Source organism: Flavobacterium sp. T50_26 (assembly GCF_057652995.1).
Genome location: NZ_JBYFCC010000015.1, coordinates 57,672 through 102,292 on the forward strand (window position 1 = coordinate 57,672; position 44,621 = coordinate 102,292).

Annotated in this window: 43 protein-coding genes and 1 tRNA gene (1 of these 44 only partly in view); 19 read left to right on the plus strand and 25 right to left on the minus strand. The window is 33.8% G+C overall.

The window, feature by feature from the left end; translation table 11 throughout:
• The 3 genes in view from infB to rimP are tightly spaced (at most 35 nt apart) and all read right to left on the minus strand, a layout consistent with a single transcriptional unit that may run on beyond the window.
• Positions 1-1,706, minus strand: the 5' portion of a protein-coding gene (infB, locus tag AC23MC_RS10380; protein WP_487568293.1) for a translation initiation factor IF-2. 1,132 nt of this gene lie to the left of the window's left edge; only the first 1,706 of its 2,838 coding nucleotides appear in the window; its start codon is at positions 1,704-1,706; its stop codon lies off the left edge, out of view.
• Between the two features lie 35 nt (positions 1,707-1,741).
• Positions 1,742-2,986: a transcription termination factor NusA gene (gene nusA, locus AC23MC_RS10385; RefSeq protein WP_487568294.1), complete on the minus strand. Its 1,245-nt coding sequence runs from the start codon at positions 2,984-2,986 to the stop codon at positions 1,742-1,744.
• An 18-nt stretch (positions 2,987-3,004) separates the two neighbouring features.
• Positions 3,005-3,469 carry a ribosome assembly cofactor RimP gene (gene rimP, locus AC23MC_RS10390; RefSeq protein WP_487568295.1) on the minus strand — a complete coding sequence of 155 codons (465 nt, stop codon included), beginning with the start codon at positions 3,467-3,469 and terminating at the stop codon, positions 3,005-3,007.
• A 179-nt stretch (positions 3,470-3,648) separates the two neighbouring features.
• Here rimP and AC23MC_RS10395 point away from each other — a divergent pair, with 179 nt between their 5' ends.
• Positions 3,649-4,473, plus strand: coding sequence for a universal stress protein (locus AC23MC_RS10395; protein ID WP_487568296.1), 825 nt, complete (start codon positions 3,649-3,651; stop codon positions 4,471-4,473).
• Between the two features lie 97 nt (positions 4,474-4,570).
• Here AC23MC_RS10395 and AC23MC_RS10400 read toward each other — a convergent pair.
• Positions 4,571-4,641 (minus strand) — tRNA-Gln (locus AC23MC_RS10400).
• A 240-nt stretch (positions 4,642-4,881) separates the two neighbouring features.
• On the opposite strand from AC23MC_RS10400, the gene AC23MC_RS10405 reads away from it, so the two are divergent.
• Together AC23MC_RS10405 and AC23MC_RS10410 are read left to right on the plus strand one after the other, a co-directional pair.
• Positions 4,882-8,079, plus strand: coding sequence for a glycosyltransferase family 117 protein (locus AC23MC_RS10405; RefSeq protein ID WP_487568297.1), 3,198 nt, complete (start codon positions 4,882-4,884; stop codon positions 8,077-8,079).
• A gap of 40 nt (positions 8,080-8,119) precedes the next feature.
• On the plus strand, positions 8,120-8,764 hold the full coding sequence (locus tag AC23MC_RS10410; protein WP_487568298.1) for a polysaccharide deacetylase family protein: 645 nt from the start codon (positions 8,120-8,122) through the stop codon (positions 8,762-8,764).
• Here the strand turns inward: AC23MC_RS10410 and AC23MC_RS10415 are convergent.
• Together AC23MC_RS10415 and AC23MC_RS10420 are read right to left on the minus strand one after the other, a co-directional pair.
• Positions 8,761-9,057 carry a thioredoxin family protein gene (locus AC23MC_RS10415; protein ID WP_248435864.1) on the minus strand — a complete coding sequence of 99 codons (297 nt, stop codon included), beginning with the start codon at positions 9,055-9,057 and terminating at the stop codon, positions 8,761-8,763. The two genes, AC23MC_RS10410 and AC23MC_RS10415, sit on opposite strands and share 4 nt — an antisense overlap.
• Positions 9,058-9,128: 71 nt before the next feature.
• Complete coding sequence (locus tag AC23MC_RS10420) at positions 9,129-10,361, minus strand: metallophosphoesterase (RefSeq protein ID WP_487568328.1); 1,233 nt, start codon at positions 10,359-10,361, stop codon at positions 9,129-9,131.
• 229 nt (positions 10,362-10,590) lie between these two features.
• Here AC23MC_RS10420 and polA point away from each other — a divergent pair, with 229 nt between their 5' ends.
• Positions 10,591-13,455: a DNA polymerase I gene (polA, locus tag AC23MC_RS10425; protein WP_487568299.1), complete on the plus strand. Its 2,865-nt coding sequence runs from the start codon at positions 10,591-10,593 to the stop codon at positions 13,453-13,455.
• A gap of 174 nt (positions 13,456-13,629) precedes the next feature.
• Here polA and AC23MC_RS10430 read toward each other — a convergent pair whose 3' ends face one another.
• Together AC23MC_RS10430 and AC23MC_RS10435 are read right to left on the minus strand one after the other, a co-directional pair.
• Entirely contained in the window at positions 13,630-14,394 is a 765-nt protein-coding gene (locus AC23MC_RS10430; RefSeq protein WP_487568300.1) for a hypothetical protein, read from the minus strand.
• Positions 14,395-14,591: 197 nt separating this feature from the next.
• Positions 14,592-15,614 (minus strand): LacI family DNA-binding transcriptional regulator, encoded by a 1,023-nt coding sequence (locus tag AC23MC_RS10435; protein WP_487568301.1) that lies wholly within the window; start codon positions 15,612-15,614, stop codon positions 14,592-14,594.
• 302 nt (positions 15,615-15,916) lie between these two features.
• On the opposite strand from AC23MC_RS10435, the gene rplM reads away from it, so the two are divergent.
• The 5 genes from rplM to AC23MC_RS10460 all read left to right on the plus strand — a co-directional run bounded on the left by rplM (position 15,917) and on the right by AC23MC_RS10460 (position 19,108).
• Positions 15,917-16,372, plus strand: coding sequence for a 50S ribosomal protein L13 (gene rplM / locus AC23MC_RS10440; RefSeq protein WP_487568302.1), 456 nt, complete (start codon positions 15,917-15,919; stop codon positions 16,370-16,372).
• On the plus strand, positions 16,372-16,758 hold the full coding sequence (gene rpsI / locus AC23MC_RS10445; RefSeq protein WP_129463372.1) for a 30S ribosomal protein S9: 387 nt from the start codon (positions 16,372-16,374) through the stop codon (positions 16,756-16,758). The genes rplM and rpsI overlap by 1 nt, the downstream gene beginning before the upstream one ends.
• Positions 16,759-16,902: 144 nt before the next feature.
• A complete protein-coding gene (gene rpsB / locus AC23MC_RS10450) occupies positions 16,903-17,703 on the plus strand; it encodes a 30S ribosomal protein S2 (protein ID WP_248435881.1) in 801 nt (266 codons plus the stop codon).
• Between the two features lie 146 nt (positions 17,704-17,849).
• Positions 17,850-18,815: a translation elongation factor Ts gene (gene tsf / locus AC23MC_RS10455; RefSeq protein ID WP_487568303.1), complete on the plus strand. Its 966-nt coding sequence runs from the start codon at positions 17,850-17,852 to the stop codon at positions 18,813-18,815.
• 77 nt (positions 18,816-18,892) lie between these two features.
• Positions 18,893-19,108: a VF530 family protein gene (locus AC23MC_RS10460; RefSeq protein WP_487568304.1), complete on the plus strand. Its 216-nt coding sequence runs from the start codon at positions 18,893-18,895 to the stop codon at positions 19,106-19,108.
• A 65-nt stretch (positions 19,109-19,173) separates the two neighbouring features.
• Here the strand turns inward: AC23MC_RS10460 and ald are convergent, their stop codons facing one another.
• Complete coding sequence (ald, locus tag AC23MC_RS10465; protein ID WP_487568305.1) at positions 19,174-20,262, minus strand: alanine dehydrogenase; 1,089 nt, start codon at positions 20,260-20,262, stop codon at positions 19,174-19,176.
• A gap of 161 nt (positions 20,263-20,423) precedes the next feature.
• Here ald and AC23MC_RS10470 point away from each other — a divergent pair, with 161 nt between their 5' ends.
• Positions 20,424-20,984, plus strand: coding sequence for a DNA-3-methyladenine glycosylase I (locus AC23MC_RS10470; RefSeq protein ID WP_487568306.1), 561 nt, complete (start codon positions 20,424-20,426; stop codon positions 20,982-20,984).
• Here AC23MC_RS10470 and aat read toward each other — a convergent pair.
• The 3 genes from aat to AC23MC_RS10485 form a co-directional block, all read right to left on the minus strand.
• Positions 20,981-21,622, minus strand: coding sequence for a leucyl/phenylalanyl-tRNA--protein transferase (aat, locus tag AC23MC_RS10475; RefSeq protein ID WP_487568307.1), 642 nt, complete (start codon positions 21,620-21,622; stop codon positions 20,981-20,983). The two genes, AC23MC_RS10470 and aat, sit on opposite strands and share 4 nt — an antisense overlap.
• An 84-nt stretch (positions 21,623-21,706) precedes the next feature.
• A complete protein-coding gene (locus tag AC23MC_RS10480; protein ID WP_291095793.1) occupies positions 21,707-22,081 on the minus strand; it encodes a DUF3127 domain-containing protein in 375 nt (124 codons plus the stop codon).
• A gap of 35 nt (positions 22,082-22,116) precedes the next feature.
• Positions 22,117-22,995, minus strand: a complete 879-nt coding sequence (locus AC23MC_RS10485) for a flavin reductase family protein (protein ID WP_487568308.1) — start codon at positions 22,993-22,995, stop codon at positions 22,117-22,119.
• 103 nt (positions 22,996-23,098) lie between these two features.
• Here AC23MC_RS10485 and AC23MC_RS10490 point away from each other — a divergent pair, with 103 nt between their 5' ends.
• Positions 23,099-24,247 carry a sensor histidine kinase gene (locus tag AC23MC_RS10490; RefSeq protein WP_487568309.1) on the plus strand — a complete coding sequence of 383 codons (1,149 nt, stop codon included), beginning with the start codon at positions 23,099-23,101 and terminating at the stop codon, positions 24,245-24,247.
• A gap of 64 nt (positions 24,248-24,311) precedes the next feature.
• Positions 24,312-24,551 carry a GlsB/YeaQ/YmgE family stress response membrane protein gene (locus tag AC23MC_RS10495; protein ID WP_291095790.1) on the plus strand — a complete coding sequence of 80 codons (240 nt, stop codon included), beginning with the start codon at positions 24,312-24,314 and terminating at the stop codon, positions 24,549-24,551.
• Between the two features lie 36 nt (positions 24,552-24,587).
• Here the strand turns inward: AC23MC_RS10495 and AC23MC_RS10500 are convergent, their stop codons facing one another.
• Both AC23MC_RS10500 and greA read right to left on the minus strand, forming a co-directional pair.
• Positions 24,588-24,977, minus strand: coding sequence for an HIT family protein (locus AC23MC_RS10500; protein WP_487568310.1), 390 nt, complete (start codon positions 24,975-24,977; stop codon positions 24,588-24,590).
• A gap of 5 nt (positions 24,978-24,982) precedes the next feature.
• A complete protein-coding gene (gene greA, locus AC23MC_RS10505) occupies positions 24,983-25,459 on the minus strand; it encodes a transcription elongation factor GreA (protein WP_248435906.1) in 477 nt (158 codons plus the stop codon).
• A 224-nt stretch (positions 25,460-25,683) separates the two neighbouring features.
• Here greA and AC23MC_RS10510 point away from each other — a divergent pair, with 224 nt between their 5' ends.
• The gene (locus AC23MC_RS10510; protein ID WP_487568311.1) at positions 25,684-26,112 is read left to right on the plus strand and encodes a Rieske (2Fe-2S) protein; all 429 of its coding nucleotides are present in this window, start codon (positions 25,684-25,686) and stop codon (positions 26,110-26,112) included.
• Positions 26,113-26,151: 39 nt separating this feature from the next.
• Here AC23MC_RS10510 and AC23MC_RS10515 read toward each other — a convergent pair whose 3' ends face one another.
• The 6 genes from AC23MC_RS10515 to AC23MC_RS10540 form a co-directional block, all read right to left on the minus strand.
• The gene (locus AC23MC_RS10515; RefSeq protein WP_487568312.1) at positions 26,152-28,413 is read right to left on the minus strand and encodes a TonB-dependent receptor; all 2,262 of its coding nucleotides are present in this window, start codon (positions 28,411-28,413) and stop codon (positions 26,152-26,154) included.
• Between the two features lie 322 nt (positions 28,414-28,735).
• Positions 28,736-29,137: an alternative ribosome rescue aminoacyl-tRNA hydrolase ArfB gene (gene arfB / locus AC23MC_RS10520; RefSeq protein ID WP_487568313.1), complete on the minus strand. Its 402-nt coding sequence runs from the start codon at positions 29,135-29,137 to the stop codon at positions 28,736-28,738.
• Between the two features lie 2 nt (positions 29,138-29,139).
• Positions 29,140-31,254, minus strand: coding sequence for a DUF4301 family protein (locus AC23MC_RS10525; protein ID WP_487568314.1), 2,115 nt, complete (start codon positions 31,252-31,254; stop codon positions 29,140-29,142).
• Positions 31,215-31,838, minus strand: coding sequence for a nicotinamide riboside transporter PnuC (pnuC, locus tag AC23MC_RS10530; protein ID WP_487568315.1), 624 nt, complete (start codon positions 31,836-31,838; stop codon positions 31,215-31,217). The genes AC23MC_RS10525 and pnuC overlap by 40 nt, the downstream gene beginning before the upstream one ends.
• Positions 31,831-32,550 carry a phosphoglycerol geranylgeranyltransferase gene (locus AC23MC_RS10535; RefSeq protein ID WP_487568316.1) on the minus strand — a complete coding sequence of 240 codons (720 nt, stop codon included), beginning with the start codon at positions 32,548-32,550 and terminating at the stop codon, positions 31,831-31,833. Before AC23MC_RS10535 ends, pnuC begins: the two co-directional genes overlap by 8 nt.
• The gene (locus AC23MC_RS10540) at positions 32,550-33,185 is read right to left on the minus strand and encodes a 4'-phosphopantetheinyl transferase family protein (protein WP_487568317.1); all 636 of its coding nucleotides are present in this window, start codon (positions 33,183-33,185) and stop codon (positions 32,550-32,552) included. The genes AC23MC_RS10535 and AC23MC_RS10540 overlap by 1 nt, the downstream gene beginning before the upstream one ends.
• A gap of 138 nt (positions 33,186-33,323) precedes the next feature.
• Between AC23MC_RS10540 and ahcY the strand changes: the two genes are divergently transcribed.
• Together ahcY and AC23MC_RS10550 are read left to right on the plus strand one after the other, a co-directional pair.
• Positions 33,324-34,640: an adenosylhomocysteinase gene (gene ahcY, locus AC23MC_RS10545; RefSeq protein WP_487568318.1), complete on the plus strand. Its 1,317-nt coding sequence runs from the start codon at positions 33,324-33,326 to the stop codon at positions 34,638-34,640.
• A gap of 110 nt (positions 34,641-34,750) precedes the next feature.
• The gene (locus tag AC23MC_RS10550; protein WP_487568319.1) at positions 34,751-35,323 is read left to right on the plus strand and encodes a hypothetical protein; all 573 of its coding nucleotides are present in this window, start codon (positions 34,751-34,753) and stop codon (positions 35,321-35,323) included.
• Positions 35,324-35,361: 38 nt separating this feature from the next.
• Here the strand turns inward: AC23MC_RS10550 and AC23MC_RS10555 are convergent, their stop codons facing one another.
• From AC23MC_RS10555 to rplU, 4 genes are all read right to left on the minus strand, one after another.
• The gene (locus tag AC23MC_RS10555; RefSeq protein WP_248435986.1) at positions 35,362-35,721 is read right to left on the minus strand and encodes a helix-turn-helix domain-containing protein; all 360 of its coding nucleotides are present in this window, start codon (positions 35,719-35,721) and stop codon (positions 35,362-35,364) included.
• Positions 35,699-36,016, minus strand: a complete 318-nt coding sequence (locus AC23MC_RS10560) for a type II toxin-antitoxin system HigB family toxin (protein ID WP_487568320.1) — start codon at positions 36,014-36,016, stop codon at positions 35,699-35,701. Before AC23MC_RS10560 ends, AC23MC_RS10555 begins: the two co-directional genes overlap by 23 nt.
• A 123-nt stretch (positions 36,017-36,139) precedes the next feature.
• Positions 36,140-36,400, minus strand: a complete 261-nt coding sequence (rpmA, locus tag AC23MC_RS10565) for a 50S ribosomal protein L27 (protein WP_248435982.1) — start codon at positions 36,398-36,400, stop codon at positions 36,140-36,142.
• A 31-nt stretch (positions 36,401-36,431) separates the two neighbouring features.
• Positions 36,432-37,058: a 50S ribosomal protein L21 gene (gene rplU / locus AC23MC_RS10570; protein ID WP_487568321.1), complete on the minus strand. Its 627-nt coding sequence runs from the start codon at positions 37,056-37,058 to the stop codon at positions 36,432-36,434.
• A gap of 201 nt (positions 37,059-37,259) precedes the next feature.
• Between rplU and AC23MC_RS10575 the strand changes: the two genes are divergently transcribed.
• Together AC23MC_RS10575 and AC23MC_RS10580 are read left to right on the plus strand one after the other, a co-directional pair.
• On the plus strand, positions 37,260-38,585 hold the full coding sequence (locus AC23MC_RS10575) for a M16 family metallopeptidase (protein WP_487568322.1): 1,326 nt from the start codon (positions 37,260-37,262) through the stop codon (positions 38,583-38,585).
• A 10-nt stretch (positions 38,586-38,595) separates the two neighbouring features.
• Positions 38,596-40,629 carry a M16 family metallopeptidase gene (locus AC23MC_RS10580; protein ID WP_487568323.1) on the plus strand — a complete coding sequence of 678 codons (2,034 nt, stop codon included), beginning with the start codon at positions 38,596-38,598 and terminating at the stop codon, positions 40,627-40,629.
• Between the two features lie 287 nt (positions 40,630-40,916).
• Here AC23MC_RS10580 and AC23MC_RS10585 read toward each other — a convergent pair whose 3' ends face one another.
• Positions 40,917-41,783 (minus strand): DMT family transporter, encoded by an 867-nt coding sequence (locus AC23MC_RS10585; RefSeq protein ID WP_487568324.1) that lies wholly within the window; start codon positions 41,781-41,783, stop codon positions 40,917-40,919.
• Positions 41,784-41,901: 118 nt separating this feature from the next.
• Between AC23MC_RS10585 and AC23MC_RS10590 the strand changes: the two genes are divergently transcribed.
• On the plus strand, positions 41,902-42,423 hold the full coding sequence (locus tag AC23MC_RS10590; protein ID WP_487568325.1) for a heavy-metal-associated domain-containing protein: 522 nt from the start codon (positions 41,902-41,904) through the stop codon (positions 42,421-42,423).
• A gap of 317 nt (positions 42,424-42,740) precedes the next feature.
• The gene (locus AC23MC_RS10595; protein ID WP_487568326.1) at positions 42,741-44,345 is read left to right on the plus strand and encodes an ice-binding family protein; all 1,605 of its coding nucleotides are present in this window, start codon (positions 42,741-42,743) and stop codon (positions 44,343-44,345) included.
• Positions 44,346-44,621: the final 276 nt, after the last annotated feature.

Sequence of the window (44,621 nt, forward strand, 5' to 3'; positions counted from 1 at the left end):
AATCTTTCTTTGATCTTTTCAGGATTAGCATTTGGTTTATCTACCTTATTAATAGCAAAAATCATTGGAACACCAGCGGCTTGAGCATGGCTGATTGCCTCTTTGGTTTGTGGCATGATGTCATCATCAGCTGCAATTACGATAATCGCAATATCTGTCAATTGAGCACCACGTGCACGCATCGCGGTAAACGCTTCGTGACCCGGTGTATCAAGGAATGCAATTTTTTGACCGTTTTCCAAGGTTACACCATAGGCTCCGATGTGCTGCGTAATTCCTCCGGACTCACCGGCAATTACGTTGGCTTTACGAATATAATCCAGCAACGATGTTTTACCGTGGTCAACGTGACCCATTACGGTAACAATCGGAGCTCTGTGAACTAAATCTTCCTCTTTGTCTTGTACGATTTCGATAGCATCTTCGATATCTGTTGTAATGAATTCTACCTCGTAGCCAAATTCATCTGCCACGATTGATAATGTTTCAGCATCCAAACGTTGGTTCATGGTTACCATGATTCCCAATGACATACATGTTCCGATTACTTTGGTAATTGGCACGTCCATCATTGTTGCAATTTCACCTACGGTAACAAATTCTGTTACTTTGATTGTTTTGCTACCTTCTTCGATTGCTTTTAATTCATCATCCGAACGTTGACGGTGCGAATCTCTTTTATCTCTACGGTATTTTGCCGCTTTGCTTTTATTTCCTTTACCTTGAAGTTTTTCTAAGGTTTCACGGATTTGTTTTTGTACTTCTTCTTCCGTTGGCTCAACTTTGGCAACAATTGCAGGGCGAGCACTTTTGTTGAAACCCGGTCTGATTGCTTGACCCGGACGAGGCGGACCTCCTTGTGTATTTCCGGAATTCTGGCCTCCAGGAGTTCCCGGTTTAGGTTGAATTCTTTTTCTTTTATTTTTATTTGGGTCATTCGAACCACCTGGTTGCGTAGCAGATCTTGGTTGAATTTTTGGTTCTTCCTTTTTCTTTTTAGGTTTATCGAATTGAGACAAATCAATTTTTTGTCCGGTAATCGTAGTACCAGACAATTTCTGATATTGTGTCTCAAATTTTTCATCCATTGGTGCTTGAGCAGGAACAGCAGGAGTTTGAGTGGAAGCAGCAGGAGTTGGCGTAATTGCCGGTTTTTTTGTTTGTTCAATTTTTTGAACTTCCGGTTTTGGTTCAACTTTTTCTGGAGAAGCTTTTGGTTTTTCTTCTTCCACAATTAGTTTTTCCTGAACAGGCTCTTCTATTTTTACAACTTCTTGAACTGGTTCTGGCTTAACTTCTTCTACTACTTTTTCAACTTCTGGAACGGGTTGTTTTTTGGGCTCTAAGTCAATTTTTCCAACCTGTTTTGGTCCGGTTACAGTTGCTTTGGCTTTAATAACCTCTTGTTGTTGTTTTAAAAGTTCTTCGTCATGCTTTTTCTGCAATTCCAATTCCTTTTCTCTTTCAACACGTAGAGCTTCTTTTTCTTTACGTTTTTCTTCACTCACTTCTTTAGAAGCTTCTTTATTCCCCTTATCGCCGGCAAATTCATTACAAAGAATTGAATATTCATTTTCAGAGATTTTTGTGTTTGGACTAGCTTCAATAGTAACACCTTTGTCTTTTAAATAATCGACAGCTCTCTCCAAAGAAATATTTAATTCCCTTAAAATTTTATTAATTCTTATGTTCTTTTCTTCAGACATATATTTTTTTTAGTGTGTGTTCTTTTTTGTGAAGTTTACGCTTCAAATTCTGATTTTAAAATTCTCATCACATCTTGAACAGTTTCTTCTTCTAAGTCTGTTCTTCTGACTAAATCTTCTATAGTATGTTTTAATACGCTTCTTGCTGTATCTAAACCTATTTTTGCAAATTCATCGATTACCCATGCGTCAATTTCATCAGAGAACTCTGTTAATTCTACGTCATCTTCTTCTTCAGCAACATTTCCTTCACGGATAACATCTAATTCATAACCTGTTAATAAGCCGGCTAATTTGATGTTGTGTCCGCCACGACCAATTGCTTTTGAAACTTCTTCTAATTTCAAAAACACTTCGGCTCTTTTTTTGTCTTCATCAATTTTGATAGAAGAAACTTTTGCAGGGCTCAATGCTCTTGTTATAAATAATTGATTATTACTTGTATAGTTGATAACATCAATATTTTCATTTCCTAATTCGCGAACGATTCCGTGAATTCTTGATCCTTTCATTCCTACACATGCTCCAACCGGATCAATTCTGTCATCATACGAATCTACCGCAACTTTTGCTTTTTCTCCGGGAATTCTAACCACTTTTTTAATCATGATTAATCCGTCGAAAATTTCAGGAATTTCTTGTTCAAATAATTTTTCCAAAAACTTTTCTGAAGTTCTTGACATAATAATTTGCGGTTTATTTCCTTTTAATTCTACATTTTCAATGATTCCACGAACGTTATCTCCTTTACGGAAAAAGTCGGATGGAATTTGTTTTTCTTTTGGCAATACAATTTCGTTTCCGTCATCATCTACCAAAATTACAACTCTTGGACGAACATGGTGTACTTCTGCAGTATAAATTTCGCCAATTAAATCTTTAAATTGTTTATAAAGATTTGTGCTATCGTGTTCATGTATTTTTGAAATCAAGTTTTGACGAAGTGCTAAAATGGCTCTTCTTCCTAAATCGATTAATTTTACTTCTTCTGAAACATCTTCACCTACTTCAAAATCTGGTTCAATTTTTCTGGCTTCTGATAAAGAAATTTCTGAATTTTCATCTTCTACTTCACCATCGGCTACCACCACACGGTTTCTCCAAATTTCCATATCTCCTTTGTCAGGATTGATGATGATGTCGAAATTATCATCTGAACCATATTTCTTTTTCAAGGCATTTCTAAAAACATCTTCTAAAATGGCCATGAGGGTAACACGATCGATTAATTTATCGTCTTTAAACTCTGAAAATGATTCGATTAATGCTATATTTTCCATGCTAAACTACTTGTGTTTTTAAAATGTTATTGTCACTATTGCTTCTTTAATCTCTGAGTAAGGTAGTTCTCTTGTTTTTTCTACCGTTTCTTTTCCTTTACCAATCTTTTTAGGCTCTCTCGCTGTCCAAGTCAAGGTAATAAATTCGTCGTTTGCATCGGTTAAAACAGCTTCTATTACATCTGTTGCGGTTTTAACTTTTACTGTTCTTCCTATATTTTTTTTGTATTGTCTTACTAATTTTAGTGGAGTTGAAACACCTGCAGAAGCCACTTCAATTGAAAAATCCTGCTCTTCTCTATCTAAATTATTCTCGATTGCTCTGTTAATGTCGATACAATCTTGAAGTGTAACTCCTTGATCACCATCTAACGTAACTATAATTTTCATAGCATCTGTGATGGTTAAATCAATCAAAAAAACCGATGGCTTTTCACTCAACCCCTGATTTAATAAGGCAACAACTTTATCTTTAAATATCATATTTTTATAAAAAGAGGCACGCAATGCGTGCCTCATTATTTACTTTTTAATCAAATAACGGTGCAAATATAGTGATTTTTTTCATAATTGAAAATTCATTGCAAAATCATAAAAATATTTTGTACCTTTATGTTTTAAAACAACCTAAAAAAAACCAATCTATTTTACAAAACTTTTTTATGAAAAAAATTTTAATTCCAACCGATTTTTCTCAACACGCAGAATATGCCCTAAAAGTAGCGGCTCAAATCGCAAAAAAACATGATGGTGAAATTATATTACTTCACATGTTAGAATTGCCTCATCAATCTGGTGACGCAGTAAGTAGCGGGCATGCTATTCCTGAGCTTATGTTCTTTAAAAATGCAGCTATTAGCAAATTAGAAAGCCTCATGGATGCGGATTATCTTGAAGGATTAAAAGTTTCCGAAATAATTCAGTTTGAATTAGCTTTTGACGGAATCATTAATCTCAGTAAAAAAAATGACATAGACTTAATCGTTATGGGTTCGCATGGTGCCAGCGGATTTAAAGATATGTTTATTGGCTCTAATGCTGAAAAAGTTGTTCGTCATTCGGAAGTTCCTGTGTTAATTATAAAAAAAGAAATTCCTGATTTTAACATTAAGAAATTCGTTTTTGCTTCAGATTTTACAGAAGAGGTTAAGAAACCTTTCGCAAAAGTGGTTGAAGCGGCTAATAAGTTTGGTGCAGAACTAAATTTAGTAATGATTAATACTCCAAATAGTTTTAAATCTACTTTAGTTGCTCAAGAGATTATGGACAAATTTGTTGCTCAATTTCAAATCAACAGTTATTCAACACACATTTTTAATGACGCAAATGTTGAAAAAGGAATTTTAAATTTTGCAAACAGCATTAATGCAGACTTGATTGGAATGTGCACGCACGGCCGCAAAGGACTTTCACACTTTTTCAACGGAAGTATCAGTGAAGACTTAGTTAATCATGCAGTAAAACCGGTTTTAACTTTCAAAATATAATCTACCACATATTCTTATTTAATCCCGTTTCATTATTCTAACGGGATTTTTTATGCTTTAAAAACAAAAAACCCACTCGTTAAAGTGGGTTTGTTTGTTGGTCCACAAGGACTCGAACCTTGAAAGACTGCACCAAAAACAGTTGTGTTACCATTACACCATGGACCAAAATCGCTTGATTGCGGGTGCAAATTTATACTATTTTTTATTTAAAGCAAATAAAAAAAGTAATTTATATAAAAAAAAATTGCTTTGCAACCTCATCAATTTATAAACGAGCTAATTAAGTGATTAAATTGTAACAAATCATACAATAATAATTAACAAAATTTTGTTAAGCCATGGTCGTTTCAACAAAAAAATAGTTTCTTTGTAGCTAGATTCAAGCATAAACAATAAATAGTACTGATGACTACACTCAATTTTAACAAGTGGAATACAATTTTAGGATGGTTCACTTTTGCCGTTGCTCTAATTACTTTTACATTAACAGTAGAACCAACTCTAAGTTTTTGGGATTGTGGCGAATACATTTCTACTTCAGCCAAACTGCAAGTTGGTCACCCACCCGGAGCTCCACTTTTTCAAATGATTGGTGCGTTTTTTGCCATGTTTGCTCCAGATGATTCAAAGGTTGCATTGATGGTAAACATGATGTCTGTGTTTTCTAGTGCATTTACTGTTTTATTTATGTTTTGGTCTTCTTCTTTACTGTTGAGAAAAATAGTAGCTCGATTTAAAGAAATTACTAAAATGGATGAAGTTGCTATTTTAGGTGCTTCTTTGGTTGGTGCTTTGGCTTTCACATTTACCGATAGTTTTTGGTATAATGCAGTAGAAGCAGAAGTGTATGCAATGGCAACTCTATTAATTTCGTTATTATTTTGGCTTGGCTTGCGATGGGAAACAGATATGCACACACCTCGCGGAAATAAATGGTTACTTTTAATTTGCTTGGTTGTAGGTCTTTCATTTGGTGTTCACTTTATGGCATTATTGACAATTCCTTCGATTGGATTATTGTACTTTTTTAAAAATTACAAAACAATAACTATCAAAAATTTCATCATCGCCAATATTGTAGTTGTTGCGATTTTATTGTTTATTTTTAAATTATTATTGCCTTTAACCATGTCTCTTTTTGGGAAAACAGAAGTTTTTATGGTAAATACATTTGGGTTACCTTTTAACTCCGGAACTATTTTTATGACCTTGTTTTTAATAGCATTCTTCTATTTTGGATTGAAATTTACCCGAACAAAGAACCTTCCGCAATACAACACTATTTTATTATGTATTCTTTTTGTTCTTATTGGTTTTTCAACCTGGATGATGCTTCCTATTCGTGCTAATGCGAATGTTGTAATCAATGAAAACCGTCCGTCTGATGCTCGTGAGGTATTGGCTTATTATAATCGAGAACAGTATCCTCAAAATCCATTGTTTTATGGTCCGCAATTTACTGATATGTTTGCCGGATTAGACCCAGACGAACCATATTTAGACAAAGCTCCCAACTATGAACGTGATTACAAAACAGGTAAATATGTAATTACAAACAACTACATCAATGCTACACAAAATAGCCACAATGCACATAAAGCTTTTTTACCTAGAATGTGGAATGGCGAAAGTGCTTTAAATTACATGGAGTTTACTAATGTGGTAGATTTTAAAATTGATCCCGAATATGCTCATGAACAAGAACTAGTTGATATTGTTTCGCAATTCAGACAAGCATATAGTTCAGGAAGATTGGATAACGAAGATTATATTTCATTTTTAAAAGGCTATGGAAATTATCTAATTGTAGAAAAACCGACAGCATCAGACAATTTCCGATTTATGTTTGAGTACCAATTTGGTTATATGTATGTTCGTTATTTGATGTGGAATTTTGTGGGAAGACAAAGTGACGTTCAAGGAAAATATGACAACGAAGGAAACTGGCTAAGCGGAATTGATTTTATTGATGAGATCTTTTTAGGCTCTCAAAAAAATCTTCCTGAAGATGTACTAACAAATAAAGGAAGAAATGTTTACTACTTTTTGCCTTTTATTTTAGGTATCATCGGATTACTTTATCATTCTAAAAAAGACTTAAAAAGTTTTTATGTCTTGCTGGCATTGTTCCTGTTTACAGGAATTGCTTTAAAAATCTACCTCAACGAAAGACCTTTTGAACCCCGAGAAAGAGATTATGCCTTAGTTGGTTCATTCTATGTGTTTGCTATTTGGATAGGAATTGGCGTTTATGCTATTTTTGACACATTACGAAAATGGATGCAGCCAAAAATTGTTTTCCCGGTTGTTTTTATTGCATCCCTTTTAGCCGCTCCGGTTCTTCTTGCCTCGCAAAACTGGGATGACCATGACCGTTCAGGAAAATATACTGCTTTAGCTAACGCAAAAGGTTATTTAGAATCCTGTGAGCCAAATGCCATTTTGTTTACAATTGGCGACAATGACACTTTCCCACTATGGTATGCTCAAGAAATTGAAGGAATACGAAGAGATGTTAGAGTTGTAAATACGCAATTGTTTATGACTGACTGGCACATTGATCAAATGAAAGCAAAAGCCTACACATCGGAACCATTGCCAATATCTTTCGACAGAAATTTATATGCCGGAGATAAATTAGATTATTGTGTTTATAATGAAATTACACAAAACCGTTGGGAATTAAAAAGCTTTATCGATTTTATTAAAAGTGATGACCCAAACACCAAACTTGAAATGCAAAGTGGGCAAAGCGTACATTTCTTCCCAACAAATAAAATTCGATACACTGTTGACAAAGAAGCGGTTATTAGAAATAAAGTTGTTTCTGAAAAATATTACGACTCCATTGCTCCATATATGGATATTGACATTAATGATAGAGCAATTTATAAAGCTCGAATTATGATGTTTGATATTCTTCAAAATAATAATTGGGAAAGACCTATCTATTTTACTGGCGGAAGCGATACAGACGAAGATTTTCTGTGGATGAAACAATACCTTCAGTTGGATGGTTTGGTTTACAAATTAGTTCCAATCAAAACACCATACAATCCTGAAAATGGACAATTGGAAATGGGAATGATTGATAGTGATAAAATGTATGATATTGTTATGAAATGGGACTGGGGCAACAGCGATGGCGATATTTATCACGACATTGAAACCCGAAGAAACAGCATTACCTATCGACTAAACTTATCTCGATTAATGCAGCAACTCATTGTTGAAGGAAAAACAGAAAAAGCCAAAAAAGTTATCGATTTGGCGATGACTAAATTACCATTAGAAAAATACGGTTTCTATACGTTGTTAGAACCTTTTATTGCTGGTTATTATGATGTGGGTGAAACCAAAAAAGCTCAAGAATTAACTGCAAAATTAGTTGAAAAATATAACGACAATCTAAATTATTTTGTTAGCCAAAAAGCATCAGAACAAAATGATAATATGTATGAAATCGTTAAAAACATAGAACGATACCGATCATTGATTCAAGTTGTAAAAAGAAAAAACGACACTGCATTTTTTGAAAAAAACAGAAAGATTTTCAACGGTTACAACAAACGATTTGAACGATTTAGACGTGATAATGAATAAAAATCAGAGCCATTAAGTTGGCTCTTTTTGTTTTAAGAATATGGATTTACTCTGGATAAAAACAAACCCGATTATTAAAAACATTTTTTCAAATTACGTTTGGACTATTCCGAACGATGAAAAAAAAGTGTTTCTAACTTTTGATGATGGACCAACTCCGGAAATCACCGAATGGGTTGTGGCACAATTAAAAAAGTATAATTTTAAAGCTACTTTTTTTTGTATTGGAAATAATATAGCAAAACATCCTGAACTATTTAATCAATTAATTACTGAAGGTCACGCTATTGGAAACCATACTTTTAATCACGTGAAAGGTTGGAACACACCAAACAAGACCTATTTAAAAGAAGTTGAAAATTGTGAGGAAGAAATTAAAAAAGCATCCTTGATCCCTATTCCATCAAAACTATTTCGTCCTCCTTATGGAAAAATTAAACCTTCACAATCCAGAAAACTGCGAAAATTGGGCTACAAAATTATTATGTGGGATGTGTTGAGTGCCGACTATAAGCAAACAATCACGAAAGAAAAGTGTCTTGAAAACGTAGTAAAAAATGTGGAATCAGGAAGTATAATCGTTTTTCACGATAGTATAAAAGCATTTACGAATTTGGAATTTGTACTTCCAAAAACGCTTCAATTTTTATCCGAAAACGGATATCAATGTGAAATAATTAGTTAGACTTGTTCTTGAACTAAACCAATAATTGTGTTTGCATCCAACTCACCGGATTGTCTCCACACCATCTGACCTTCTTTGTAAATCATTAAGGTAGGAAGACCTTTGATACGAAGAGCATCGGCCAATTCCTGATTTTTATCTACGTCTATCTTAATTACTTTCGCTTTATCGCCCAATGCAGCCGCTACATCTCTTATTACAGGATGCATCGCTACAGATGATTCGTTCCACTCAGTGTAAAAATCAATTAGCACCGGAACTTGAGCATTAATAAGTTCACCAAACTTTGACATAAGGACAAATTTTATTTAAATATAAACCTATTTTTTAACATATTAAGTACAAATGTAGCATATTTTACGAATTACGCTACTTTTTCTGCCTTTTTTAATTCGATTACAGTAATTTCAGGCCAAATTCCTACTCTTCCCGGGTAAGCGTGGAATCCAAAACCTCGATTTACATAAACGTATCTTCCTAAATTTTCATACAATCCAGCCCATTGCTTGTAAACATATTGCACGGGACTCCATTTAATAAAACCGGGAATTTCTATTCCAAATTGCAATCCGTGTGTATGACCGGATAACGTCAAATGGAAGTTTTGTTCATGATCTTTCACTTCATATTCCCAATGACTTGGATCGTGACTCATCAAAATTTTGAAATCTTTTTGATTTAATCCGTTTGAAGCTTTGATTAAATCACCAGCTTTTTTGAAACTTTTTCCCCAATTTTCAACACCAACAACAGCAATTTCATCGCTTCCGTTTTTCAACTTTACGTTTTCATTCATTAATAATTTAAAATCAATTTGACGATGTAAATCTTTGATGGCTTCAAAATTATCTTCTTTTTCCTTTTGAGTTGGCCAATCAATATATTCGCCATAATCGTGATTTCCTAAAACAGAATATTTTCCAAATTTGGGATTGTGTATTTTCTTGAAAGTATCAACCCAAGGATGCATCTCAGTAGCGTGTGTGTTCACGATATCTCCGGTAAACAAAACCATATCCGAATTCTGTTCATTAATTAAATCAACCGCATATTGAATTTTTTCAGGATTATCAAAACTGCCGGAATGAATATCTGAAATGTGCGTTATGGTTGTTCCGTCAAAACTATCTGGTAAATCACTAAAAAAAAGTGTTTGTTTGATGACTTTAAAATTATATTTTCCTTTGGTCATTCCATACAAAAGTGACAAAAAAGGAACGGCTGCGACGCCAAGAGCAATCTGACTGACAAATTTTCTTCTTTCGGGAAGAAAAGAACTTTGCTCCGTATTTCCTAAAAAATGAGAAATTGTGCCGGATATTATTCGATAAAAATCTTCGCCGAACATTACCAAAGTCAAAATAATTTTAGGAATATAAACGATTAAAACCAAACCAAAAGTGAGAAGTGTGCTCGAATTTTGCCCTACACGACGATCAAATTGAGTGAAAGAATAGATGATAAACGCCAAAATAAGTACGCTTAAAAGCACATACGAATACTGAACCCATTTTATTTTTGATAAGGTTCTAAAGGCTTGAAATGCATAAACTTCAATAAATAAAACAAACGCTATAAAAAACAACAAACGAGTCATTAATTTCAATTTTTACACAAAATAACAACATCTGCAGTTGATTGATTTGTATTTATTAAAAATTTAACGGTTGTAAGTCATTATGACGGTACTTGAAAAGTCAAATAATGATTTTCCATTTAATAGAAATTTAGTGGTTGCAAAAATGTCGAAATCAGAAATTGGTTTCGGCATTTTTCATTTTTATGAATCAAAAATGTATCTTTGAAATCTTCAATAAATAAGATTTATGTCAACGCAAAAACGCCTTTTCCTTCTCGATGCTTACGCTTTAATTTTTCGTGGGTATTATGCTTTTATAAAAAATCCGCGAATCAATTCCAAAGGAATGGATACTTCTGCCATTATGGGATTTATGAATGCTCTTATGGATGTGATTAAACGTGAAAAACCCGACCATCTTGCCGTAGCTTTTGATAAAGGTGGAAGCGATTACCGTTATGAAATGTATCAAGAGTACAAAGCTCATCGAGACGAAACACCGGAAGCCATTAAAATTGCAGTTCCTTATATTCAAGAATTGTTGAAAGCAATGCAAATTCCGATTATGGAAAAAGCAGGTTTTGAAGCCGATGATTTAATTGGAACCTTAGCCAAACAAGCCGAAAAAGAAGGTTTCCAAGTTTTTATGGTCACGCCCGATAAAGATTTTGCTCAGCTGGTTTCCGAAAATATTTTTATGTACAAACCCGCCCGAATGGGGAATGACATTGAAATTTGGGGAATTCCCGAAGTTTTAGCCAAATTTGAAATTGAACGTCCCGAGCAAGTGATTGATTTCTTAGGAATGATGGGCGATTCTGCGGATAATATTCCCGGTTTTCCGGGTGTTGGTGAAGTGACCGCCAAAAAATTATTGAAAGAATTTGGTTCGATGGAAAATCTTTTAGAAAACACTGATAAATTAAAAGGTGCTTTAAAAGATAAAATCGAAAACAATAAAGAACTTGGAATTTTATCCAAAAAACTGGCTCGAATTCTACTCGATTGTCCGGTAACTTTTAATGCTGAAGATTTTGAACTTTCTAAACCCGATGTTCAAAAAACGGATGAAATTTTTATGGAATTGGAATTTCGTCAAATGAAAACTCAATTCGATAAACTTTTTGGAACCGGAAAAGAATACGACGAAATTGACATTAATGAAGCCTCTTCAGAAACATTAGAAACACCAAAAGCAGCCAAAAAAGTTCCCACCAAAAAATCCAATGAAGATCAATTTGATTTATTCGGTTTTAGTGATGATGATTCGGATGAAGTGAGAACAAATTCGTTTTATGCCACGTTAGAAACGACTGAACATTTTTACCAAATCGTGCAAGGGGATTTACCGGTGAAGTTATTGATGCAAAATTTAATGAATCAAACTTCGGTTTGTTTTGACACCGAAACCACCGGAATTGATGCGTTGAATGCCGAATTGGTTGGTTTAGCACTTTCGTGGGAAAAAGGAAAAGCATTCTACGTTCCGTTTCCCGAAAATCAAGAAGAAGCTCAACAATTAATTGAAAAATTCAGACCTTTTTTTGAAAATGAAACGATTGAAAAAATCGGTCAGAACATCAAATATGATTTGAAAATTTTAGCGAATTACGGAATTTCTGTCAAAGGAAAATTATTTGATACGATGATTGCTCATTATTTGATCAATCCCGATATGCGTCATAATATGGATGTTTTATCAGAAACATATTTGAAATATTCCCCAAAATCTATCGAAACTTTAATTGGAAAAAAAGGTAAAAATCAGAAATCAATGCGTGATGTCAATTTGGAAGACATCAAAGAATATGCTGCCGAAGATGCTGATATTACGTTTCAATTAAAAGAAGTTTTCAGTCCGATTTTAGACAAAGCCGAAACGAAGAAATTGTTTGATGAAATCGAAATTCCGTTAATTCCGGTTTTAGCCGCGATGGAATCCGAAGGTATTCGCTTGGATGTGGAATTTCTGAAAAAAATGTCGATCGATATGCAAAAAGACATCACCGAATTTGAGCAAAAAATCTATGAAACAGCGGGTGAAAAATTCAATTTAGCTTCACCCAAACAATTGGGCGACATTTTATTTGAAAAATTAAAAATCGGCGGAGCCAAACAAAAGAAAACCAAAACCGGTCAATATGCCACAGGCGAAGAGGTGTTGAGTTATTTAGTGAACGAACACCAAATTGTGAAAGACATTTTGGAATGGCGACAAATGGTAAAGTTGCAAAGCACGTATATTGATGCGTTGCCGAATCAAGTCGATCCAAAAACGCAACGTGTGCACACCGATTATATGCAAACGGTTGCCGCAACCGGACGATTGAGTTCAAACAATCCGAATTTGCAAAACATTCCGATTCGTACCGAAAGAGGTCGATTAATTCGAAAAGCATTTATTGCCAGAGATGAAAATTATACGTTAGTTTCTGCCGATTATTCGCAAATTGAACTTCGCATTATTGCTGCTTTATCAGGCGAAGAAAATATGATAAAAGCGTTTCAAAACAACGAAGATATTCATAAAAGTACTGCCGCCAAAGTGTTCAATGTTCCGTTGGAAGAAGTAACCAAAGAACAACGAAGCAACGCTAAAACGGTGAACTTCGGAATCATTTATGGTGTTTCGGCATTCGGACTTTCAAACCAAACCAATTTATCCCGAAAAGAAAGTGCCGAGTTGATCGATGCGTACTACGCCACTTATCCAAAATTGAAAGCCTACATGGCAAACCAAGTTGATTTTGCCAGAGAAAATGGTTATGTACAAACGGTTTTAGGGAGACGACGTTATTTAAAAGACATTAATTCCGCCAATGCGATGGTGCGAAGCGGTGCTGAACGAAATGCCGTCAATGCTCCAATTCAAGGGTCAGCTGCCGATATCATCAAAATAGCGATGATCAATATTCATCAAAAATTGACTTCCGAAAATTGGCAATCCAAAATGTTATTGCAAGTACACGATGAGTTGGTGTTTGATGTGCACAATTCAGAATTGGAAAAAATTCAACCGATGATTAAACACGAAATGGAAAACGCGTTTAAATTAGCTGTTCCGTTGGATGTTGAATTGGGAATGGGAAGGAATTGGTTGGAGGCTCATTAAGATAGTTCTCTGTTTTCAGTTTTCAGTCAAATCGTCGAACAAAGTTTTTAGTATTCTACTTGTCGTAGTTGAGGTTTTGGTACCTTACCTTTCGATTAAAGACTGAAGTTTATTATTTAAGAGGACTTCAACCCAACCACCGCAATTACACGAAATGGCTGTTGTGTGAAACTATTACTTTTTCTGAACTATATCTTCTACCCAAAAAATTGGTAAATCATCTTTTTCATATTCATTAAATATTGTATAATTGAATGTTACACCACTGTTTGTTGATACGTCAATTTCATATATCTTGTTCTTTTGAAAAAAAATTTTTCCATTAAACTCTGGACAAGTTTGAATTAACAATACATAATTTTGTTTATAGTTTGGAAAATCTGTACTTAACACTTTATATTTATGGACAATAGCAAATGCTTCTCTTCCACAATTTGGCGTCATTGTTACCTTTTCTAATAATTTACCAATAAATTTATATTTATATGCTTGTCGCTCTACTAATGCAAAACCAATTTCACCGGAAAAATCAGAATGCTCTATAATTAATTTTATATCATCATTTTCTACATCTTCTTTTGATTTATTTAGTGTTTTATATCTATGATAACCTAAAACATAAACCTCTCGTACTATCTTGTTTGATGAACTGTCAACAACTTTAACATAAATCGGCATTTTTGTTGATTTATCATAATATGTGTACAAAATTTTATTAAATTCTGAAAAAATGGCAATAGATTTTAATAACGTATCACCTTTGAGATAACCTTTTACTTCTACTGGTTTATGCTTAACCTGAAATAAAGCAGATGTAGTGACAGAATCTGTAAATTTAGAAATTTCTATTTCTTCAATTAATTTAACTTTTAACTCATCATCTTGTGAATAAATTAAAGTTGATATAAAAGTAATTAAAATTAATACAAATTTTTTCATTTTTTTGCTCAATAGTTTAGGGAAAATAGCAACTTTTGTAATAATTTCTACTCGGATCTTATTCAACATTTACAAAATTATAAAGTACAAAACAGAGAAAAAGACTGAACATATAAATAGTTATTTCATATCAACTATATTGTATTGTCTTTTATTCTATTTATGTTAAATTCTGATTTGTAAGTTTCCAAAAAAACCTATACTCTCCTAGTCGAATCCCTTTGTCTCAACTCCGTTTTTACAACCGTAGTTTTAAACGTCGGTGTTTCTTGTTTTCGTTCGAGTTTTTCAATTAAAAGTTTAGCTGCTTCTTCACCAATTTCTGGTCCGTGTTGACTGATGGTAGACAAACTTGGTGTTAATCTACGTGACCAAACACCGTCTGCAAATCCAATAACACACAAATCTTCCGGAATTTTAATTCCTTTTTGGATGGCAATTTTCATCGCCATGGTGGATGAATGTTCATCTACAGCCAAAATACCATCCACTTCTTTTGATGCTAATAATTTTTCCAAACGAGCATCAAAATCTTCTTGACTGTCAGTTATAATGATATGCTTATCGTTAATGCTTATTTTATTGTCTTGCAATGCTCTTTCATAACCCAACGCACGGTGTTTTCCCACACTTAAATTATCAATACAAGAAAGTAGGGCGATATTTTTACAACTTATTTTCAATAAATGATTGACAGCTTCAATCGAAGATTCAAAATCATCTACAATCACTTTATCACAATTTACATCTTCCATGATACGATCAAACATTACAATTGGCAATCCTTCACGAAGAATTTCTTTAAAATGCGAAGAAACATTTTTGGCTTGCGATTCTTCCGAAACCGATAGAATAAAACCATCTACCGTTCCATTGCTCAACAAATCCATGGCTTGCTTTTCTTTGCTAAGTGATTCGTTTGAAATATATGTAATCACATTATATCCTTTTGCATTGGCTGCTTTTTCAATTCCACTAAACACTTTGGCGAAAAAGGGATTCAATATATTAGGTATAATTACCGCAATTGTATTTGTTCGCTGGTTTTTTAAATTCTTAGCCATGGAGTTTGGCTTATAATTTTGAAGCTTAGCATATTCCTGAACCCTAATTTTTGTGGGTTCACTAATTTCATGACTATCACTCAATGCTTTAGAAACAGTTGAAACGGAAATTCCTAAATCTTTTGAAATTTGTTTTAATGTGGCTTTTGGCTTCATATCTTTCGAATTTAGACGTAAAAATAGTAAAATAATGAATAGATTTGATGTGATTGACATTTATCTGATGATGAAAACTCATTTTATTTGTAAAAAATCGATGAATTGAACGTTTAATAACCAAAATAAATTCGAAATAAATCCATTACTTATGCCTTTAAAATCAGCAGTATTAGCAAAATTATTGTCTTAAAAATAAGTCATTAAAAATAATCTCAAATTGCTATTTGCTTTTATAATAATTAATTGTACTTTTGCAACCCCTTTATTGGGGATGGAATGTTTAATTAAAATAAATTATTGTGAACACATTAAGCTACAAGACAGTTTCAGCCAACAAAGCTACCGCAGATAAGCAGTGGATTGTTGTAGATGCTGAGGGTCATAACTTAGGACGTTTTGCTTCAAAAGTAGCGATGCTATTGAGAGGTAAATACAAGCCTGATTATACCCCGCACGTTGATTGTGGTGATAACGTAATCGTTATCAACGCAGAAAAAATCAACCTGACTGGTAACAAGTTGGATGACAAAACGTACATCCGTCACACAGGTTACCCAGGTGGACAAAGAAGCCTAACGGCTAAAGTATTGCAACAAAAAAACCCTGCAACTTTAGTAGAAAAGGCTGTAAAAGGAATGTTACCTAAAAACAAATTAGGTGCTCAACTATTCCGCAATTTAAATGTAAATGTTGGTACTGAGCACAAACATGGAGCTCAACAACCAAAAACCGTTAACTTAAACGATCTAAAGTAATGGGAGTTATTCACAAAATCGGTAGAAGAAAATGTGCTGTGGCACGTGTTTATGTTTCAGAAGGAACAGGAAAAATCACCGTAAACAAAAGAGAATTTGAAAACTACTTCCCTACTGCTACTTTACAGTACAAAGTAATGCAACCAATGTCTATGACAGAAAATGCAACTAACTTTGACGTAAAAGTAAATGTATATGGTGGTGGTTCAACAGGGCAAGCAGAAGCTGTGAGAATGGCTATTGCAAGAGCAATGTGTGAGGTAGAAGCTGAAAACAGAGCTATCTTGAAACCAGAAGGATTGCTAACAAGAGATCCAAGAATGGTAGAACGTAAGAAATTTGGACAGAAGAAAGCTCGTAAGAGATTCCAATTCTCTAAACGTTAATCGAATTACAAAATTATTATTAAAAAAGTTATTGTTGTTATTATTCCGATGCGATCGGAAAATTAGTTTAGCATCTAAATAATGAAGACCAGAGTAATCGCTACTACATTATTGCTAATCAACAGAACGTAAACTAGTACAAAAATGGCAAACAAAGTTGAAGTTAAAGACTTACTAGAGGCTGGCGTTCATTTTGGACACATGACTCGTAAATGGGACCCAAACATGGCTCCTTACATTTATATGGAACGTAATGGTATTCATATCATTAACCTATATAAAACTGCTGCTAAAATTGAAGAGGCTAACGAAGCCTTGAAAAAAATTGCAGCTTCCGGTAGAAAAGTACTTTTCGTAGCTACCAAAAAACAAGCAAAAGATATCGTAGCCGAGAAAGCTGCTGCAGCGAACATGCCGTATATCACGGAAAGATGGCCTGGTGGTATGCTTACTAACTTCGTTACTATCCGTAAAGCTGTTAAAAAAATGGCTTCTATTGATAGAATGAAAAAAGATGGCACTTTTAATACGCTTTCTAAAAAAGAAAGACTTCAAGTAGATCGTCTTCGTGCTAAACTAGAGAAGAACTTAGGTTCTATCGCTGACATGTCTAGATTACCTGCTGCATTATTTGTAGTAGATATCAAAGCTGAACACATCGCAGTAAAAGAAGCTCAAAAATTAAACATTCCAGTTTTTGCTATGGTTGACACCAACTCTGACCCACGTCAAGTTGAGTACGTTATCCCAGCTAATGATGATGCTTCTAAATCAATCGATAAAATTTTATCTTTAGTAACCGGTGCTATCATCGAAGGTCTTTCTGAAAGAGGATCTGAAAAAGATGGCGATACTGTTGCTGAAGATACAGTTGAAGAAGTAGTAGCAGTAGAAGCTGCTCCAGCAATGGAAGCAGAAGAAGCTAAAACAACTTCAGAAGAATAAATAACTATAAATTCCGATAGGAAAAATTCCAAGTTCCAAAAAATTGTCTCTTTAAAAATTGATGATTTAATAAAATTGGAATTTGGAATTTGAATATTGGAATTTGTTTTTTTACATAAAAATTTAAACTTAAAAATAGATACAAAATGGCAACAATTACTGCTGCAGACGTAAATAAATTAAGACAAACTACAGGTGCCGGAATGATGGACTGTAAAAAAGCTTTGGTTGAAGCTGAAGGAGATTTCGATAAAGCTATACAAATCCTTAGAGAAAAAGGGCAAAAAGTTGCTGCTAACCGTTCTGACCGTGAGTCTAGTGAAGGTGCTGCTGTTGCTTTTATAAATGCAGACAAAACCAAAGGTGCTGTAATTACTTTGAACTGTGAAACTGATTTCGTAGGTAAAAACGAATCATTCGTTTCTTTGGCTAAACAATTAGTAGAAAAAGCAATCAACTTTTCTTCTAAAGAAGAATTTTTAGCTTCTTCATTTGAGGGAAACATGACCGTTGCTGAAAAATTAATCGAGCAAACTGGTGTTATCGGTGAAAAAATTGAAATCGGTGGTTTTGAAATTTTAGAAGGTGCTTTTGTTGGATCGTATGTACACGTGAACAAAATTGCTGCTTTAACTGCAATTTCATCCGCTACAGCTGATGCTGAAACGTTAACAAAAGACATTTCTATGCAAGTAGCTTCAATGGGAGCTGATACATTATCTTACAAAGATTTTGATCCTGCTTTCGTTGCTTCTGAACTTGCTGCTCGTATTGCTATAATCGAAAAAGAAAATGAAGAAGCAAAACGTTTAGGAAAAACATTAAAAAATGTTCCTAAATACATTTCTTTCTCTCAATTAACAGAAGAAGTTTTAAAACAAGCGGAAGAAGATGCTAAAGCTGAATTGAAAGCAGAAGGAAAACCAGAGCAAATTTGGGATAAAATCATTCCTGGAAAAATCCAACGTTTTATCTCTGACAACACAACTTTAGATCAAGAAAAAGCTTTATTAGATCAAAACTTCATCAAAGATGATAGTAAAAAAGTTGGTGATTACGTAAAAGGTTTCAATGTTGAAATTACAGGTTTCAAAAGAGTTGCTTTAGGGTAATTCCTAACGAACAAAATATACTAAACCTCAATTATAAAGATTGAGGTTTTTTTATGGTTTTTAGTTAAATTTACAACATGCAAAACAACGATCCACTTCACGGGAAAACACTACAGTCAATAGTTGAGTATTTGGTTGACTTTTATGGTTTTGAAACCTTAAGTCAAAAGATAAAAATCAAAAGTTTTACCGAAAATCCTTCTGTCAAATCAAGTCTAACATTTTTGAGAAAAACCGATTGGGCTAGAAAAAAAGTGGAAGAATTATATTGTGAAACCATTTCCAAAACGTAATAAATACAAAATCCCATCACCTTGGTTGCGATGGGATTTTTAAACAAACAAACAAATAAAACCTATTAACTAAAATTGAACGTTTCGGCCAATTCTTTATAAACAATTTCGCCCTCTACAATATTAAGTCCTTTTCTTAAATCCGGATATCGTTCTGTGGCCGTTTTCCATCCTAAGTTGGCCAATTTTAACACATACGGCAATGTTACATTAGTTAAAGCTAATGTTGACGTGTATGGAACTGCTCCCGGCATATTTGCCACACAATAATGCACAACATCATCAATAATATACGTTGGGTTTTCATGCGTTGTTGCGACAGTCGTTTCAAAACAACCGCCTTGATCTACCGCAACATCAACCATTACTGTTCCTGGATGCATTTCTTTCAACATATCTCGGGTAATTAATTTTGGAGCTTTTGCCCCCGGAATTAATACCGCACCAATAATCAAATCGTGATTTTTAATGTGCCTTCTAATATTATATTCACTCGAAAATTCAGTTACAACGTGACTTGGCATCACATCATTCACATACCGAAGACGCTTCATATTGATATCTAAAATCGTAACGTGTGCTCCTAAACCGGCTGCCATTTTTGCTGCTTGAATGCCTACAATTCCGGCTCCTAAAACCAACACTTTTCCTGGCGGAACTCCTGGAACGCCTCCCAACAAAACACCTCTTCCTTTAATTGGTTTCTCTAAATATTTTGCTCCTTGTTGAATGGCCATTCTTCCGGCAACTTCCGACATTGGTGTAAGTAAAGGCAATGAACCGTCTGTTTCTTCCACAGTTTCGTATGCAATGCAAATTGATTTGGATTCCAACATTGCAATCGTCAATTCTTCACTGGAAGCGAAATGAAAATACGTAAAAACAATTTGACCTTTTTTTATCAATGGATATTCTTCTGCGATGGGTTCTTTCACCTTCACAATCATATCGGCTTGAGCATAAACTTCAGCCGCTGTTGGAACTAAAATTGCACCAACCACTGCATAATCCGTATCAAAAAAACCGCTTCCAAAACCGGCATCTTGTTGAACATAAACCGTATGATTGTTTTTAATCAATTCAAAAACACCAGCCGGAGTCATTCCAACTCGACTTTCATTATTTTTAATTTCCTTAGGAACCCCTATTTTCATAACTAATTTATTTCTAATTACTGTACAAATGTATTAATAACCCCTAATTTTTGTACATCATACTTTAATTTTTATCATTTTTAAAGTTACAACCCCTAAAATAAACATAAATATCAAATTAACGCTTTGATTTTTTATATTTGTTAAATAAATGAAACAATATGGAAACTAAAACAAGGTGTGCTTGGTGCGAAAAAGATGATTTATACCGTAATTATCACGATGAAGAATGGGGTGAACCGGTTTATGATGACCAAAAGTTGTTTGAATTTTTAATTTTAGAAACTTTTCAAGCCGGAGTGAGTTGGCATTTGATTTTAAAAAAGAGAGAAAATTTTCGAAAAGCATTTCTCAATTTTGACTATCAACAAATTGCTTTATTTGGCGAATATGAAGTGCAAGAATTGATGAAAGATGCAGGAATTATTCGAAATACATTAAAAATAAATTCCGCCATCAGCAATGCAAAAGCATTCATGAAAGTGCAGGAAGAATTTGGTTCTTTTTCTAAATTTATCTGGAGTTATGTGGATGGGAAACCAATAGTGAATAATTTCACTTCTTTTAAGGATGTTCCGGCATACAGTCCACTAGCCGAAAAAATCAGTAAAGATTTGAAGAAACGAGGCTTTAAATTCATCGGACCAACAACAATGTATGCACACATGCAAGCAACAGGAATGGTAAACGACCACTTTTTGGATTGCTGGAAAAGAAGTTAAAACGAAGATTTTAGAATTTTGAGGTAATTTTCTCGGGAGATTTCAAACGCACCTAATTTTTCTAAGTGATCATTATGCACTTGACAATCTAACAGAAGATAATTTTCTTGCTTTAACTTTTCAATCAAAGAAACAAAAGCCACTTTGCTCGCATTTGGAACTAGCGAAAACATACTTTCACCACAAAAAATCTTACTTAAATCAACACCATATAATCCACCAACCAATTCATTGTTTTGCCACACTTCAACCGATTTTGCAATTCCTAATTCATGTAGTTTTAGATAGGATTCAAACATTGAATCGGTAATCCACGTTCCTTGTTGCCCTCTTCGTTTAATGGTTTGACAATTTTTGATTACTTCAGAAAAATTTTGATTGAACGTAACTTCAAAAATATTTCGGTTTAAGATATTCCTCAGACTTTTAGCAATTTTATATTCTTTCGGATTCACCACCATTCGTTGTGGCGGACTCCACCATAAAATGGGCTCATCTTCTTCAAACCAAGGAAAAATTCCGTTTTTGTATGCTAAAAGCAAGCGTTCTGTACTCAAATCTCCGCCCACAGCCAAAATCCCTTCGTAGGAAGCTTCTGAAACAGGTGGAAAATATAAATCTTTGCTTAAAAAATACATCTGTAATTAAAATCTAAATAAGAAATTCCAAACTCCAACATTTTTATTTGGAATTTGGAATTTGTTCATTCTTAATTTTACGAATTAAAATGGTAAATCGTCGTGTTCTTCTTCATTAAAGTTGGTAGCCGGTTCAAAAGCTTCAGCTGCAGGAACAGGAGGCATTTGAGCTGCCGGAGCTTCTGCTTGCAAACGCTCAATTCTCCAACCTTGAATAGAGTTAAAATACTTTGTTTCACCTTGTGGACTCACCCACTCTCTTCCTCTAATGTTAATTGAAACTTTTACACCTTCACCCAATTTATATGAGTTAAGCAAATCACACTTATCTTGTGTGAATTCTACCATAATATGTTGTGGATACTGTTCGTCTGTGGTAACCACTAATTCTCTTTTTCTAAATGATGCACTAACTTGTTGTTCTGGGTTAATGACTTTGATTTTTCCTGAAACTTCCATGATTTTGATTTTAAAAATTATTAATTTGGCTCATATTAAACTCGTTTGGCTAACAAAACTTTCCAGGCCGAAAGGGCATTTTGCTTGTTAAGGAATTCTTTTGCTTTTTGATGCACTTTCATTTCATCGGCAGAACTCAAAACTCCTTTTACCTGAATATTTTCATTTACAAATATATTAATTTCTTCTGTTGATGGCAAACTTTCTACATTTCCTAACATTCCTAAATCATTTCCAGTAAACACGGGACTTTCTTTAATAAAATCAGGAATTTGATCGACTCCAATTCCTAACGTTGCCAATGGTTTTGGGATTTCAAAAAGGCCTTGGTTGGATCGCGAATACCAATTGGCTCCCATGCGTGAAACCAAATCAATTTTATGTTGATCAATGTTACCATTTTCATCTAAAACAGATTCATCAATGTGTAATTTTACGACTTCACAAATAATTAAATTCCCTGCTCCACCTTCTGTTCCTAAACTAATAATTTGATTGACTTTGCATTCAAATTGTACCGGACTTTCGGCAACACGAAATGCTTTTACAATCTCAGAGGGCAACATAGTTAAACCTGATTTTAGAAACTCGTTCACGCCATCAGCATATTCCGTACTTGAGAGTGACATTTGCTGAACAATATCAAAATTCACCACATTAATTACCACTTCTTTTGTGGCTTCACAGTTAATTAATGTGTGCTTGATAGTATTATCTCGCACTCTTCTGGCAGGGGAAAAAACCAAAATCGGAGGATTGGAACTAAACACGTTAAAAAAACTGAATGGAGACAAATTCGGATTGCCATTTTTATCAACCGTGCTAGCAAACGCAATCGGTCTCGGCCCAACCGAACTTTGCAAATAACCTTGTAATTTTAAAGGAGAAACATCTTTTGGAGAAATACTAACCATTGTTTTTCTGAGTTTATACAAATGTATAAAATTGAGCAGTATTTGACGATTGAATTTTTCAATTAACACAAGATTTTACTACTTTTATCCTAAATACAAATTTATGCAGTTTTCCGAAAGCAGAAATGTAACCAGATGGTTTTTGATTCTCACTTCTTTTGTGATTGTTTCGCTGATTCTTTGGAATACATACACTTTTTTTCAAATATTTAAAAACGAAGAAAAAATAAAAATGGAGCTTTGGGCAGAAAGCCTGAAAACGGTTAATAATGCAAATCCTGAAACAGACGAAATTGAGTTGCCGCTTCAGATTATTAACAACAATAAAACAATTCCTATTATCGTGACCGAAAATGATACCATCATCAATCAAACCAATATTGATGAAAATATCATTTCAGAAAAAGAAAAATTAGATCAATTTCTTGAAAAATTAAAAAAAGAAAACAATCCAATAATAATTGAATATAATCCTGGTAAATTTTGGTATTTATATTATGGAAATTCGTCCTTACTAAATAAATTAAAATATTATCCAATTGCGTTAATTCTCATTATCATCCTATTTACCGCTTTGGTTTACAATTATTACAGAAGTACAAAAGTTGCCACTCAAAACAAACTTTGGGCAGGAATGGCAAAAGAAACTGCTCATCAAATTGGCACACCGCTTTCGTCATTAATTGGTTGGTTAGAAATATTAAAAATTGAAAATGTAGAAGAAAACACCATCAAAGAAATTGAAAAAGACATCACCCGATTGCAAACCATTGCCGATCGTTTTTCTAAAGTTGGCTCTGAACCTGTTTTGGAAAAGTTAGATCTGGTTAAAGAAACCATTCAATCGTTTGATTATTTGAAATCGCGTTTTTCTAAGCAAGTTGAATTTTCATTTTCGGCACCAACCAAAACTATTTTGGTTAATCTTAACCCAACTTTACATAGCTGGACAATTGAAAATTTGGTAAAAAATGCTATTGATGCGATGAAAGGACGAGGAAAATTATCGCTTACAATTATTGAAGACGAAAAAGAAGTAAAAATTTTAGTTTCCGATTCCGGAAAAGGGATTCCGAAAAATCAGTTTAAAAAAGTATTTGAACCCGGATTTACAACCAAAAAACGCGGTTGGGGATTGGGACTTTCTTTAACAAAACGTATTGTGGAAGAATACCATAAAGGTAAAATAAAAGTCGCTCAATCTGAAGTTGGAAAAGGCACTACGATGATGGTTAATTTTAAAAAAATATAATTTTTATTAAATTGTCATTTATTTTTTATAATTTTAACAATATTAACCAATAAAATCAATTTTTATGAATTTTTTGTATTTCTTACTCATCGGTGCTATCTCGGGATGGCTTGCAGGTCAACTCTGGAAAGGTTCAGGTTTTGGATTAATTGGAAACATTGTGGTTGGAATCATTGGCGGATTTGTTGGCGGATGGTTAGCCGGCCATTTCGGAATTGGCGGAGGCGGATTACTTTGGCAAATTCTAATTGCTGCCGGGGGAGCTTGGGTCTTGCTTTTTCTAATAAGTTTGATAAAAAGATAAAACTAAAAATCCCGATTTCATCGGGATTTTACTTTTTTATAATTCGTTTTGAATTTTTTGTACTGTAGCTTCAAATTCTTCTTTTGTTAAACTCACTTTCCTTTGAAATCGCATATCATCCATATCTTGCAACGGAATGAGATGAACATGAACATGAGGCACTTCTAATCCTACCACGGCAACACCAATTCGTTTGCATGGGATGGCTTTTTCTAAAGCAACAGCAATTTTTCTCGAAAACTTCATCAAAGCCAAATAATGGTCTTCTTCCATTTCGAAAATCTTGTTGATTTCTTGTTTTGGGACACAAAGTGTGTGACCAATTGCATTTGGATTTACATCTAAAAAAGCAATAAAATGTTCATCTTCTGCAATTTTGTAAGATGTAATTTCGCCGTTGATTATTTTGGTAAAAATGCTTGCCATTTTAATTAATCTCTTGAAATTTCTAAAACTTCAAATTTTAAAACGCCATTTGGCACTGTAATTTCGGCTACATCACCTACTGATTTTCCTAACAATCCTTTTCCAATTGGAGATGTTACTGATATTTTTCCGGTTTTTAAATCGGCTTCGCTTTCGGCAACCAACGTGTATTTCATTTCCATGCCATTAGCTTGGTTTTTAATTTTCACGTTAGACAATACTAATGCTTTTGACAAATCAAGTTGCGATTCATCAATTAATCTGGCATTTGAATATACTTCTTCCATTTTAGAAATTCTCATTTCCAATAATCCTTGAGCTTCCTTAGCAGCATCATATTCTGCATTTTCAGATAAATCACCTTTATCTCTTGCTTCTGCGATGGCTTGTGATGCTTTTGGACGTTCAATATGTTTAAGATTTTCTAGTTCTTCTTTTAGTTTTTTTAAACCCTCTGCGGTGTAATACGATACTGTACTCATAACTTCATGTGTTTTTATTGCAATTCAATTTTTTCAAAATTCACAAAAGTTGAACTTTGATATATAAAATCGTTATTTTTATCGTTATATAAAATAGAAAAAATCCCCTTTTAGAGGATTCCTTTCAACAAAGATAGTATAATTTTTAATTATTTGAAAATTTATTCCTTTATAAGGGTACTCAAAGGTAATTAAATTAAATTTGCCAAATGAAAAAAATGTTTATGAAAAAAATTGTTTTGTTATTGATTTTTAGTGTTTTCCTTTCAGGATGTGATAATGAAAGTTTTAATAATTTTAATCCCAACATACCAAATTATACTTTTACGGTAGATATTAATACCGATTTACCGCTGTACGGCTCTTTAAAATTTCCCGGAAACGGTGTTTATATTTCACAAGGAAATGCAGGCGTAAGAGGGATTATTGTTTTCAGCATCGGTGGTGGTGGCTACAACGCCTTTGACGCAGCCTGTCCAAACCAAGCCTTGAGTTCATGTTCTACCATGATTGTACAAGGTAGTAATGCCCTTTGCCCTTGCGATGAAGAATTGTATAATTTATTTACCGGTCTGGGAGGTGAGGGTTTAGAATTCCCGATGAAACGTTACCGTGTTGAAGTAAATGGACCTATTGTGAGAGTTTATAATTAAAAGAAATCCTGACCGCAAAGTCAGGATTTCTTTTTTATACTAAAACAAAAGGGTTATTCCTGAAAGGAAATTAATTCCCGCTTGCGGATAAAAACCAGCTCCTTCAATGGTTGTAACAGTTCCCGGTGATGAAAAATCATCGTCAAACGTGTAAAAATAGCCATTGCTTTCGTATTTCAAATCAAAAATATTATTGATTAGGGCATTGAATTGAATGGATTTGAAAATTTTATTCGTTTTAATTTCATAGGTAACATTCAGATCATTCACAAAATAAGCATCTAATTTGGAACTTTCTGCATCGATGTTCCCCATGAATTGCTCACTCACAAACTTTGATAATAAAGAAAGTTGTAGATTTTTAACCGGAATAAAAGTAAAACGATTTGCTGCAATAAAATTCGGTGAAAAAGCAATGTTTGTTGAACCTAAATTTTGTAATTCACCATCACGTTGAAACACAAAATCTTTGTTTTTGTTTTGACTTACTGTAAAATTTGGACTAATTAAAAACTTTTCACTTAAACGAATTACAGATTCTATTTCTAAGCCAAAACGGTAGCTATTACCACTATTGGTAAATATTGGAGCTCCAACATCATTTAAAGCTCCCGTTAAGACCAGTTGATCTACATAACGCATGTAAAATGCATTTGCCGTAAATCTCACTTTTTTAGAATTGTATTTCCAACCTAATTCATAATCAAACAATCGTTCTGGTTTTGTTGCATCGTTTTCATAATCGTCTCTTCGTGGTTCTTTGTTGGCAACGCCAAAATAACCGTAAAATACATTTTTTGAATCCAATTGGTAATTCAATCCTGCTTTTGGATTAAAAAATCGGAAAGTATCATTAACATCCTCAAACCTAAAACTAGTTGCATCATAAAACACCATTCTGTATTGCAAATCTGTGAATAGGCTTAACTTAGAGTTAATATTTTGAGTAATTTTAGCGTAAAAATTAATATCATCCTTATTACCATAATTATCATAATAACGACCAATATTGCTAAAATTATATTGGTTCCAAGTTACTTCTCCGTAGTGTAATCCCAAATAACGATTGATAGCTCCTCCGATTAGTAAATCAGTTTTATTATTCCTATAATTTAATGAAAATGTGCTTCCAAAAAAAACGTTGTCTAACCATCGCTTCCTTATGTAATCCATACTGGAAATACTGTTTCCATCAATTGTTATATCCGGAAGACCTAAGAAGCTTAATTGTGAGTCACCACTAAAAAGAACATTAGAATAGTAATAATCATCAACATATTGTTCAAAATACCCTTTACCTTTGGTATAGTGTAATGCAATGTTTGAAATCCATTTTTCAGTCCATTTTTCAGTCCAATGCAATTGGAAATGATTTTGCCAATAATTATCGGTTTCGTTATTATGAAAACCTTCAATATTTCCATTGTCATTTGTTTTAATTCCAGAAATATTAAAAGTGTTTCCAAATATATAATCCGGATTGGTCGCACTTAAAATTGATAAAGGAGCGTTATCTCTTCCGTTCCAAGCTTGGTAGGTTTTTTCTTTTCCTCCAAAAGCTAATAATTTAATTAAAGTAGTTTCTGTTACATAATTTGCGTTGAAAAAATAGCCAAACATAGAAGAAGATGCTCTGTCAATAAAACCATCTGATGCAATGTTAGAAATTCGTCCGTTCAATTCTACATTATTATGCAACCCTGTTCCAAAAGAAAGTGTATGCTTTCTGGTGTTAAAACTTCCGAATGAATTAGCAATTTCAGCATATCCTTCTTCTTGAAATGATTTTGTTTGCATATTTAAGCTAGCTCCAAAAGAACCTGCTCCATTGGTTGAACTTCCAACGCCTCGTTGCAACTGAACACTTTCTAAAGAGGAAGCAAAATCAGGTAAGTTCACGAAAAAACTTCCTTGACTTTCGCTATCATTAAACGGAATACCATTTAACGTTACGTTGATTCGTGAGCCATCTGAACCCCGAACACGCATGTAGGTATAACCAACGCCATTTCCTGCATCCGTTGTAGTTACAACGGATGGTAAATACTGTAACAAAACAGGAATGTCTTGTCCTAAATTTCTAGGAGCGATTTCTTCCTTTGAAACGTTCGTGAACGTAATAGGGTTTTTTTCTTTAGCACGCACAGATGAAACAGTGACTTCTTTAAGATCGACATTTTTAAGACTATCTTTTGGAGTTTCCTGTGAAAAACCGACAAAAGAAAATAGAAAAAAACTCGCAAAGCAATACTTACTAAGCGTTTTTGTGCCATACTGGCGATTGTTGAATAAAGTTTTCATTCGTAAAAGTTTACGAATAAAAGGGGCAATTATTCTTGGTTAAAAATTAAAATTGATACTCTTGACAGCAAAATAAACGTGCACTTTTATTTTTTTGTCTAATCCCTAAACAGCATTACCTGTTCTAGGTTCGTTGGGTATGATCTCAGCTCGTTATTTAGAGCACCCCTTTGAGACGGGGCAAAGGTAGTAAAAGATTTTCAATGGTAATGGCAAATTCAAAAATCAATGACAAATTCAATGGCAATGAGAAAAATCAAATTCAAAATTTAATGAAAGGAGAAACTCCCATTACGCATTACCGTTAATCTATCACATTTTTCTAAACATCCGGTTTCTTTCGGTTTTGCTTGATTTCTGAGGTATTTCGCTTTTCATTGATTCGCTTTTCAATTACCGAACGCGGAATTTTGGTTGGTTTTCTTTCTTTAGGAATTACCAATGCGTTTTGAATGAGTTTTAAAAATCGTTTGGTTACAATTTCTTTGTTTTTGAGTTGACTTCTATCTTCATCGCAGTTTAAAATCAGAATTCCGTCCAACGTTAATTTTGTTTTTAGTTTTTCTGAAATTAATATTTTTTCTTCCTCTGATAAACTTTGCGAATTGAGCAAATCAAACGATAGCACCACTTTAGACGAAACTTTATTCACGTTTTGTCCGCCTGCACCGCTACTCCTTACGGCTTTGAATGCCAATTCTGATATAATTTTCTCGGAATCCATTCTTAATGAGGTTGATGTGCAACTTTTAATAAATCATTTACTGTTTTCACAGGATTGAAAGTTACCAAAGGCACTTCTACAAAAACGGTTAACCATTTTGCCATAGCTCCATTCCAAAGTCCGGGTAATTCATAGGCTTTCAAATCTTTTCCTCCTTTATTTTTATAAACTATAAATCCACTAGAGTGATCAACAAATTCGGTTAAATCAAAATTGGCTCCACGGTAATTTCTAATTCCGCACACCAAATCTACCGGATTAAAATGAGTTGAATTTTTTACTATTTTCATTTGACTGGTATCCTTTTCATCAATTTGAGACGACTCTACAATCTGCAAAAAAACCAATCCTTTTCTGTCTCTTACCCAAAACGGACCGCCGCCTGGTTCTCCTTCGTTTTTAACCATTCCACACACACGAATTGGCCGGTTTAAATAATTTTTAAGGTATTCTATTTTACTTTCCTTAGTATATTTTGAAAAATCGTCGACCACTTCAAAATGCAACTTTGACTGAATAAAATTAACTATTTCATCTAAAGTTTCTTTGGTAATATTATCTTCATCAAGCATTCGAAGGTAATTGAAAATCTGATGTTGTTTATCTAATAAAATTCCTGCCAAAGCCTTTTTGTATAATGAAATTTCATCTAAATGATTCTGAATAACATTGTCAATGTTTTTTACAAAAATTACATCGCCATCCAAATTATTCAAGTTTTGAATTAAGGCTCCATGACCACCAGGTCTAAAAACAAGACTGTTATTGTCTTCTCTAATAAATTGATTATCAAAATCTAAAGCAATGCTATCAGTTGATTTATCTTGATAAGAATAGGAAACACTTATTTCAGTTTGTGTATTTTTTTCAATTTTTGATTTTACATTTTCTACAATTTTTTCAAACTCCGACTGATGTTCTTCAGAAACTGTGAAATGTAAATGAGCTTTTTGATTGGATGATGCGTATGCAACAGCTTCATTAAGGTGCTCTTCTATTGGAGTTGCAATATGAGAAGTGTAGTTATGAAAAGGCAAAACTCCTTTTGGTTTATTAGCAAAATCAAATTCGTTTTTTGACAATAGAATTTTGATGAAAGCATAACATTTGCTGTCATACCCCCACGTTTCATATTCCGGATACAATTGTTTTAGTCGGTTTAGCACTTCTTTATAAAAGGGAAATTTATCTAAACCAATTAAAAAAAGTGATAGATTTTTAGCTTTTTTACGATTTATATAAGCATTTATTGATTCTTCTCCCAACTTATAATCGTGTAAAAACTCGCTTAAAAATTTAAACATTCTGCTAGCAGCTCCAGACGAAGGAACGAATTTTTTTAGTTTTAAATGATTTCGTTTTTCATCAAAAAAATTGGCAAAATAGGCAGCTTCATCAACTGACAAGGATTCAATTCCGTCATTCAACTTGGCAGGCCTTTCCAGATTAACAGCTTGTATCCCGTTGGTTAAAAAACCAACCTGATTTTTAATTTGATCTAACTTAATATCACGTTGTTCTAAAAGGATATAATCAAATGAATTTAAACCTAACTTTTTTGTCTCAAAAATATTTGAAATGATGGCCACTGCCTTTTGAAATCTCTTTTCTTTTGAACCTGTAATTTTTACATATGGTTTATTGAATTTGAGTAAATTTTCTTCAAAAATCTGCAGTGTTTTTTCTCTATCGTTTGGGCTGTCTCGCAAATCATCTTTTTGCCAAGGCACATCTACATCGGTTAAAAAAAACAAATCATATTTATGTTTTTTAGCTGCTTTTTCTAAAACAGGATCGCTTTCTCCATAATATATATCAGAAAAAACCTTTGTAACCATCAAATTTGTATCCGCAAATAAAAAAGTATTTGCTTTTTGCAAACCTTCATTTTCAAGTTTTGTTTGACCGATGGCAATAGGCAATAAATCTTCTTTTTGACAAATTTGCTGATGCTTATCCCATTTTTGTTGAAGATAATCACGAGCAAATTCAGGAATCCAAATTGTATTGAAATGTTCAGCCAATTGTTTAGCCAATGTGGTTTTTCCGGTGCATTCCGGACCATAAATGGCTATTTTTATGATTTCTGTAGACTGTTGTTTAAGATTTTCTTCCATTCGATATAGCCATAAAAGGCGATTATTGTAAATATAAAATATTGTAAGCTGGTAAACGTTAATCCTTTATAGTAATACAAAGGTATTGAAACGATATCACCCACTATCCAAAAAATCCAGTGTTCAACTTTGCGTTTTGCCATGAGCCACATACCAACAAAAAATACTCCGGTAGTAAATGTATCAACATAAGCTGTCCAACTTGTAAATTTATCAAAAAAAGTGTAAATCAACACTACTGCAATCGATGTTAAAACAAAAATTACAATTGCCCATAACTTTTCATTCTTTGTAATGTGTGCAATTGGAAATTCTGTTTCACCTCCTTTTTTTCGGGTCCAATGATACCAGCCGTAAACACTCATGATTGAATAGTAAATGTTGATGGTAAAATCGCCAAGCAACTTCCATTCCCACAACAAATATATAAAGATGGTTGTACTTATGATTCCTGTTGGGAATACTAAAATGTTATCTTTTTTGGCATACCAAACACTAATTAAACCAAAAAAAACTCCCGTTATTTCCAGAAAAATGTGAAGATTTGAATACTCTTTGTACTGAGAGAATAGTAAATCAATCATGATTAAAAAAGTTAGAATCGTTTTCAAATGCAGTTCCAATGACTACCAAATCGGCTCCGGCATCAAAAGCGTTTTGAATTGCTTTTTGCGAACGAATTCCGCCACCAACAATCAATGGAATTGAAATTTCTCGAGAAACTGCCTTAATCATTTCTAATGGAACAGCTATTTTTGCACCGCTTCCGGCTTCGAGATAAATTAATTTATTGCCTAAATATTCTCCTGCTTTGGCTGTTTTGCAGACATATTCAACATTATTTCTATCTATAGGTTTGGTTTTACTGATTCGTTCCACAGCGGTTTGACTTCCGCTTTCGATTAAAATATAACCGGTTGAAATAATCTCTAAAAATGAATTTTTTAGAATTGAAACAGCATTCACATGATGTTCAATTAGATAATCAGGGTTTCTACCAGACAATAAACTCAAGAATAAAATTCCATCTGCTAGAATTGATATTTGTGACGGATTTCCTGGAAAAAGCACAACTGGAATAGTTAACTTTTCTTTTAATAAGTGAACCTGTTCATCAATTTTTTTATTTTCAACGATGCTTCCGCCTATAAAAATATAAGCAGCCGGACTAATTTTAATCTTTTCAATCAAATTAGCTAAATTGCCCATTTCAATTTTATCCGGATCGAGTAAAATGGCTATTAATTTTTGATTTTGGGCCTTTGCCTGTAGTATTTCTTCGTAGATTTTTTTCATCATTCCATTTCCCAAAGCCAGACTAAGGTATAATTTTCAATTTCGGTAAAGTAAACCAAAAATTCTCTTTTAACCGAATTAAAATCCAACAAAGCAGTTGTTTTTGCCTCGTTCATCTCAAATGGTTGTACAAAAATATGATCTTTAAAACTAATTCCGATTTCGTTTCGCACTTTAAAAACGGCTTCTTTTATGCCCCAAATGACGGTTAATTTACTAACAAATTCGACTGAATTATTTTCGCATTCATAGACAAATTCTTCCTCTGCAAATTTATAAGCTATTTTTTTTATTAAATCACGACGAAGTTCTAAATCAATTCCAACGTTTTTATCTGATAAAACAATAACTGAAAAACCAAACGAATGCGAAATAGAAATGTTTACACAATCTTTTAAATGAGGTTTACCAAATTCATCATAAAACAAATCAAAGTCGGTATAGCCATTGTATTGCAACAGCATCCGAACCGCCATAAAACCTTTTTGATGACTTTCGGATTTCATGCCTTCTAATCTGGCTAAAGAAGTATCTTTCAGCGAAACTTCCCGAAATAAATCATCAAACGTTTCTGTTATCTTCCAAACGAAAACAGCTGTTTTATCATCTACATTTATTCTCTGGTAAAATGGCATTATTGAAAAGTATATATCAAATTGTATTTCAAAACTTTAGTGGACTAAACAAATCACAAAAAACACAAAAAGGCTTTTAAATTTCTAAGCTATTCCGTAAATTTGCGTAAATTTTTAGCTAATATAACTATTTTATAAATGAGTACACAAACATTGCCATTTGTAGCGTTCAAAGTGAAAGATATTTCGCTTGCCGCTTGGGGAAGAAAAGAAATTGAATTGGCCGAGGCTGAAATGCCGGGCTTAATGGCTCTTCGTAGAGAATATGGCGATAGTCAACCGTTAAAAGGAGCTCGTATTGCAGGTTGTTTGCACATGACAATCCAAACAGCTGTTTTGATTGAAACATTAATTGCTTTAGGTGCAGAAGTGACTTGGAGTTCATGTAATATTTTTTCAACACAAGATCATGCTGCTGCTGCAATTGCTGCTGCCGGAATTCAAGTGTATGCCTGGAAAGGATTGAATGATGTTGATTTTGATTGGTGTATTGAACAAACCTTATTTTTTGGAGAAGACAGACAACCATTAAACATGATTTTGGATGATGGTGGCGATTTGACAAATATGGTTTTTGATAAATATCCAGAATTGATTAGTGGAATCAAAGGTCTTTCGGAAGAAACGACTACCGGAGTTCACCGTTTATATGAAAGAATGAAAAACGGAACTTTACACATTCCTGCTATCAACGTAAATGACTCGGTTACTAAATCGAAATTCGACAACAAATACGGTTGTAAAGAATCAGCTGTTGATGCTGTTCGTCGTGCAACAGATATTATGTTAGCCGGAAAAAGAGTAATCGTTTGTGGATACGGTGACGTTGGAAAAGGAACTGCTGCTTCATTTAGAGGTGCAGGTTCTATTGTGACTGTAACAGAAATTGACCCAATTTGTGCTTTACAAGCTGCAATGGACGGATTTGAAGTGAAAAGATTAGAAACTGTAATCAAAACAGCGGATATCATCATCACAACTACCGGAAACAAAGACATCGTTGTTGGAAAACATTTTGAGCAAATGAAAGACAAAACCATCGTTTGTAACATTGGTCACTTTGACAATGAAATCGACATGGCATGGTTGAACAAAAACCACGGTGCTTCAAAAATTGAAATTAAACCACAGGTTGACAAATATACTATTGCCGGAAAAGATATTATTATCTTAGCCGAAGGTCGTTTGGTTAACTTAGGATGTGCTACAGGTCACCCAAGTTTTGTAATGAGTAATTCATTTACAAACCAAACGTTAGCTCAAATTGAATTATATACCAATGCTTCTGCTTATAAAAATGAAGTGTATATGCTACCAAAACATTTAGATGAAAAAGTAGCGGCTTTACACTTAGAAAAATTAGGCGTTGAATTGGAAACATTAAATGTAGAGCAAGCTGCTTATATTGGTGTGGATGTTCAAGGACCTTACAAGCCGGAGTATTATAGATATTAGTATTAAGACTGAAGTATTAAGTATTAAGACTGAAGTATTAAGTATTGAGATTTTTGAAATTAAAATTACCCTTGCTGAAAAGTGAGGGTTTTTTTGTTTAAACTTGTACTATGATTTTAAAAATTAAAAAATATTTCCTTGTTGGATTTTTGTTTATAATTTCTTACACTTTATCTGGTTGCAAACAGATAGATTCAGATGCTATCTATAAAAAATGTATCGTAGATAAAACTCAACAAAAATTAATCGAAGGTTATGGAATTGAAAAAGATATTTTCAACTTACTTGAGGAAGCAGAATTATCTTTATTAAAAAGTAAAATAATTCAAAACATAAGCAAAGAAAGTTATCTAAAATTAACCGAAATAATTTTTAATGATGATGAAATTTCAAAAAAAATAACAGCAAGTATCAAGATGAATGTTGACTTTAATTTTTTTGATTTACTTTCCTTAACTACATTGGATTTTTATTCTTCATGTGCTGAAGAAGTTTACAGCAAAGAAACTAACACTACTAATAAAGCAACCTTAAGAAAACGATTTACTATATATGCAAATCTAATGGCGGATGGTTATAAAAATGAAATAAGAATTGCCTCTTTAATTAATGAATCTGAAAATTTTTCTGAAACGGAACGACTCGTTATTCTTCACTTAATTTTGATGAACGTTTCAAATTAATCACAAAAAAACCCATCTCTCACGAAATGGTTTGACTTTTAATAAGCCTGAATTAATACTTCAGCCGGAATATTTAATTTTTCTTTTAATCTACGAATCATCGCTAGGCTCAATTTTCTTTTTCCGGAAAGAATTTCAGATTTACGCGAACGAGCTCCCAAGATTTTAGATAATTCTGTTTCAGAAATATTCATTTGATCCATTCTAAATCGAATTGCTTCTAACGGACTTGGCTGAGGCATCGGATGAAATTCATTCTCATATTCTTTGATTAGAATAGAGAGAATCTCTAACTCATCAGAATCTTTAGTGTCGGGCTTTACATCTTTTTGCAACAGTTCATAAACTCTCTGTAGTGATGCATCATACTGTTGTTCATTTTTTATCGGTCTTAACATAACTTACTTTTTTAGCATCAATTTTATCATATTCGTTGTGCGTTCCAAACCAAACTATAAAAACAATTTTTAAACGATATTCCACATCAACAATCAATCGATAAGTGTTTCCATGAATATTGAAAACTACTCTTTTATCTGTTAATACGGAAGCATTTCTATACTGAGCTTTCAATTGATTTGGATTATTCCATTCTGCAGTACTTACTTCTTCATACCAAGATAACAAAGGTTGTTCTGCTTGAGAAAATTCCTGAAAATATTCTTTTAATGTTCTTACGGCTATTACTCGCATATACAAATATACAAAAAGTTACCAATTTGGTTACGATTTTATAAAAATTTTAAATCAACTTTGTAAAACTAAAAAACCCATCTCTTTCGAAATGGGTTTTTATATTTTGAAGTAAATTCTAAATTATGCTTCAAAAGGAATAACAGATACAAATGATTTGTTATCACCTTTTTTCTGAAACTTAACAACTCCGTCAACTCTTGCATGTAAAGTGTGATCTTTACTAATGTAAACGTTTTCTCCCGGATTGTGTTTAGAACCTCTTTGTCTTACTATGATATTTCCTGCAATAGCTGCTTGACCACCATAAATCTTAACACCTAAACGTTTCGATTCTGATTCTCTACCATTCTTGGAACTACCGACACCTTTCTTGTGAGCCATGATGTTAGGGTTTTATAAGTTAATATTAAAATTAAACAGCTCTACCGCCATTTAATTCATCTTGTAATTTTTTTAATTCATCCATTTTACCATCAGCAGCTAACTGTGCTTGTTGAGCCCAAGTAGTTGGATCTAAATGTGATACTTTAGCGTCAGATGCTTCTAAAATAGTTTTAACATCATCAGCACTAGTTTTTGCTAATTTAGCAAAGGTAGTTATTCCGGCAGCAGCTAATACTTCAGCAGCAACTGGTCCAACTCCTTCTATAAGCGTTAAATCATCAGCTGATTTAGTTGTTTTTGGAGCTTTAGGACTTTCAGATTTTGCAGCCGCTTTCTTTGTTCCGGAAGCTAAAATACCTTCTACAACAATTTGCGTAAATGACTGTCTGTGTCCGTTTTTCTTTTTGTAACCTTTTCTTCTTTTCTTTTTGAAAACGATTACTTTATCACCTTTTAAGTGTTGTAACACTTTGGCTTCTACTGAAGCTCCTTCTATAGCGGGGGCGCCTATAGTAACTGTTCCATTATCGTCTAACAACATCACTTTATCGAAAGAAACTTTGCTTCCTTCTTCAGATGCTAAACGGTGAACAAATACTTTTTGGTCTTTGCTTACTTTAAATTGTTGCCCTGCTATCTCTACGATTGCGTACATAACAATGTGTTTTTAATTAATTTTTAAGTTTGCAAATATACAACTTATTATGAATCACACAACATAAACTTCAAAATATATTTACCTCAAAAAAAATATGGTATTCCAGATTGATTTTTTTAATAAAAATTGAAAAAAAGTGTAACATAATACCGAAATTGCATACTTATTTAAAAGCAAAAAAATAAATAACTAATTTTTATGAAAAAATCTTTAATGGCTTTAAGTTCAGTTCTTATGCTTGGAGGTACAGTTTCTGCTCAAAAAGTAGAGTTCGAACATTACACGCTCAATAATGGTATGCATGTGATTTTACACCAAGATAATTCGGCTCCGGTGGTTATCACATCTGTAATGTATCACGTAGGTGCAAAAGATGAAAACCCTGAAAGAACAGGTTTTGCTCACTTTTTTGAGCACCTTTTATTTGAAGGAACAAAAAACATCGGACGTGGTGAATGGTTTAAAATTGTAACCGGAAACGGAGGAACAAACAACGCCAATACTTCTGACGACAGAACGTATTACTATGAAATTTTCCCATCAAATAATTTAGAATTAGGTTTATGGATGGAATCGGAACGTTTGTTACATCCAGTTATTAACCAAATTGGTGTGGACACGCAAAACGAAGTAGTAAAAGAAGAAAAACGTCTTCGTGTTGACAATCAACCTTACGGAAATTTAATTTCTGAAGTAAAAAAGAATATGTTCACAAAACATCCGTACCGTTGGGCAACCATTGGTTCGATGGAACATTTAGACGCTGCTACTTTAGAAGAATTTCAAGCTTTCAACAAAAAATATTATGTACCTAACAACGCTACTTTAGTTGTTGCCGGACAATTTGACCCTGCTCAAGCAAGAGCTTGGATCGATAAATATTTTGGTGTGATTCCTAAAGGAGAAGCTGTTACTCGTCAAAAAATCGAGGAAGCACCTATTACAGAAACAATCAAAGCTCGTTTTGAAGATCCAAACATTCAAATTCCAATGGTGGTTGCTTCTTACAGAACGCCATCTATGAAAACAAAAGACGCTCGTGTTTTAGATATGATTTCTACACTTTTATCAGATGGAAAATCTTCTCGTTTATACAAAAAACTAGTTGACGACAAAAAAATGGCTTTACAAGTTGGTGCATTTAGCTTTAGTCAAGAAGATTATGGTATGTATATTTTATACGGATTGCCAATGGGCGGTAATACTCCAGAAAATTTAATGAAAGAAATTGATGAGGAAATTGTAAAACTTCAAACGGAATTAATTTCTGAAAAAGAATTCCAAAAATTACAAAACATTTACGAAAATCAATACGTAAACAGCAATGCTTCTGTAGAAGGAATTGCAGGTAATTTAGCAACTTTTCACATGTTATATGGTGATGTAAATTTAATTAATACCGAAATTGACATCTACCGTTCAATCACAAGAGAGGAAATTAGAGATGCTGCAAAAAAATTCCTAAATCCAAATCAACGTTTACTTTTAGATTACGCTCCTAAATCAGATAAAGCTCAAAATTAAGATATCAATCATGAAAAAAATAGTCATTATAGCAACGAGCTTGTTTATTTCACTTTCTATGCAAGCACAAGACAGACCTCAACCAAAACCGGGACCAGCTCCTAAAATTAATATTGGTAAACCACAAACTTTCGAATTGAAAAACGGATTGAAAGTTTTAGTGGTTGAAAACGATAAACTTCCAAGAGTTTCATACAATCTAACCATCGATAATGCTCCGTATGCAGAAGGTGCTAAAAAAGGTGTTTCTGATTTAACGAGTAGCTTAATTGGAAACGGAACAAAAACCATTTCTAAAGATGCTTTTAACGAAGAAATTGACTTCTTAGGTGCTAGCATTAATTTTGGATCAGACGGTGCTTTTGCAAGCGGACTTTCAAAATATTCTAAAAGAATTATGGAATTAATGGCCGATGGTGCATTAAATCCTGTATTTACGCAAGAAGAATTTGACAAAGAAAAAGCAAAACTTATTGAAGGTTTAAAATCGGAAGAAAAAAGCGTTCCCTCAATTGCTCGTCGTGTTCAAAGTGTTTTGGCGTATGGAAAAAATCATCCAAACGGAGAATACCTAAGCGAAGAATCTATCAACAAAGTTACTTTGGCTGATGTTAGTCAAAACTATGCTACCTATTTTACACCACAAAATGCTTATTTAGTAATTGTTGGTGATGTAAAATTTGCTGAAGTAAAAGCAAACGTTGAAAAATTATTCGGTACATGGAAAAAAGGAGTTGCTCCACAAGTTTCTTACTCTGATCCAAAAGATGTTCAATACACGCAAATTAACTTTGTAGATGCTCCAAATGCAGTTCAATCAGAAATCGCTGCGGTTCATATTACTAACTTAAAAATGACTGACAAAGATTATTTTGCTGCAATTGTAGCAAATCAAATTTTAGGAGGTGATTTCAACAGTTACTTGAACATGAATTTGAGAGAAGCTCACGGTTGGACCTATGGTGCTCGTTCGGGTTTAAGAGGAACCAAACACACGTCAAACTTTAGTGCTACAACTCAAGTTAGAAATGCTGTAACAGATAGTGCTGTAGTTGAAATTTTGAAAGAAATCAAACGCATCAGAACTGAAAAAGTATCTGATGAAACGTTGAAAAACGTAAAAGCAGGTTACATTGGAAAATTCGTAATGGATATTGAAAAACCAACAACTGTAGCTCGTTATGCATTACAAACTAAAACACAAGGTTTACCGGCAGATTTCTATGAAAACTACATCAAAAACATCAATGCAGTTACGGCTGATGATGTGTTGAGAGTTTCTAAAAAATATTTCTTAGCCGAAAATTTAAGAGTTGTTATCGTAAGTAAAGCCGGCGATGTTTTACCCGGCTTAGAAAAATTAAACATTCCTATCTTCTATTTCGACAAATACGGAAACAAAGTTGAAAAACCGGAAGAAAAAAAGGTTAGTGCAGATGTTACGGCTAAATCGGTTTTAGAGAAATACATTTCAGCCGTTGGCGGACAAAAAGCAGTTGCTGATGTAAAATCATTATTTTTAACCGGAACTACTAATTTACCTGGTGCTCCTGCTCCATTAACATACATCAACAAAACAGATGCTAATGGAAAATTATTAGTAGAATTAACCATGGGCGGAATGAGCATGATGAAACAAGTAGTAAACGGAAACACTGGATTCATGGCTCAACAAGGGCAAAAAATGAATTTAGAAGGTGAAATGTTGGAAGACATGAAAGCTATTGCACATCCATTCCCGGAATTAAATTTACTTAAAAAAGAAGGAATTACTTTAAAAGGAATTGAAAGCCAAGACGGAAAAGACTGTTATGCTATCGTAAATGGAAAAACAACAAGTTATTACGAAGTAGCTACCGGTTTAAAAATTGCTGACGCAACCACAACTCCTCAAGGAAAAAGTACAATTACCTACAAAGATTACAGAGATGTAAAAGGTGTAAAAGTACCTTATCAATATATTATGAATGTAGGTGTTGATTTAGACATCAAAATTAGCGACATCAAAGTGAACGAAGGTGTTAGCGAAGCTGATTTTAAATAATCAATAAACAAAGAATTTTAAATGAGACTGTCAGCAATGGCAGTCTTTTTTTTTTTAACTGCTTTAAAAACTGAAACTCAATTTTAACCACAAAGTTCGCAAAGGAGTTAGCAAAGAGCACAAAGACGCTTCGCTTTTTAACAGTACGCGAGTTAGATGAAACAGATTTTCGCAGATTTTGATAGCTTAGCTATAATGGATGAAAACAGATTAGTTTAGTGCAATATTTCCTTTAGTAGAATTATCAACCTGAAACTTGAAACTTTAAACTTTAAACAAAAAACTTCTCACTTCTTAGCCGAAAGATAAACCCCAAACATAATTATAGCCGCACCCAAAAACTGAATTGAAGTCAAACTTTCATTATCAACCAAACCCCACATAAAAGCAACAACCGGAATTAAATAAGTAACTGAAGAAGCAAAAACAGGCGACGATATTTTAATTAATTTATAAAACAAAATATTCGCCAAAGCAGTACCAACCACTCCCAAAATAACAATATAGCCAATCACACTTTGTGTTTGCTGAACGTGAACAGCCTCAAAAAAGCCGGATAAATACAAAACTATAGAAGCCGGAATCAACATCACAATAAAATTTCCGGTGGTTATGCTTAACGGATTTAAATCGGACAAATACATTTTAATAAAATTCACATTCATCGCATAACAAACAGAAGCAATAACTAATAAAATCGCATAATTATAATTCTGCTCCGGATGATTTGCGGCTCCATTCAAAATCAACAAAGCACTACCAATTAAACCAATAAATACGCCATAAATCTGTCTGCGTTGAAAATCTATTTTAAACAATAAAATACCAAGTAATAAAGTATTTAACGGCGTAAGCGAATTCAAAATAGCACTCACAGAACTACTAATCTCTGTTTGAGCATACGAGAAAAGATAAACTGGAATAAATGTGCCAAAACAAGCCGTTAACGCTAAATATTTCCAATGGCGAAGTTGAATCTGCTTGATGCTATTAAAACCAATAATCAACAAAAACAAACCCGCAAAAACCATTCGTAAAGAACCCAACTGAAAAGGCGTTAACCCAACCAAACCTCTTTTAATCAAAATAAAAGAACTCCCCCAAACGAGAGCTAAAATCACTAAATAAACGAATCGTAACTTCTTATTTTCCATGGATAATTTTTCGTGTCACAAAACTCCGTTAATTTTGGCAAATAAAAAGCGAAAAAAATGTTATTTTTGTAATGCTTTATAAATAAAATTTATATCACTCATTTTAAACAATATAACTATGAAATTCACACAAACAATCGCAGCCATCGCTTTAACAACATTAATGATGGTAAGTTGCAAAAAAGAAGCAACTGAAAATACTGAAAATGCAACTGCAACTACTGAACACACACAAGATCAGCCTGCTCAATTGGCAACAGCTTCGTTCACAGTAGAAGGAATGCATTGCGAAGTGGGATGTGCCGGACATTTAGAAAAAAAATTAGCCAAACTTGATGGCGTTCAAAAAGCAGACATCGATTTTGAAGCAAAAAAAGCAACTATTGAATACGATGCCAACGTGCTAACGCCGGAAGTACTGGTTCAAACGGTAGAAAATGCAGCCGACGGAAAAACCTATAAGGTGTCTGATGTGGTGAACACTGCAGACAAAGCAATGCTTTTTAACAAAGACAAAAAGAAAAAGAAAGCTAAAAAAGAAGAAGACAACAAAGAAGCCGCTGCTTCCTCAGAAAAAAAATCATGTTCTTCCGGTGAAAAAAAAGCGTGTTGTGCTTCCAAAAAAGCAGAAACACTCTAGTTCACTAAGCACAATCACTACCACATAAACCTTTGTCAGAAGTAAACTGACAAAGGTTTTTTTATGTCCAAAACCCACCCATTACTATCTCTATAAAACACTAAATTGTCTTTAAAAAACCATTTAACAAGAATAAGCTTCCTAATGCCATTTTTTCAACTATCCTCTATCAAACCTTGATTTTACTCATAAAATTCACTTTTTCACAATTATTAAAAAAATAATTTTAAACTAAATCAATCTAAGAATGCTATATATTTTTATAGCTATACATTTACATTCAACTGTCCCAAATAAACAACAGTTCGCCCCTATTTATGCATAAACTATTACTATTGGCAACTTCGGTTGCCCTAACTTGTCTTGTTACCCAAGCAAACGCACAAGCTCCCGTATTCGGAACCTCTTCTTCCTTTGCACTTTTTTCAACCAATGGTGCAGTGAGCAACACAGGACTTTCGCACCTCACAGGAAATGTAGGTACAAACAATGGTCCCAACAACAATTTCGGAAACGTAGATGGTGTAATGCACAACGCAAATGGCTCAACAGCCGCTGCCGCTGCAGACCTAACAATTGCTTATAATCAATTAGATGCCGCAATTCCGGACTTTTTCCCTTCCTCATTATTAGGAAATGGAGCAACATTAGAAGCCGGAACCTACTTTATCGGCGAAAGTGCTTCACTAAACAACACCCTAACTTTAGACGCAGAAGGTGACGAAAACGCCGTATTCATTTTTCAAATACAAGGTTCATTCTCATCCGCTGCCGGATCACAAGTAATTTTAACCAACGGAGCACTTGCCTGCAACGTATTCTGGAAAATAGAAGGTCTTGTAGATCTTGCCACCAACACCGTAATGAAAGGAACCATTGTAGCCAACAACGCCGCAATCATTCTTAACAGTGGAGTTTCCTTAGAAGGTCGTGCACTCTCTACCACTGGAGCCGTAACGGTATCAGGCGTAACAGTAAGAATGCCGTTAGGTTGCGGAACTCCCGAACTAACAGGTCCGCTTGCACCACCCTTAAATACTGTGGTTTGCTACACTGTTTTTTCAGGCAATGGCGAAGTAACCAATACCGGAATATCATTTGTAACCGGAGATATAGGAACCAACGTTGGATTAACAACCGGGTTTCAAGCCGAAAACGTAACCGGAACCATCCACCCAAACCCTGATGTATCAACGGCACAATGTGCTGCAGATCTAAACGTGGTTTACTCCTACCTAAACACCCTTCCGGTAGACATTCAATTGCTTTATCCTGCTGCCTTTGGCAACGACCTTGTGCTAACGCCACATACCTATTTAATGAATGCCGCAACAGTGTTAACCGGAAAAGTAACCCTAAACGCACAAGACAATCCTGATGCAGTTTTTGTTATCAAAATCGTAGGAGCATTATCCACCTCAACCTATGCCACTATCGAATTAATAAACGGAGCACAAGCCAAAAACGTTTTCTGGAAAGTAGACGGAGCAATCTCCTTAAATGATTATGCCGACTTTAAAGGAACAGTAATTGGCAACAACGGAGCCGTTATTCTTAATTTAGGCGTAGCCATCGAAGGCCGTGTGTTGAGCACCAGTGGCGGAATTACCACCTTTGGAATCAATGCCGTAATGACACCGGGTTGCGAATCGTTATCAACACCTTCCAATGAAGTGGCAAACAACACAGCCAAATTCTATCCAAACCCGTTCTCGTCTTCATTAACAATAGACTTAGCAGGAATAGAGTCAAGTTCTTCAGAACTTACTATCTATAACACCTTAGGAGCATTGGTTTATAAAACAGAATTAACGCAAAATAATACCGAATTATCCTTGAACCTTCCAACCGGAATTTACTACTACAGAGTAGCTACTTCCAACGGAGCCGTTCAAACCGGTAAATTGGTTTCTAAACAATAAAAGGTTATTTGTTACGGAAAGCCCTGCCATTTGGCGGGGTTTTTTGGTTTATTTTCGTTATCAGTCACCTTTTAAACTAACGTTCCATATTACTACATGATAAAAAGATACTTATCTCTATTTAACATAATGTTTTTCATACACTACTCATACACTATACCTACTTCGGATAGGGCTTTGGCATTTAGGGGAAGGCAGTTTGACCCGTCCTAAAATAACTATACAAATTAATAAATAAATCCTATTATAGTTATACAAATATAATTCTTAATCCTG

What these genes read in the sequence shown, in the direction of transcription:
- rpsB (WP_248435881.1), top strand. Translation starts at nt 16,903, where the DNA reads ATGGCAAACAAAGTTGAAGTTAAAGACTTACTAGAGGCTGGCGTTCAT.
- AC23MC_RS10415 (WP_248435864.1), bottom strand. Translation starts at nt 9,057, where the DNA reads ATGTCAAAGTTTGGTGAACTTATTAATGCTCAAGTTCCGGTGCTAATT.
- pnuC (WP_487568315.1), bottom strand. Translation starts at nt 31,838, where the DNA reads ATGATTGATTTACTATTCTCTCAGTACAAAGAGTATTCAAATCTTCAC.
- rimP (WP_487568295.1), bottom strand. Translation starts at nt 3,469, where the DNA reads ATGATATTTAAAGATAAAGTTGTTGCCTTATTAAATCAGGGGTTGAGT.
- aat (WP_487568307.1), bottom strand. Translation starts at nt 21,622, where the DNA reads ATGTATTTTTTAAGCAAAGATTTATATTTTCCACCTGTTTCAGAAGCT.
- rpmA (WP_248435982.1), bottom strand. Translation starts at nt 36,400, where the DNA reads ATGGCTCACAAGAAAGGTGTCGGTAGTTCCAAGAATGGTAGAGAATCA.
- AC23MC_RS10555 (WP_248435986.1), bottom strand. Translation starts at nt 35,721, where the DNA reads ATGTTAAGACCGATAAAAAATGAACAACAGTATGATGCATCACTACAG.
- ahcY (WP_487568318.1), top strand. Translation starts at nt 33,324, where the DNA reads ATGAGTACACAAACATTGCCATTTGTAGCGTTCAAAGTGAAAGATATT.
- AC23MC_RS10495 (WP_291095790.1), top strand. Translation starts at nt 24,312, where the DNA reads ATGAATTTTTTGTATTTCTTACTCATCGGTGCTATCTCGGGATGGCTT.
- polA (WP_487568299.1), top strand. Translation starts at nt 10,591, where the DNA reads ATGTCAACGCAAAAACGCCTTTTCCTTCTCGATGCTTACGCTTTAATT.
- AC23MC_RS10590 (WP_487568325.1), top strand. Translation starts at nt 41,902, where the DNA reads ATGAAATTCACACAAACAATCGCAGCCATCGCTTTAACAACATTAATG.
- ald (WP_487568305.1), bottom strand. Translation starts at nt 20,262, where the DNA reads ATGAAAATAGGGGTTCCTAAGGAAATTAAAAATAATGAAAGTCGAGTT.
- AC23MC_RS10525 (WP_487568314.1), bottom strand. Translation starts at nt 31,254, where the DNA reads ATGGAAGAAAATCTTAAACAACAGTCTACAGAAATCATAAAAATAGCC.
- AC23MC_RS10410 (WP_487568298.1), top strand. Translation starts at nt 8,120, where the DNA reads ATGGATTTACTCTGGATAAAAACAAACCCGATTATTAAAAACATTTTT.
- rpsI (WP_129463372.1), top strand. Translation starts at nt 16,372, where the DNA reads ATGGGAGTTATTCACAAAATCGGTAGAAGAAAATGTGCTGTGGCACGT.
- AC23MC_RS10480 (WP_291095793.1), bottom strand. Translation starts at nt 22,081, where the DNA reads ATGGAAGTTTCAGGAAAAATCAAAGTCATTAACCCAGAACAACAAGTT.
- greA (WP_248435906.1), bottom strand. Translation starts at nt 25,459, where the DNA reads ATGAGTACAGTATCGTATTACACCGCAGAGGGTTTAAAAAAACTAAAA.
- AC23MC_RS10470 (WP_487568306.1), top strand. Translation starts at nt 20,424, where the DNA reads ATGGAAACTAAAACAAGGTGTGCTTGGTGCGAAAAAGATGATTTATAC.
- AC23MC_RS10595 (WP_487568326.1), top strand. Translation starts at nt 42,741, where the DNA reads ATGCATAAACTATTACTATTGGCAACTTCGGTTGCCCTAACTTGTCTT.
- arfB (WP_487568313.1), bottom strand. Translation starts at nt 29,137, where the DNA reads ATGGATTCCGAGAAAATTATATCAGAATTGGCATTCAAAGCCGTAAGG.
- rplU (WP_487568321.1), bottom strand. Translation starts at nt 37,058, where the DNA reads ATGTACGCAATCGTAGAGATAGCAGGGCAACAATTTAAAGTAAGCAAA.
- AC23MC_RS10515 (WP_487568312.1), bottom strand. Translation starts at nt 28,413, where the DNA reads ATGAAAACTTTATTCAACAATCGCCAGTATGGCACAAAAACGCTTAGT.
- AC23MC_RS10490 (WP_487568309.1), top strand. Translation starts at nt 23,099, where the DNA reads ATGCAGTTTTCCGAAAGCAGAAATGTAACCAGATGGTTTTTGATTCTC.
- tsf (WP_487568303.1), top strand. Translation starts at nt 17,850, where the DNA reads ATGGCAACAATTACTGCTGCAGACGTAAATAAATTAAGACAAACTACA.
- AC23MC_RS10540 (WP_487568317.1), bottom strand. Translation starts at nt 33,185, where the DNA reads ATGCCATTTTACCAGAGAATAAATGTAGATGATAAAACAGCTGTTTTC.
- AC23MC_RS10435 (WP_487568301.1), bottom strand. Translation starts at nt 15,614, where the DNA reads ATGAAGCCAAAAGCCACATTAAAACAAATTTCAAAAGATTTAGGAATT.
- AC23MC_RS10420 (WP_487568328.1), bottom strand. Translation starts at nt 10,361, where the DNA reads ATGACTCGTTTGTTGTTTTTTATAGCGTTTGTTTTATTTATTGAAGTT.
- nusA (WP_487568294.1), bottom strand. Translation starts at nt 2,986, where the DNA reads ATGGAAAATATAGCATTAATCGAATCATTTTCAGAGTTTAAAGACGAT.
- AC23MC_RS10460 (WP_487568304.1), top strand. Translation starts at nt 18,893, where the DNA reads ATGCAAAACAACGATCCACTTCACGGGAAAACACTACAGTCAATAGTT.
- AC23MC_RS10395 (WP_487568296.1), top strand. Translation starts at nt 3,649, where the DNA reads ATGAAAAAAATTTTAATTCCAACCGATTTTTCTCAACACGCAGAATAT.
- AC23MC_RS10560 (WP_487568320.1), bottom strand. Translation starts at nt 36,016, where the DNA reads ATGCGAGTAATAGCCGTAAGAACATTAAAAGAATATTTTCAGGAATTT.
- AC23MC_RS10510 (WP_487568311.1), top strand. Translation starts at nt 25,684, where the DNA reads ATGAAAAAAATTGTTTTGTTATTGATTTTTAGTGTTTTCCTTTCAGGA.
- AC23MC_RS10405 (WP_487568297.1), top strand. Translation starts at nt 4,882, where the DNA reads ATGACTACACTCAATTTTAACAAGTGGAATACAATTTTAGGATGGTTC.
- AC23MC_RS10550 (WP_487568319.1), top strand. Translation starts at nt 34,751, where the DNA reads ATGATTTTAAAAATTAAAAAATATTTCCTTGTTGGATTTTTGTTTATA.
- AC23MC_RS10535 (WP_487568316.1), bottom strand. Translation starts at nt 32,550, where the DNA reads ATGAAAAAAATCTACGAAGAAATACTACAGGCAAAGGCCCAAAATCAA.
- AC23MC_RS10430 (WP_487568300.1), bottom strand. Translation starts at nt 14,394, where the DNA reads ATGAAAAAATTTGTATTAATTTTAATTACTTTTATATCAACTTTAATT.
- AC23MC_RS10580 (WP_487568323.1), top strand. Translation starts at nt 38,596, where the DNA reads ATGAAAAAAATAGTCATTATAGCAACGAGCTTGTTTATTTCACTTTCT.
- AC23MC_RS10485 (WP_487568308.1), bottom strand. Translation starts at nt 22,995, where the DNA reads ATGGTTAGTATTTCTCCAAAAGATGTTTCTCCTTTAAAATTACAAGGT.
- AC23MC_RS10585 (WP_487568324.1), bottom strand. Translation starts at nt 41,783, where the DNA reads ATGGAAAATAAGAAGTTACGATTCGTTTATTTAGTGATTTTAGCTCTC.
- AC23MC_RS10500 (WP_487568310.1), bottom strand. Translation starts at nt 24,977, where the DNA reads ATGGCAAGCATTTTTACCAAAATAATCAACGGCGAAATTACATCTTAC.
- AC23MC_RS10575 (WP_487568322.1), top strand. Translation starts at nt 37,260, where the DNA reads ATGAAAAAATCTTTAATGGCTTTAAGTTCAGTTCTTATGCTTGGAGGT.